Annotated in this window: 44 protein-coding genes and 2 pseudogenes (2 of these 46 cut by a window edge); 31 read left to right on the top strand and 15 right to left on the bottom strand. The window is 72.1% G+C overall.

Annotated features, from left to right (window positions below; translation table 11 throughout):
* From OO52_RS11665 to OO52_RS11680, 4 genes are all read left to right on the top strand, one after another.
* Positions 1 to 538: the 3' portion of an ABC transporter permease gene (locus OO52_RS11665; RefSeq protein ID WP_030656013.1), read on the top strand. It extends 263 nt beyond the left edge of the window; the window shows 538 of its 801 coding nt (coding positions 264-801); its start codon lies off the left edge, out of view; the stop codon is at positions 536 to 538.
* Positions 539 to 576: 38 nt separating this feature from the next.
* On the top strand, positions 577 to 2,007 hold the full coding sequence (locus tag OO52_RS11670) for an NAD(P)/FAD-dependent oxidoreductase (protein WP_030656015.1): 1,431 nt from the start codon (positions 577 to 579) through the stop codon (positions 2,005 to 2,007).
* A 116-nt stretch (positions 2,008 to 2,123) separates the two neighbouring features.
* Positions 2,124 to 2,579: a hypothetical protein gene (locus tag OO52_RS11675; protein ID WP_030656017.1), complete on the top strand. Its 456-nt coding sequence runs from the start codon at positions 2,124 to 2,126 to the stop codon at positions 2,577 to 2,579.
* An 85-nt stretch (positions 2,580 to 2,664) separates the two neighbouring features.
* Positions 2,665 to 4,476, top strand: coding sequence for a chitinase (locus OO52_RS11680; protein ID WP_030656018.1), 1,812 nt, complete (start codon positions 2,665 to 2,667; stop codon positions 4,474 to 4,476).
* Here OO52_RS11680 and OO52_RS54535 read toward each other — a convergent pair.
* Positions 4,418 to 5,053 (bottom strand): annotated as a pseudogene (locus OO52_RS54535) (phosphatase PAP2 family protein); the annotation flags it as partial. The gene OO52_RS11680 and the pseudogene OO52_RS54535 overlap by 59 nt on opposite strands.
* Positions 5,054 to 5,442: 389 nt before the next feature.
* Positions 5,443 to 6,777, bottom strand: a complete 1,335-nt coding sequence (gabT, locus tag OO52_RS11690) for a 4-aminobutyrate--2-oxoglutarate transaminase (RefSeq protein ID WP_030656020.1) — start codon at positions 6,775 to 6,777, stop codon at positions 5,443 to 5,445.
* Between the two features lie 278 nt (positions 6,778 to 7,055).
* Here gabT and OO52_RS11695 point away from each other — a divergent pair, with 278 nt between their 5' ends.
* The 4 genes from OO52_RS11695 to OO52_RS11710 all read left to right on the top strand — a co-directional run bounded on the left by OO52_RS11695 (position 7,056) and on the right by OO52_RS11710 (position 12,965).
* Positions 7,056 to 9,203, top strand: coding sequence for an ATP-binding protein (locus OO52_RS11695; RefSeq protein ID WP_030656024.1), 2,148 nt, complete (start codon positions 7,056 to 7,058; stop codon positions 9,201 to 9,203).
* A 107-nt stretch (positions 9,204 to 9,310) separates the two neighbouring features.
* A complete protein-coding gene (locus OO52_RS11700; protein WP_030656026.1) occupies positions 9,311 to 10,888 on the top strand; it encodes a PucR family transcriptional regulator in 1,578 nt (525 codons plus the stop codon).
* A gap of 189 nt (positions 10,889 to 11,077) precedes the next feature.
* Positions 11,078 to 12,523, top strand: a complete 1,446-nt coding sequence (locus OO52_RS11705) for an aldehyde dehydrogenase family protein (protein WP_030656028.1) — start codon at positions 11,078 to 11,080, stop codon at positions 12,521 to 12,523.
* A 166-nt stretch (positions 12,524 to 12,689) separates the two neighbouring features.
* Positions 12,690 to 12,965 carry a hypothetical protein gene (locus OO52_RS11710; protein WP_030656030.1) on the top strand — a complete coding sequence of 92 codons (276 nt, stop codon included), beginning with the start codon at positions 12,690 to 12,692 and terminating at the stop codon, positions 12,963 to 12,965.
* Positions 12,966 to 13,071: 106 nt separating this feature from the next.
* On the opposite strand, the gene OO52_RS11715 is transcribed toward OO52_RS11710, so the two are convergent.
* Together OO52_RS11715 and OO52_RS11720 are read right to left on the bottom strand one after the other, a co-directional pair.
* Positions 13,072 to 15,507, bottom strand: a complete 2,436-nt coding sequence (locus OO52_RS11715; protein WP_234339854.1) for a glycoside hydrolase family 3 C-terminal domain-containing protein — start codon at positions 15,505 to 15,507, stop codon at positions 13,072 to 13,074.
* Between the two features lie 127 nt (positions 15,508 to 15,634).
* Positions 15,635 to 16,648, bottom strand: coding sequence for a LacI family DNA-binding transcriptional regulator (locus tag OO52_RS11720; RefSeq protein WP_030656033.1), 1,014 nt, complete (start codon positions 16,646 to 16,648; stop codon positions 15,635 to 15,637).
* 315 nt (positions 16,649 to 16,963) lie between these two features.
* On the opposite strand from OO52_RS11720, the gene OO52_RS11725 reads away from it, so the two are divergent.
* The gene (locus tag OO52_RS11725; protein WP_030656036.1) at positions 16,964 to 18,901 is read left to right on the top strand and encodes an acyl-CoA dehydrogenase family protein; all 1,938 of its coding nucleotides are present in this window, start codon (positions 16,964 to 16,966) and stop codon (positions 18,899 to 18,901) included.
* On the opposite strand, the gene OO52_RS11730 is transcribed toward OO52_RS11725, so the two are convergent.
* Positions 18,898 to 19,356: a lamin tail domain-containing protein gene (locus tag OO52_RS11730; RefSeq protein WP_030656038.1), complete on the bottom strand. Its 459-nt coding sequence runs from the start codon at positions 19,354 to 19,356 to the stop codon at positions 18,898 to 18,900. The genes OO52_RS11725 and OO52_RS11730 overlap by 4 nt on opposite strands.
* 172 nt (positions 19,357 to 19,528) lie before the next feature.
* Here OO52_RS11730 and dxr point away from each other — a divergent pair, with 172 nt between their 5' ends.
* From dxr to OO52_RS11760, 6 genes are all read left to right on the top strand, one after another.
* Positions 19,529 to 20,800 carry a 1-deoxy-D-xylulose-5-phosphate reductoisomerase gene (dxr, locus tag OO52_RS11735; RefSeq protein ID WP_030656041.1) on the top strand — a complete coding sequence of 424 codons (1,272 nt, stop codon included), beginning with the start codon at positions 19,529 to 19,531 and terminating at the stop codon, positions 20,798 to 20,800.
* Positions 20,797 to 22,098 (top strand): M50 family metallopeptidase, encoded by a 1,302-nt coding sequence (locus OO52_RS11740; RefSeq protein WP_030656044.1) that lies wholly within the window; start codon positions 20,797 to 20,799, stop codon positions 22,096 to 22,098. Before dxr ends, OO52_RS11740 begins: the two co-directional genes overlap by 4 nt.
* A 172-nt stretch (positions 22,099 to 22,270) precedes the next feature.
* Positions 22,271 to 23,428, top strand: a complete 1,158-nt coding sequence (gene ispG / locus OO52_RS11745) for a flavodoxin-dependent (E)-4-hydroxy-3-methylbut-2-enyl-diphosphate synthase (protein WP_030656046.1) — start codon at positions 22,271 to 22,273, stop codon at positions 23,426 to 23,428.
* 202 nt (positions 23,429 to 23,630) lie between these two features.
* Positions 23,631 to 24,479 (top strand): GNAT family N-acetyltransferase, encoded by an 849-nt coding sequence (locus tag OO52_RS11750; protein WP_030656048.1) that lies wholly within the window; start codon positions 23,631 to 23,633, stop codon positions 24,477 to 24,479.
* Between the two features lie 20 nt (positions 24,480 to 24,499).
* Complete coding sequence (locus tag OO52_RS11755) at positions 24,500 to 25,030, top strand: GNAT family N-acetyltransferase (RefSeq protein ID WP_030656050.1); 531 nt, start codon at positions 24,500 to 24,502, stop codon at positions 25,028 to 25,030.
* Positions 25,031 to 25,103: 73 nt separating this feature from the next.
* Entirely contained in the window at positions 25,104 to 26,810 is a 1,707-nt protein-coding gene (locus OO52_RS11760) for a proline--tRNA ligase (protein ID WP_030656052.1), read from the top strand.
* A 123-nt stretch (positions 26,811 to 26,933) separates the two neighbouring features.
* On the opposite strand, the gene OO52_RS11765 is transcribed toward OO52_RS11760, so the two are convergent.
* The 3 genes from OO52_RS11765 to OO52_RS11775 form a co-directional block, all read right to left on the bottom strand.
* Complete coding sequence (locus OO52_RS11765; RefSeq protein WP_030656054.1) at positions 26,934 to 27,833, bottom strand: aminoglycoside phosphotransferase family protein; 900 nt, start codon at positions 27,831 to 27,833, stop codon at positions 26,934 to 26,936.
* Positions 27,834 to 27,981: 148 nt separating this feature from the next.
* Positions 27,982 to 28,482: a ferritin-like domain-containing protein gene (locus OO52_RS11770; RefSeq protein WP_030656055.1), complete on the bottom strand. Its 501-nt coding sequence runs from the start codon at positions 28,480 to 28,482 to the stop codon at positions 27,982 to 27,984.
* A complete protein-coding gene (locus OO52_RS11775; RefSeq protein ID WP_030656057.1) occupies positions 28,479 to 28,979 on the bottom strand; it encodes a hypothetical protein in 501 nt (166 codons plus the stop codon). Before OO52_RS11775 ends, OO52_RS11770 begins: the two co-directional genes overlap by 4 nt.
* A 230-nt stretch (positions 28,980 to 29,209) precedes the next feature.
* Here OO52_RS11775 and rimP point away from each other — a divergent pair, with 230 nt between their 5' ends.
* From rimP to OO52_RS11820, 9 genes are all read left to right on the top strand, one after another.
* Positions 29,210 to 29,737 (top strand): ribosome maturation factor RimP, encoded by a 528-nt coding sequence (gene rimP, locus OO52_RS11780; protein WP_030656059.1) that lies wholly within the window; start codon positions 29,210 to 29,212, stop codon positions 29,735 to 29,737.
* Positions 29,738 to 29,739: 2 nt separating this feature from the next.
* Entirely contained in the window at positions 29,740 to 30,726 is a 987-nt protein-coding gene (nusA, locus tag OO52_RS11785) for a transcription termination factor NusA (protein WP_030656061.1), read from the top strand.
* 121 nt (positions 30,727 to 30,847) lie between these two features.
* On the top strand, positions 30,848 to 31,144 hold the full coding sequence (locus OO52_RS47105) for a YlxR family protein (protein WP_078864783.1): 297 nt from the start codon (positions 30,848 to 30,850) through the stop codon (positions 31,142 to 31,144).
* A gap of 145 nt (positions 31,145 to 31,289) precedes the next feature.
* Complete coding sequence (gene infB / locus OO52_RS47110) at positions 31,290 to 34,373, top strand: translation initiation factor IF-2 (protein ID WP_078630038.1); 3,084 nt, start codon at positions 31,290 to 31,292, stop codon at positions 34,371 to 34,373.
* Positions 34,374 to 34,548: 175 nt separating this feature from the next.
* A complete protein-coding gene (locus OO52_RS11800) occupies positions 34,549 to 34,842 on the top strand; it encodes a DUF503 domain-containing protein (protein WP_030656066.1) in 294 nt (97 codons plus the stop codon).
* A gap of 40 nt (positions 34,843 to 34,882) precedes the next feature.
* Entirely contained in the window at positions 34,883 to 35,341 is a 459-nt protein-coding gene (rbfA, locus tag OO52_RS11805; RefSeq protein WP_030656068.1) for a 30S ribosome-binding factor RbfA, read from the top strand.
* Positions 35,338 to 36,243 (top strand): tRNA pseudouridine(55) synthase TruB, encoded by a 906-nt coding sequence (gene truB, locus OO52_RS11810; RefSeq protein WP_030656070.1) that lies wholly within the window; start codon positions 35,338 to 35,340, stop codon positions 36,241 to 36,243. Before rbfA ends, truB begins: the two co-directional genes overlap by 4 nt.
* A gap of 381 nt (positions 36,244 to 36,624) precedes the next feature.
* Positions 36,625 to 40,974 (top strand): trypsin-like peptidase domain-containing protein, encoded by a 4,350-nt coding sequence (locus tag OO52_RS49555; protein ID WP_030656072.1) that lies wholly within the window; start codon positions 36,625 to 36,627, stop codon positions 40,972 to 40,974.
* A gap of 130 nt (positions 40,975 to 41,104) precedes the next feature.
* On the top strand, positions 41,105 to 42,052 hold the full coding sequence (locus OO52_RS11820) for a bifunctional riboflavin kinase/FAD synthetase (RefSeq protein WP_030656074.1): 948 nt from the start codon (positions 41,105 to 41,107) through the stop codon (positions 42,050 to 42,052).
* A gap of 94 nt (positions 42,053 to 42,146) precedes the next feature.
* On the opposite strand, the gene OO52_RS11825 is transcribed toward OO52_RS11820, so the two are convergent.
* The 4 genes and pseudogenes from OO52_RS11825 to eccE all read right to left on the bottom strand — a co-directional run bounded on the left by OO52_RS11825 (position 42,147) and on the right by eccE (position 48,062).
* Positions 42,147 to 45,164, bottom strand: coding sequence for an AAA family ATPase (locus OO52_RS11825; protein ID WP_234339855.1), 3,018 nt, complete (start codon positions 45,162 to 45,164; stop codon positions 42,147 to 42,149).
* Positions 45,165 to 45,572: 408 nt separating this feature from the next.
* Positions 45,573 to 45,629, bottom strand: a pseudogene (locus tag OO52_RS54540) (hypothetical protein); the annotation flags it as partial.
* A gap of 322 nt (positions 45,630 to 45,951) precedes the next feature.
* Complete coding sequence (locus OO52_RS11830; RefSeq protein WP_030657560.1) at positions 45,952 to 46,701, bottom strand: hypothetical protein; 750 nt, start codon at positions 46,699 to 46,701, stop codon at positions 45,952 to 45,954.
* Entirely contained in the window at positions 46,701 to 48,062 is a 1,362-nt protein-coding gene (gene eccE / locus OO52_RS11835) for a type VII secretion protein EccE (protein WP_078877234.1), read from the bottom strand. Before eccE ends, OO52_RS11830 begins: the two co-directional genes overlap by 1 nt.
* A gap of 207 nt (positions 48,063 to 48,269) precedes the next feature.
* Here eccE and eccB point away from each other — a divergent pair, with 207 nt between their 5' ends.
* Together eccB and mycP are read left to right on the top strand one after the other, a co-directional pair.
* The gene (gene eccB, locus OO52_RS11840) at positions 48,270 to 49,793 is read left to right on the top strand and encodes a type VII secretion protein EccB (RefSeq protein ID WP_030657564.1); all 1,524 of its coding nucleotides are present in this window, start codon (positions 48,270 to 48,272) and stop codon (positions 49,791 to 49,793) included.
* A 24-nt stretch (positions 49,794 to 49,817) separates the two neighbouring features.
* Entirely contained in the window at positions 49,818 to 51,080 is a 1,263-nt protein-coding gene (gene mycP, locus OO52_RS11845) for a type VII secretion-associated serine protease mycosin (RefSeq protein WP_030657566.1), read from the top strand.
* 110 nt (positions 51,081 to 51,190) lie between these two features.
* Here mycP and OO52_RS11850 read toward each other — a convergent pair whose 3' ends face one another.
* Together OO52_RS11850 and OO52_RS11855 are read right to left on the bottom strand one after the other, a co-directional pair.
* The gene (locus tag OO52_RS11850; RefSeq protein WP_030657568.1) at positions 51,191 to 51,544 is read right to left on the bottom strand and encodes a DUF4333 domain-containing protein; all 354 of its coding nucleotides are present in this window, start codon (positions 51,542 to 51,544) and stop codon (positions 51,191 to 51,193) included.
* Positions 51,545 to 51,662: 118 nt separating this feature from the next.
* Positions 51,663 to 52,343 (bottom strand): hypothetical protein, encoded by a 681-nt coding sequence (locus OO52_RS11855; RefSeq protein ID WP_030657570.1) that lies wholly within the window; start codon positions 52,341 to 52,343, stop codon positions 51,663 to 51,665.
* A 54-nt stretch (positions 52,344 to 52,397) separates the two neighbouring features.
* On the opposite strand from OO52_RS11855, the gene OO52_RS11860 reads away from it, so the two are divergent.
* Genes OO52_RS11860 through OO52_RS11870 form a run of 3 tightly spaced genes read left to right on the top strand, consistent with a single transcriptional unit; the run spans position 52,398 to position 54,513 of the window.
* A complete protein-coding gene (locus OO52_RS11860) occupies positions 52,398 to 52,709 on the top strand; it encodes a hypothetical protein (RefSeq protein ID WP_030657573.1) in 312 nt (103 codons plus the stop codon).
* Between the two features lie 19 nt (positions 52,710 to 52,728).
* A complete protein-coding gene (locus tag OO52_RS46010) occupies positions 52,729 to 53,970 on the top strand; it encodes a putative T7SS-secreted protein (protein WP_051819042.1) in 1,242 nt (413 codons plus the stop codon).
* 36 nt (positions 53,971 to 54,006) lie between these two features.
* Entirely contained in the window at positions 54,007 to 54,513 is a 507-nt protein-coding gene (locus OO52_RS11870; protein WP_030657577.1) for a hypothetical protein, read from the top strand.
* 17 nt (positions 54,514 to 54,530) lie between these two features.
* Here the strand turns inward: OO52_RS11870 and OO52_RS11875 are convergent, their stop codons facing one another.
* Positions 54,531 to 55,235: a hypothetical protein gene (locus OO52_RS11875; protein WP_030657579.1), complete on the bottom strand. Its 705-nt coding sequence runs from the start codon at positions 55,233 to 55,235 to the stop codon at positions 54,531 to 54,533.
* 879 nt (positions 55,236 to 56,114) lie between these two features.
* On the opposite strand from OO52_RS11875, the gene OO52_RS11880 reads away from it, so the two are divergent.
* Both OO52_RS11880 and OO52_RS11885 read left to right on the top strand, forming a co-directional pair.
* The gene (locus tag OO52_RS11880; protein WP_324608315.1) at positions 56,115 to 56,537 is read left to right on the top strand and encodes a hypothetical protein; all 423 of its coding nucleotides are present in this window, start codon (positions 56,115 to 56,117) and stop codon (positions 56,535 to 56,537) included.
* A 2-nt stretch (positions 56,538 to 56,539) separates the two neighbouring features.
* Positions 56,540 to 57,671 carry the 5' portion of a hypothetical protein gene (locus OO52_RS11885; protein WP_037630943.1) on the top strand. 611 nt of this gene lie beyond the right edge of the window, so the window shows 1,132 of its 1,743 coding nt (coding positions 1-1,132); it begins with the start codon at positions 56,540 to 56,542; its stop codon lies off the right edge, out of view.

A 57,671-nucleotide genomic window follows, 5' to 3' on the forward strand; every position in this document is an offset into this window, starting at 1 on the left:
CTCCTTCGCGCTGGTCCGCTACCGCTTCCGCGCGCGCGGCGCCGTCAACTCGCTGATCTTCCTGCCGATGGCGATGCCCGAGGTCGTCATGGCCGCCTCGCTGCTCACCCTGTTCCTCAACATGGGCGCCCAGCTCGGCTTCTGGACGATCCTCATCGCCCACATCATGTTCTGCCTGAGCTTCGTCGTCACCGCGGTCAAGGCGCGCGTGATGTCGATGGACCCGCGCCTGGAGGAGGCCGCCCGGGACCTGTACGCCGGTCCCGTGCAGACCTTCCTGCGGGTCACCCTGCCCATCGCGGCCCCAGGAATCGCCGCGGGCGCGCTGCTGTCGTTCGCGCTCTCCTTCGACGATTTCATCATCACCAACTTCAACGCGGGCTCGACCGTCACCTTCCCCATGTTCGTGTGGGGCTCGGCCCAGCGTGGAACGCCCGTCCAGATCAACGTGATCGGTACGGCCATGTTCCTGGTCGCCGTCCTCTTCGTGCTGACGTCGATGGTCGTCAGCAATCGCCGGAACAAGCAAAAGGCATAAGCCCTTTCCCGGAACGTCCTCTGTAGGGAGTTGAAATCATGGCCCCGAGCGCCATGAGCCGTGGCAAAGACAACTGGATCGCCTCTCTCTCCGAAGCCCAGCCGGTCCCGTACTGGCTGGAAGACCCCGGCAAGCCGGCCGCCGAGCCCGCGCTCACCTCCGCCGAGACCTGCGACCTGCTGGTCGTCGGCGGCGGCTACAGCGGGCTGTGGACCGCGCTCAACGCAAAAGAGCGCGACCCTCGGCGCGATGTGGTGCTGCTGGAAGGCCGCGAGGTGGGCTGGGCCGCCTCCGGCCGCAACGGCGGCTTCTGCGCCGCCTCCCTCACGCACGGCCTGCCCAACGGCCTGGCTCGCTGGCCCGACGAGATCCACAAGCTCCAGGAGCTGGGCCGCCGCAACCTCGACGAGATGGAGGCGGCGGTCGCCCGGCACGGCATCGACTGCGACTTCGAACGCACCGGCGAGATCGACGTCGCCACCGAGACCTACCAGGCGTGGGAACTGCGCGACTGGCACCGGGAGCTCCAGCGGAAGGGGCTCGCGGACGGCATCGAGTTCCTGGACGCCGACGCCGTGCGCGAACAGGTCAACTCGCCCACCTTCGAGGCCGGCCTGTGGGACCGGCGCGGCGTGGCCATGCTGCACCCGGCCAAGCTGGCGTGGGGCCTGAAGAAGGCCTGCCTGAAGCTCGGGGTGCGGGTGTACGAGCACACGCCCGCGCTGACCCTGAAGAGCTACGGCGCCGGGATGGCCGTACGCACCCCGTACGGCGCCGTCCGCGCCCGCAAGGTCGCGCTCGGCACGAACATCTTCCCGAGCCTGCTGCGCCGCGTGCGGTCGTACACCGTCCCCGTCTACGACTACGCCCTGATGACCGAACCGCTGACCGCGGACCAGCTCGACTCGATCGGCTGGAAGAACAGACAGGGCCTCGGCGATTCGGCGAACCAGTTCCACTACTTCCGGCTGTCCGCCGACAACCGCGTCCTGTGGGGCGGCTACGACGCAATCTACCCCTACGGCGGCCGGGTCCGCGCCGAGTACGACGACCGGCCCGAGACGTACGCCAAGCTCGCGGGCCACTTCTTCACCTGCTTCCCGCAACTGGAGGGCATCCGCTTCACCCACGCCTGGGGCGGCGCGATCGACACCTGCTCCCGCTTCTCGGCGTTCTTCGGCACCGCCCACCAGGGCCGCGTGGCCTACGCGGCGGGCTACACCGGCCTCGGCGTCGGCGCGACCCGGTTCGGCGCGGACGTGATGCTCGACCTGCTGGACGGGGAGCGCACCGAGCGGACCGCACTGGAGATGGTCCGCAAGAAGCCGCTGCCGTTCCCGCCGGAGCCCTTCGCCTGGACGGGCATCGCCCTCACCAAGTGGTCCCTGGCCCGCGCGGACGCCCACGGGGGCCGCCGGAACCTGTGGCTGCGGACGATGGACCGACTGGGGCTGGGCTTCGACAGCTAGTCGCCGGGTGACCCGGGTCGCCGCAACAAGTCGCCGGAACCCGCGTAATGCTCCCCGGAGGACCTCCCTCTCCCTCGTGACGCGACCGCGTCCACGAGAGAAAGGGAGGCCTTCTCATGACTGGGGCGAAGACGGCGGTCGAGTGGCTGGCATCCGTCGCACCGGACCCCGAGGCCTGTCGCCGGGAGTGGGAGCGTAACCCCCTGGGGGTCGCCCTGCTGCCCGCCGGCAAGGCGTGGGACGTCCTGATCCTGCCGGGTGACCTCGGCTATCCGACCCTCGACGTGCTCACCCGGATCCTCGACCAACTCGGCCCCGTGCTCGTCGACTTCGGCGACAACCGGGTCGGGTTCCTGGTGCCCCCGGGCACCGCGGCCCGCTGGCTCGGCACGGGGATCAGGACCGCCGGGGCCGGCACCTGGATCGTCGTGCCGTACCCGGGGCGGGTGACCCGGGGCGTGCGCTGGCTGGTGCCGCCGGACGGCTCGGGCACGCTGACCGATCCGGCGCTGCTGGAACTGGCGATGCACGAGGCGGCGGGGGCGGCGAGGGAGAGGGGCGAGAGCCGGTAGCGCCCCGACACCTTGACAACCGGATTGGTCTGGACCAAGTTGTGTGCGCTCCGCCCCTCCAACTCCCCAGAACCCGGAGGCCCTTGTGGATCGCGCCAGACGCCCCAGATCCGTCCTCGCCGCGCTCACGGCCGCACTGCTGGCCGTGCCCGGCATCACCGCGCTCTCGTCGGCCGCCCGTGCGGCCGACGCGGACGTCGCGGTCAACGGCGGCTTCGAGTCCGGCTTGACCGGCTGGACCTGCACCGCCGGTACGACCGTCACCTCGCCCGTGCACAGCGGGAGTGCGGCACTCCAGGCCACCCCGGCCGGCAGCGACAACGCCCAGTGCTCCCAGACGGTGACCGTCCAGCCGAACGCGCAGTACACCCTGTCCGGTTACGTCCGCGGCTCCTACGTCTACCTCGGCGCGAGCGGCACCGGCACCACCGACGTCTCCACCTGGACCCAGTCCGCCCCCGACTGGCAGAAGCTGAGCACCACCTTCCGCACCGGGGCGGCCACCACCAAGGTCACGATCTACACCCACGGCTGGTACGGCACCGGCGCCTACAACGCCGACGACGTCACCCTCGTCGGCCCCGGCGGCAGCGGCACCCAACAGCCGCCCGCCGCACCGACCGGCCTGAGGACCACCACCGTGACCTCGTCCTCCGTCGGCCTGTCCTGGTCCGCGGTGACCGGCGCGACCGGCTACGCGGTCTACCGCGACGGCGCCAAGGTCCAGACGGTGACCGGCACCTCGGCCACCGTGTCCGGCCTCACGGCCTCGACGGCGTACAGCTTCCAGGTCACCGCGGTGAACGACGCCGGCGAGTCCGCGAAGTCCGCCGTGGTGACCGCGACGACCAGCCCCGGCGGCGGTGGCGGCGGCTCGTCCGACCTGCCCGCCCACGCCCTCGTCGGCTACCTGCACGCCAGCTTCGCCAACGGCGCCGGTTACACCCGCCTCGCCGACGTCCCCGACAGCTGGGACGTCATCGACCTCGCCTTCGGTGAGCCCACCTCGGTCACCTCCGGGGACATCCGCTTCAACCGCTGCCCGGTCACCGAGTGCCCGAACGTCGAGAGCGACGCCGACTTCAAGGCGGCCGTCAAGGCCAAGCAGGCCGCCGGCAAGAAGGTGCTGATCTCCATCGGCGGCCAGAACGGCCAGGTCCAGCTCACCACGACCGCGGCCCGCGACACCTTCGTCTCCTCCGTCTCGAAGATCATCGACACCTACGGCCTCGACGGCCTGGACATCGACTTCGAGGGCCACTCGCTGTCCCTGAACGCGAACGACACGGACTTCAGGAACCCGACCACCCCCGTGATCGTGAACCTCATCTCGGCGCTGAAGACCCTGAAGGCCAAGTACGGTGCGAAGTTCGTCCTCACGATGGCCCCGGAGACCTTCTTCGTGCAGAACGGCTACCAGTACTACGGCACCGGCAAGTGGGGCGGCCAGGACCCGCGCTGCGGCGCCTACCTCCCGGTCATCCACGCCCTCCGCGACGACCTGACCCTGCTGCACGTCCAGGACTACAACTCCGGCCCGATCATGGGCCTGGACAACCAGTACCACTCCATGGGCGGCGCCGACTTCCACATCGCCATGACCGACATGCTCCTCACCGGCTTCCCGGTCGCCGGCGACCCGAACAACGTCTTCCCGCCGCTGCGCCCCGACCAGGTCGCGATCGGCATGCCGGCCTCGACCAACGCGGGCAACGGCTACGTCTCCCCGTCCGAGGTCACCAAGACCCTGGACTGCCTGACGAAGAGGACGAACTGCGGCTCGTACGCCACCCACGGGACCTGGCCCGCGCTGCGGGGTCTGATGACGTGGTCGGTGAACTGGGACCGCTACGCGAACTGGGAGTTCCAGAAGAACTTCGACGCGTACTTCGGCTGACCACGAGGGACAGGGCGGCCAGCAGCACCGTGCTCAGGCACCAGCTCGCCACCACGTCCAGCGGCCAGTGCCAGCCGTGGCGGACCAGCCCGTACGACACCCCGAGGACGAGGGCCGCGCACCCCGCGACCAGGACGCGCCGGGCGGCGGGGGAGCGGAGCCAGGGGAGGAGGAGCAGGGTCGCCGAACCGTACGCGACCGCGGCCGTCGCCGTGTGACCGGACGGGAAGTAGCCGGTCCCCGGGGGCACCACCGGTGTCCCCGGCCGGGCCGTCCACTCCTTCAGCGGTACGACGACCGCCGGGACCAGCGCCATCAGCACCGCCGCGGCGAGCGGCGGCAGCCACCACCGCCCGGCCCCGGCGGCCCGGCCCCGCCAGGCCACGTACCCGAGGGCCACGGCGAGCACGGGCAGGGCGACCTGGACGTTGCCGAGGTCGGAGAGCAACTGGGAGAACCGGTCCGGATGGACGAGGGCCCGGCTGACGTCCGCGTCCAGCCGGAGCAGCGGCCCGTCGGCGACGACCTGCCAGGTGACGAGGGCGAAGACGACCGCCGGGAGGACCAGGAGCACCATGGGCCCCAGCTTGGCAGACCGCCGCGGGGAAGGAGGTCGGCCGCCCCGGAACAGGGGGGGTGGTTCCGAGGCGGCCGTCCGGATCGGAACGTCGCACGCCCCGGGGGGTTTGGGGCGGCGACCGTCCGATCGGTGAGGAGATCCCGGAGCCGTCAGGCGCCGGATGTGTGCGCGAGGGCACGACCAGGTCGAAGCTGGGGAGGCCCCGGCCCGGTATCCGCCCGCAGTCCCCTGTGGGCGGGTGTATCTCTCATCTGAGGAGAACCTACGGCAGGCGGCGGCCCTTGGGCAGGCGGAATCCCCTCCCGCCATCCACCCCGCACACCTTCTTCACACGGCCTGCCGCAGGCGCCTTCAGAGGTGCGGACCCACCGCTCAGATGCGCGGGCTCAGATGCGTGCGAACGCCTGCTCGATGATGTCGAGACCCTCGTTCAGCAGGTCCTCGCCGATGACCAGCGGCGGCAGGAAGCGGAGCACGTTGCCGTAGGTGCCGCAGGTCAGGACCAGCAGGCCCTCGGCGTGGCAGGCCTTGGCGAGCGCGGCGGTGGCCTCCGGGTTCGGCTCCTTGGTGGCGCGGTCCTTGACCAGCTCGATCGCGATCATGGCACCGCGTCCGCGCACGTCACCGATGATGTCGAACTTCTCGGCCATGGCGGTGAGGCGACCCTTCATGATCTCCTCGATGCGCTTGGCCTTGCCGTTGAGGTCCAGCTCCTTCATCGTCTCGATGGCGCCGAGCGCACCGGCGCACGCGACCGGGTTACCGCCGTACGTACCACCGAGCCCACCGGCGTGCGCGGCGTCCATGATCTCCGCGCGCCCGGTCACGGCGGCGAGCGGAAGACCGCCGGCGATGCCCTTGGCGGTGGTGATCAGGTCCGGGACGATGCCCTCGTCCTCGCACGCGAACCACTGCCCGGTCCGGCAGAAGCCGGACTGGATCTCGTCGGCGACGAAGACGATCCCGTTGTCGGCGGCGAACTGGCGGATCGCCGGCAGGAAGCCCTTGGCGGGCTCGATGAAGCCGCCCTCGCCGAGGACCGGCTCGATGATGATCGCGGCGACGTTGTCCGGGCCGACCTGCTTGGTGATCTGGTCGATGGCCTGCGCGGCGGCCTCCGGGCCGGCGTTCTCCGGACCGGTCGGCCAGCGGTACGCGTACGCGACCGGCACGCGGTACACCTCGGGCGCGAACGGGCCGAACCCGTGCTTGTACGGCATGTTCTTCGCCGTCAGGGCCATGGTGAGGTTGGTCCGCCCGTGGTAACCGTGGTCGAACACCACCACGGCCTGCCGCTTGGTGTAGGCACGCGCGATCTTGACGGCGTTCTCGACGGCCTCGGCGCCCGAGTTGAACAGCGCGGACTTCTTGGCGTGGTCACCCGGGGTCAGCTCGGCGAGCGCCTCCGCGACCTCCACGTAGCCCTCGTACGGGGTGACCATGAAACAGGTGTGGGTGAAGTCGGCGAGCTGGGCGCTCGCGCGCCGCACCACGGCCTCGGCGGAGGCGCCCACGCTCGTCACGGCGATACCGGAGCCGAAGTCGATCAGCCGGTTGCCGTCGACGTCCTCGATGATGCCGCCGCCCGCGCGCGCGGTGAACACCGGCAGCACGGAGCCCACGCCCTGGGCGACCGCGGCGGTACGGCGGGCCTGCAGCTCCTGCGACTTCGGGCCGGGGATGGCGGTGACGACGCGGCGCTCCTGCGGAAGTGCGGTCATGGGGGCTCCCTGATGATCTTGCGTACCGGGCGGTCCCGGGCGGTTCCGGGCGGTGCGTTTTCGGACGCATACCTTCTTTTCTCGCAGGTTAAGACCGGTTCCGAGGGGTGGGCATGCTCCATGTGGGCGTTGTCGGCGGCGCCCGTTGTCCGCCGTGGACATAGCCCGGCCGGGCGGGTACGGCTCCTTACGGCCGCGTAAGCGGTGAACTCCCCTTGCCGGGGCGTTAGATTGACTCGCTGATGACGGACGGAACGGCTGGTCAGGGGGCAAGGTCGATGGACAGCGACGCGACGCGCGACACACGCGGCACGCACGCGAACCCGCTACCGCGGCCTATGGCGGCGCCGGAGGGGTCGGGGGTACCGCCCATGCCACCCGGGGTGCCGCCGGCGCCCATGGTGCCGCCCGGCGCCCCACCGAAACCGGACGGCTCCGTCTTCCTCGCCTGGCTGCGGACCCCCCGCCCGGAGGCACCGCCGGGCGTGTGGCGCTTCGGGCACCGGCCCCGGCCCGAGCAGGAGCCCGAGCAGATCCCGTCCCGGCAGCTGCTCAGCGGCGCACTGATCGCCTTCCTCGTGGGCTGGCTCGTGTGGTCCCTGCTGTGGAACGGCTACCTCGGCGCCTGGTGGGTGCTGCCGCTGGAGTTGTTCACCCCCGACTCCTGGCGCCAGGGCAACGATGCCGTCGGCAACGCCATCCTCTGGTACTCGTACTACACCGTCATCGCCCTCGCCATCCTGTTCGTCGTCGGCCGCCTGGGCCGCTGGGGCGAGGTCTGGCGCCGCTACGGGCCGCGCGCCTGGCGTCCCGCCGCGCCTGCGGCCGAGCACCAGCCCACCCCCGAACAAGACCCCGCCGAATGGCCGCAGCTGCGGCAGGCCGGGGCGCATGAGGCTGCCGAGCGGCTTGCCGGTGAGGCGAAGGCCGGGCTCATGCGGGATGTGGATCACGCGCGGATCGGCAGGGCCTGGCAGGGTGTGCGGTCCGGCCGGCACAGCCTGGCCACCTTCACCGGCGCCGTACTGAAGGACGGCGCCGCCGCCTGCCTGCACCCCTCCGGGGAGCGCGACCTGCCGGCCCGGCACGCCCGCCACGACCTGCTCACCGGACAGGTCCGGCTCGGCACCACCGCCGACGACCCCCGCAACCCCTACCACTACCGTGGCGCCGGCCTCGCCCTCGGCCCCGACCTGCTCGGCACCTCCCTGCTCGCCGTCGGCCCGGCCGGCTCCGGCAAGACCGGCGCCGTGGTGCGGCCGCTCGCCGAGTCCCTGTGCCTGCACGCCCTGGCCGGCCGCGCGTCGGTCGTGGTGGTCGGCGCGGCGGGCGCCGGGCTCGGCCCGGCCGAGGCCTACGACGTCGTCGTCCGCGTCGGCCACCCCGAATCCGTGTACGACCTGGATCTCTACGGCGGCACCACCGACCCCGACGAGGCCGCCGCCATACTCGCCGAGGCCCTCGTCGGCGACCTCGCGGACCCGCACCCCGGCAGCGACAGCCGCCGCTCCACGACCGTCCTCGCCCAGCTGCTCGGCCCGTTCCGCGCCGTCCACGACCGCTTCCCCTCCGTTCCGGAGCTGCGGCAGCTGCTCGACGGCGCCCCCGGCCCGCTGGCCGCCCTGCGCAAGGGCCTGACCGACACCGGGCACGCGTCCCTGCTCAGGGAACTCGACGCCCGGGAGCGGCAGATGGCCCACCCGGGTGACGTCGGCACGGTCCTCGCCGACCGCATCGCCCTGCTCGACCGGCCCGCGTTCGCCGCCTTCTTCGACACCTCCGGACAGAGCCGGCCGTTCTCCCTGAAGGCTCTCGACCACCCGGTCCGCGTCCGCATCGACCTGCCCCAGCGTGGCCACGCCGACGCCTCCCGGATCCTGGCCCGGCTGGTGCTCGCCCAGTTCACGGCCTCCGTGACGGTGCGGGAGGACCGGTCCCTCTTCGCCTGCCTGCTGCTCGACGACGCCTCCGGGGTCGTCACCCCGGAGGCCGTACGCGGCATCCAGCGGCTGCGCAGCGCCAACGCCGGCACGGTGCTGACGCTGCGCACCCTGGACGACGTACCCCGGCCGCTGCGCGGCCCGCTGCTGGGCGCCACGGGCTGCCGGATGGCGCTGTCCGGGCTCACCCCCTGGGACGGGCAGGACTTCGCCGAGGTCTGGGGCAAGGAGTGGACCGAGACGAGGGACGTCACCGACCGGCAGATCATCGCCGAGACCCCGGCCGGCAAGGCCGTGCACATGCTGCGCCGGGTGATCACCGGGCAGGCGCCCACCGCCCGTGCCGTCACCGTGCGCCAGGTCGAGCGGGAGCGGTGGTCGGCTTCCGAGTTGGCTCATGGGGTGCCGCCGGGGCATGCCGTGCTGTCGTTGACCACCGTGGAGGGCGAGCACGCGCCGCCGTTGCTGGTGGATCTGCGGGGGTGAGGAGCCAGCACGGGATCGTACGGTGAGGCAGAATCGGGGTGGGCCGTTCATACACGGCGGCCAAAAGATCACCGTGATCGACGGATCTCCCTCACCGTGAAGGCCCCATGCCCCCGACTCTCGCCTCGCTCGTCCACCACTCCGCGCTCAAGCTGACCGTGCGCGCGGGTGAGGACCGCCTGGACGTGCCCGTCCGCTGGGCGCACGTCAGCGAGCTGGCCGACCCCGTCCCCTACATGGAGGGCGGCGAGCTGCTGCTGATCACCGCGCTCAAGCTGGACGCGGAGGATCCGGAGGCCATGCAGCGGTACGTGCGGCGGCTCGTCGGCGCGGGGGTGGTCGGGCTGGGGTTCGCCGTCGGGGTCAACTACGAGGAGATACCCGACGCCCTCGTCGACGCCTGCGCGGAGGCGGGGCTGCCGCTGCTGGAGGTGCCCCGCCGCACCCCCTTCCTCGCCATCAGCAAGGCCGTGTCCGCCGCCATCGCCGCCGACCAGTACCGGGCGGTCACGGCAGGCTTCGCCGCCCAGCGCGAGCTGACCAAGCAGGCGCTGAACACCGGCCCGGAGGGGGTGCTCAGCGCGCTCGCCGCCCAGGTCGACGGCTGGGCGGCGCTGTACGACGCCTCGGGTGCCGTCGTCGCCGCCGCGCCGGAGTGGGCCGGCCGCCGCGCCGCCCGGATCACCGCCGAGGTCGAACGGCTGCGGGAGCGGCCCGCGCCCGCGTCCTCCGTCGTCGGCGGGCCCGAGCACGATGACCGGGTGGAGCTGCACAGCCTCGGCACCGGCCGCCGCCCGCGCGCCGCGCTCGCCGTGGGGACGGCCGCCGCGCTCGGCACCGCCGAACGGTACGCCGTCCACTCCGCCATCGCCCTGCTCACCCTCACCACCGAACGCTCCCGCTCCCTGCACGCGGCCGAGCAGCGCGTCGGTGCGGCGGTGCTGCGCATGCTCCTCGCGGGCGAGCCCGACCACGCCCGGGCCGTCGCCGGGGACCTGTACGGCGAGCTGCTGGACGCCCCGTTCCGGATGATCGTCGCCGAGTCCGGGACCGGCCCGGCGGGCGAACCGCTCGGCGAACTCGCGGAGACCGTGGAGAGCGCGGCGGCGCGGGCCGGGGAGGCCGTGCTGGTCGTGCCCGAGGGGGAGCGGCTGGTGGTGCTGGCCGCCGACGGGGGCGCGGCGGTGACCGCCTGTGTCGATCACGCGGCGGCCCGGGAGGCCGACCGGGCGGCGCCCGAGCAGGGACGGGCGGAGGAGGACGCACTGGTCGTCGGGTTGTCGGCGCCCGCCGGGCCGATCGCGGCGGCAGCGGCGTACAAGCAGGCCGAGCAGGCGCTGTCGGTGGCGCGCCGGCGGGGCCGGGTGTTCGTGGAGCACGAGCAACTGGCCGCCGGGTCGGTCCTCCCGCTGCTGGCCGACGACGCGGTGAAGGCGTTCGCCGACGGGCTGCTGCGGGCGTTGCACGAGCACGACGCGACCGGCCGGGGGGACCTGGTCGCCTCGCTGCGGGCGTGGTTGTCGCGGCACGGGCAGTGGGACGCGGCGGCGGCCGACCTGGGGGTGCACCGGCACACCCTGCGGTACCGGATGCGGAGGGTCGAGGAGATCCTGGGTCGCAGCCTGGACGACCCGGACGTGCGGATGGAGCTGTGGCTGGCGCTGAAGGCGACGTCCACGGAGTAGGGCGTTCACGCGGCAGAGCATGGACAGGTGCGTTCACGCAGTGGTGCGGAGCGCCGAGTAGTCCAATCAGTAGTGCCTGGTCCGTCCACTGCTACGACTCGGACAAACGCCCCCGGGCCGCCCCCGCCCTACCGTGGACCACGCAAGCCAAGCGACACACCTCCAACGCGGAAGGGCCGGGACTCGTACATGACTTCCACCCATGCCTTCTGGCTCGCCGGCCGCCAGGCCACCGGCGAGGACACCTTCGACGTCACCTCCCCGTGGGACGGCCGGCTCGTCGGCAAGGTCAGCGTGCCGACCGACGCCCAGGTCGAGGAGGCCGTGGCCGCCGCGTACGCCGTCCGCGAGGACTTCGCCGCCACCCCGGCGCACGTCCGCGCCGCCGCTCTCGACCACGTCAGCAAGCGGCTGGCCGAGCGCACCGAGGAGATCGCCCGGCTGATCTCCGCCGAGAACGGCAAGCCGATCAAGTGGGCCCGGGGCGAGGTCGGCCGTGCCGTCTCCGTGTTCCGGTTCGCGGCCGAGGAGGCCCGGCGGTTCAACGGCGGAGAGGCCCAGCGGCTCGACACCGACGCCGGCGGCCAGGGCCGGCTCGCGCTCACCCGCCGCTTCCCGAAGGGTGTCGTGCTGGGCATCGCGCCGTTCAACTTCCCGCTGAACCTGTGCGCCCACAAGGTCGCCCCGGCCATCGCCGCCGGCGCCCCGATCATCCTCAAGCCGGCCCCGGCCACCCCGCTGTCCGGCCTGATCATCGGCGACCTGCTCGCCGAGACCGAGCTGCCGGCCGGGTCGTGGAGCATCCTCCCGGTGCCGAACGACAAGATGCCCGCCCTCGTCCAGGACGAGCGCCTGCCGGTCATCTCGTTCACCGGTTCCGACAAGGTCGGTTACGCGATCATGGACTCGGTGCCGCGCAAGCACTGCACGCTGGAGCTGGGCGGCAACGGAGCCGCGGTCGTCCTCGGCGACTACGCCTCCGACGCCGACCTGGACTGGGCCGCGACCCGCATCGCGACCTTCTCCAACTACCAGGGCGGCCAGTCCTGCATCTCGGTGCAGCGCGTGATCGCCGACGCCTCCGTGTACGACCGGCTGCTGCCGCGCGTCGTCGCCGCCGTCGAGGCGCAGGTCACCGGTGACCCGTCCGACCCGAAGACCGACGTCGGCCCGCTGGTCAGCGAGGACGCCGCCAAGCGCGTCGAGTCCTGGGTCAAGGAGGCGGTCGAGGCCGGCGCCACCCTGCTCACCGGCGGTGACCGCGACGGCGCCTCCTACGCGCCGACCGTGCTCACCGACGTACCGGCCGATGTGACCCTCTCCTGCGAGGAGGTCTTCGGGCCCGTCCTCACCGTGCGGAAGGTCGACGGCGAGGCCGAGGCGTTCGCCGCGGTCAACGACTCCAAGTACGGCCTCCAGGCGGGCGTGTTCACCCACGACCTCCAGGCCGCCTTCCGTGCCCACCGCGCCCTGGAGGTCGGCGGTGTGGTGATCGGCGACGTCCCGTCCTACCGCGCCGACCAGATGCCGTACGGCGGCGCCAAGCAGTCCGGTGTGGGCCGCGAAGGCGTGCGGTTCGCGATGGAGGACTACACCTACGAGCGCGTTCTGGTCCTCACCGGTCTCGCGCTCTGACCTGCCACGGACAGGTCGGGAACGGAACGGCCGCAGCCCACTGTGCGGGGGCTGCGGCCGTTCGCCGTTCCCTCTGGGCCGTTCCCTCTCGCTGAGGCAATCCAGAAGGGCTCCGCGGACGTACAGGAAGTAGGGCCGCACCCCTGAGGGAAGGAGGAGGGCCATCATGCGAGCATCGCGCGCGAGGCGCCTCTTCGCGGCGTCCGCGGCCGGCCTGGTGATGGCCGGCGGCGCCGCGATCGGCGCAGCAGGCACAGCCTCGGCGGCAGCCCCTGCCGTGCCCACCCAGGTCACCAGCGACTGGTGCTGGGGCCACCACGGCTGGCGCTGCTTCGACCATCGCTTCGACCATGGTTTCGGTCATCGCTTCGACCACCGCTTCGACCACCGCTTCGACCACCGCTTCGACAACGGAGGTGTCGTGATCATCGTGGTCCGCTAGCGGTGACAGGACAACGTCCCCCCACTGGCCGATGGGAGCCGCAGGGGCCCGGCGCCGCTGCCTACCGGTGCCGGGCCCCCACCGGGTGCCGGTCTCCTCCGGACCCTCAACCGGAGAAGCCGACGTGCGCGAGCCGCAGCGGGCCGCGCAGCCTGAGGCGGACGTCGTGGACGCCGTCGGCGACCAGCCTGGCGGTCAGGTCCGTGTACGCGTACGGGCCGTCCGTGGGCGTGTCCAGGGTGAGCGTCGCCAGCACCGGGCCCCCGTCCAGGGAGAGTTCCACAGTGCCCTCGCCCGCCACCCGCGCGGTCACCTCACGGACACCGGCACCGAAGTCGCAGGAACGGTGGACCAGTTCGGCCGAGCCCCCGTGGGCCGGGGTCACCGCGTCGCCCGCCGTCTTCGTCCGGTCCACGATCGCGACGCCGGACTGCTCGTCGAAGTCGGCGCCGGCCAGGCCTCGTTCGAGCACCGGGCGGGGGGCCGGGGGCCGGCCGTCGACGTGGACGGTCGTCCGCAGGCGCACGTCCTCGCTGGAGGCGCCCAGCAGGAGCTCGTACGGGCCCTCTTCCAGGCGCCATCCGCCCTCGGCCACGTCCCAGAACTCCAGCGCGGAGAGCGGTACTTCGAAGGAGACGGCAGCCGTCTCGTCGGGGCTGAGCGTGATCCGGCGGTGCGCCAGCAGTTCCCGGCGCGGGCGGGGCACCGAGGGGTCCACCGCCCGGCCGTAGAGCTGGACCACCTCGTCCGCCGTCCGGTCCCCGGTGTGGGTGACCGTGCAGCCGACCCGCACCGAGCCCGCCCCCACCCCGGCGGTCAGGCCGGCGTAGGCGAAGGACGCGTACGACAGGCCGTGGCCGAACGGGAAGAGCGGGGTGCCCTCGAAGTAGAGGTAGGTCTGGCGGCTGCCGATCACGTCGTAGTCCAGCAGGTCGGGCAGGTCGGCGTCGGAGGCGTACCAGGTCTGGGGCAGGCGGCCGGCCGGGGAGACGTCGCCGGCCAGCACCCGGGCCACTGCCGTGCCCGCCGCCTGGCCGCCGTGCGCCGTCCAGAGCGCGGCCGGCAGCCGGGCCGTGTCCACCGCGTACGGGTACGCCGACACCAAGGCCAGCACCGTGCGCGGATTGGCGGCGCGGGCCGCGCGCAGCAGCCGTAGCTGGTGCTCCGGCAGTTGCAGGGTCGTGCGGTCCTCGGTCTCCCGCCCGTTGATGTGCGGGTCGTTGCCCGCCACCACCACGACGACGTCCGCCCCGCCCGCCACCCGGGCCACCGCCTCCTCGCCGCGCTCGACCGTGACGACCTCGAACACGTCGCCCGTGTCGGCAACCTTCACGCCGTCGGCGGCGACCCGTACGTGACGACCGGTGCCCAGGTGCTCGAGGAGGTGACCGCCACGGTGCGGTTCCAGGCGGAACGTCTCCTGGACGACCCAGCCGCCGGGCTGGTCGGCGGAGGCGCGCAGGTAGCCGTCCTCGGCGACCGAGAGATAGCGGCCGTCGGGGGCGCGCAGCGTCAGCACGCCCCCGCCCCAGTCGGCCAGCGCGAACTCGCTACCGGTCGCCTCCGTGGTCAGCGGCGGCAGGTCGGTGCGGCCGGCGAGCAGCGCGGGGTCCAGCGCGCCCTCGGCACCGCGCGCCCGGTCGGGGGCCTCCGCCGGTGGCACGGACAGGAACGCGCCCGCCGTCGTGCGCAGCCTGACGCGGTCCACGCCCTCCGCGAACTCCACGCGCTCGGCGCCGAACCTTTCGTACAGGCCCTCCAGGGGAGTGGAGCGGTGGATCAGGCTGCCGCTGTACCAGTCGAGCTTGCACTCGTCGGCGAGCAGGCCGACGACCGCGATCCGGGTGTCGGGGGCCAGCGGCAGCAGGTCGTCGTCGTTCTTCAGCAGGACGATCGCCTGCTCCGCGGCTTCCCGCGCCAGCTCCCGGTGGGCGGGGGTGTCGAACGCGGCGGTGGCCGTGTGCGGAAACAGGGTGTAGCCCCGGCTGGACACCAGCACCGGCACGCTCACCTCGGCGTTGCGCTGCACCAGGTCCAGCACCAGGCCCTTCTGGTCCAGCCGGCCGTGCTGGTGCTGGCCGAGGCCGTACAGCTTCTCGCCGTCGTAGGCGGCGAACCGCTGCTCCAGCCGGTGGTGTCCGTTGCCGACCGCCGTGTACAGGCGGGGGCCCGGCCACCAGAAGTGGGCGCGCTCCTCGGCGAGCAGCTCCGTACGGTCGTCGGTGCGCAGTAAACGGATCATGCCCTCGGCGGTCACCTCGACGGTGAGCGCGCCGACGGTCAACCGCGCTTCCCCGGCGGAGATCCCGACCGTCTCGTCCTGGGCGGCAGGGGCGTCGAGGAGCGCGCCCGGCAGGCCCTCCAGCACCGGGCCGCCGAGCCGGGCCCGCACCCGGACCGCGTCCGGACCCCACGGCTCGATCCGCACCGTCTCCTGACGGCCGCTCCACTCCAGCGCCCCGTCCCGCTCCCGGAACGTGCCGACGGTGGGGGAGGACTGCGCGAGACTGACCTTGGGCTGCGCGACGGCAGGCTGGTTCACGGCATGCTCCTGAGGCTGGGAGTGCAGACAGGGACAGCAGGCAGAGGGTGCGGTCAGGGACGGCGGGCAGAGGGTGGACGCAGGGACAGCGGTGGTGTGCCCCGTACGGGGTGTGACCGGCAGGTGGTCAGGGCGCGGCCGGTGCCGGTCCCGAACTCGCCCGTACCGTCAGCTCGGGCGTGAGCAGCTCCACCTCGTCGCCGCCCCGCCCGTCCAGCTTGGCCACCAGGTGCTCCACCGCGTGCCGGCCCATCTCCTGGGCGGGGATGGCGACCGAGGTCAGCCGGACCGAGGCCTGGACGGCGACCTGGTCCGGGCAGATGGCGACCACGGACACGTCCTCGGGCACGGCCCGGCCCTGCTGGCGCAGCAGTGCGAGCAGCGGTTCCACCGCCGACTCGTTCTGCACCACGAACCCGGTCGTCCCCGGCCGCTCGTCGAAGATCCGGGCCAGGGTGAGGGCCAGGGCGTCGTACCCGCCCTCGCACGGCCGGTGCAGCACCCGCACGCCCGTCTCCCGGGCCCGGGCGCGCAGTCCCTCGAGGGTGCGCTCGGCGAAGCCGGTGTGCCGCTCGTAGACCGCCGGGGCCTCCCCTATGACAGCGATGTCACGGTGGCCGAGCCCCGCGAGGTGCTCCACGCACAGCGCGCCGGTCGCGCTCCAGTCCAGGTCCACGCAGGTCAGACCGGTGGTGTCGGCGGGCAGACCGATGAGCACGGAGGGCTGGTCGGTGCCCCGCAGCAGCGGCAGCCGCTCGTCCTCCAGCTCGACGTCCATCAGGATCATCGCGTCGGCGAGACCGCTGCCGGTGACCCGGCGCACCGCGTCCGGCCCCTCCTCGCCGGTGAGCAGCAGGACGTCGTAGCCGTGCGTGCGGGCCGTGGTGGCCACCGCGAGGGCGATCTCCATCATCACCGGCACGTACATGTCGGTCCGCAGGGGGACCATCAGCGCGATGATGTTGGACCGTTTGCCGGCCAGGGCGCGGGCACCCGCGTTCGGGTGGTAGCCCAGCTCCCGGATGCTCTGCTCGACCCGCTGCCGGGTGGTCGCGGAGATGGACCGCTTGCCGCTGAGGACGTAGCTCACCGTGCTCGCCGAGACTCCGGCGTGCTGAGCGACCTCGGCGAGGGTGACCATCCAGCTCTCCAAGCTTTGTGAAGCGCTTCGACACTGCGCATTACCGACAAGGTGGGTGAGGGTGAGACTGACACTAGCTTCAGCCGGGCCGGGGTGTCCATAGGCTGTCGAAGCGCTTCGACAGCATTTCCGGAGCGTGTGAGGCGTACCGCTGACCGCAGTACACACCCCCGCCCCGGCGCTCCGGCAGGGCTTTCGGCCGTTCGGCCGCGCGAGGGGTGGTGGGGTCGGCCCGTTTCGGGTACCAACGATCCAGTAGCACTGGTCGGTAACGAACGGTCCCAGTCATCCCCCTTCGCGGCGAGGTGAGCCTGAATGTCCGCCACCACCACCCCACGCACCACCGTCACCGAGCGCGAAGCGCGCCAGGTGGCGGAGGCCGCCCGGCAGCAGGACTGGCACAAGCCCAGCTTCGCCAAGGAGCTGTTCCTCGGGCGCTTCCGGCTCGACCTCATCCACCCCCACCCGCTGCCCGACGACGAGTCCGTACGGCGCGGCGAGGAGTTCCTCGGGAAGCTGCGCGCGTTCTGCGAGACGGCGATCGACTCCGCCCGCATCGAGCGCGAGGCCCGCATCCCCGACGAGGTCGTGGCGGGCCTGAAGGAACTCGGCGCCCTCGGCATGAAGATCGACCCGAAGTACGGCGGTCTCGGCCTCACCCAGTTGTACTACAACAAGGCGCTCGCCCTGGTCGGCTCCGTGAGCCCCGCCGTCGGCGCGCTGCTCTCCGCGCATCAGTCGATCGGCGTACCGCAGCCGCTGAAGCTGTTCGGCACCCAGGAGCAGAAGGACGCCTTCCTGCCCCGCTGCGCCCGCACCGACATCTCCGCATTCCTGCTCACCGAGCCGGACGTCGGCTCCGACCCGGCCCGCCTCGCCACCACCGCCGTGCCCGACGGCGACGACTACGTGCTCGACGGGGTGAAGCTGTGGACCACCAACGGGGTGGTCGCCGACCTGCTCGTCGTCATGGCGCGCGTGCCGAAGTCCGAGGGGCACAAGGGCGGCATCACCGCGTTCGTCGTGGAGGCGACCTCCGAGGGCGTCACGGTGGAGAACCGCAACGCCTTCATGGGCCTGCGCGGCATCGAGAACGGCGTCACCCGCTTCCACCAGGTACGCGTCCCGGCGGCCAACCGCATCGGCCCCGAGGGCGCCGGACTGAAGATCGCGCTCACCACCCTCAACACCGGCCGGCTGTCCCTGCCCGCGATGTGCGCCGGAGCCGGCAAGTGGTGCCTGAAGATCGCCCGCGAGTGGGCGGCCGAGCGCGAGCAGTGGGGCAAGCCGGTCGCGCTGCACGAGGCGGTCGGCTCCAAGATCAGCTTCATCGCCGCCACCACCTTCGCCCTCGAGGCCGTGCTCGACCTGTCCTCGCAGATGGCCGACGAGGACCGCAACGACATCCGCATCGAGGCCGCCCTCGCCAAGCTCTACGGCTCCGAGATGGCCTGGAAGATGGCCGACGAACTGGTCCAGATCCGGGGCGGGCGCGGCTACGAGACGGCCGAGTCGCTGCGGGCGCGCGGCGAGCGCGCGGTCCCGGCCGAGCAGATCCTGCGGGACCTGCGCATCAACCGCATCTTCGAGGGCTCCACGGAGATCATGCACCTGCTGATCGCACGCGAGGCCGTCGACGCCCACCTCTCGGTCGCCGGTGACCTCATCGACCCCGACAAGCCGCTGTCCGCCAAGGCGAAGGCGGGCGCGAACGCGGGCGTCTTCTACGCCAAGTGGCTGCCGAAGCTGGTCGCCGGGCCCGGCCAACTGCCGACCGCCTACGGCGAGTTCAAGCACGGCATCGACCTCTCCGGGCACCTCCGCCACGTCGAGCGCACGGCCCGCAAACTCGCCCGCTCCGCCTTCTACGCCATGTCCCGCTGGCAGGGCCGGATGGAGACCAAGCAGGGCTTCCTCGGCCGGATCGTGGACATCGGCGCCGAGCTGTTCGCGATGAGCGCGGCCTGCGTCCGCGCCGAGCGGCTGTGGCGCGAGGGCGAGCACGGCCGCGAGGCCTACCAGCTCGCCGACGCCTTCTGCCGGCAGGCCCGCATCCGGGTGGACGAACTCTTCGACCGGCTGTGGACCAACACCGACGACCTGGACCGCAAGGTGGTCAAGCACGTCCTCGGCGGGGCCTACACCTGGCTGGAGGAGGGCATCCTCGACCCCTCCGGAGAGGGGCCGTGGATCGCCGACGCGACCCCCGGGCCCTCGGCCCGCGAGAACGCCCGCCGTCCCTTCGGGGGCTAGCAGTACTTGTCGCTCGGGTCCCGCGTCGTCCAGGAGCAGGTGTCGACCTTGCTGCCGCTCGCCTTGGTCAGCGTGGCCGTGTCCTTGTCGTTGTTCCAGACGTAGGCGCGGCGGTCCTGGTACTTGTCCGACGCGGTGTCCGAGCCGCTGCCGGTGTGCACCTTCAGGTACTTCCCGGCGCCGATCTTGACGTTCCCGAAGACGTATTTGTGGTTGGAGGCGTCCTTCAGCACCCACCCCTTGAGCGAGACCGCCGAGCCGCTGGTGTTCTTCAGCTGCACCCACTCGGCGTTCAGGCTCTTGTTCGAGCGGGTGTCCGAGCCGGGGCTGTCGAACCACACGTGGTGGATCTTCACACCCCCGGCGGCCTCGGCCGGGGTGCTGAGCAGGGTGCCGGTGAGCAGGGCCGCGCCGGCCAGGGCGGGCAGGGCGGCGCGTATGCGCACAGTACGCATGGAGAGATCCCCCCAGGATGTCGTCCGCGAATTCGTGTCCGGACCGGTCGGCGACCGGTCCGGACTGAAGTGTTATCACATGATCTTCACGCCGTCTTCACGCTGTCGTTGAACGCACCCGCGCGAGGGACGCGCTGTCCGGGCCGTCACCGCGTGCCGCCACAATGGGGGGATGACCGACAGTCCCGCCCGTCCGGCCCCCCTCGCCGACCCGCACCTCGTCTACGACCCCGCCCCCGGGGGCGGCCCCAAGGACGTGGTGATCCTCGGCTCCACCGGATCCATCGGCACCCAGGCCATCGACCTCGTGCTGCGCAACCCCGACCGCTTCCGCGTCACCGCCCTGTCCGCGAACGGCGGCCGGGTGGCCCTCCTCGCCGAGCAGGCGCACCGGCTGCGGGTGCGGACCGTGGCGGTCGCCCGCGAGGACGTCGTCCCCGCGCTGCGCGAGGCCCTCGCCGCCGAGTACGGCGCGGGGGAGCCGCTGCCCGAGATACTCGCCGGGCCCGACGCGGCCACCCAGGTCGCCGCCTCCGACTGCCACACCGTGCTCAACGGCATCACCGGCTCCATCGGCCTCGCGCCGACCCTCGCCGCCCTGGAGGCGGGCCGCACCCTCGCGCTCGCCAACAAGGAGTCGCTGATCGTCGGCGGCCCGCTGGTCACCGCGCTCGCGAAGCCGGGCCAGATCATCCCGGTGGACTCCGAACACGCGGCCCTCTTCCAGGCGCTCGCCGCCGGCACCCGGGCCGACGTCCGCAAGCTCGTCGTCACCGCCTCCGGCGGGCCTTTCCGCGGCCGGACCAGGGACGAACTGGCGCACGTCACCGTCGCGGACGCCCTCGCCCACCCCACCTGGGCGATGGGCCCGGTCATCACCGTCAACTCCGCGACCCTGGTCAACAAGGGACTGGAGGTCATCGAGGCCCACCTCCTCTACGACATTCCCTTCGACCGCATTGAGGTGGTCGTGCACCCGCAGTCGTATGTCCACTCGATGGTCGAGTTCACCGACGGATCCACGATCGCCCAGGCGACGCCCCCCGACATGCGCGGGCCGATCGCCATCGGTCTGGGCTGGCCCGAACGTGTCCCGGACGCGGCCCCCGCGTTCGACTGGAGCAAGGCCTCCACCTGGGAGTTCTTCCCGCTGGACGACGAGGCCTTCCCCTCGGTGAACCTCGCCCGGCACGTGGGGCGGCTCGCGGGCACGGCCCCGGCGGTGTTCAATGCCGCCAACGAGGAGTGCGTCGCGGCCTTCCTGAGCGGCGCGCTGCCCTTCAACGGGATCATGGATACCGTCACCCGGGTGGTGGAGGAGCACGGCACCCCGGTCACGGGAACTTCACTCACGGTGTCGGACGTCCTCGAAGCGGAGACCTGGGCGAGAGCCCGGGCCCGTGAACTCACAGCCACGACGGCGACCGCGGAGGCGCGTGCATGACGACCTTGATGTTCATCCTCGGCATAGTGGTCTTCGCGGTCGGCCTGCTCGTCTCGATCGCGTGGCACGAGCTGGGGCACCTGTCCACGGCCAAGCTCTTCGGCATCCGCGTGCCGCAGTACATGGTCGGCTTCGGCCCGACCATCTGGTCACGCAAGAAGGGCGAGACCGAGTACGGCATCAAGGCGGTCCCGCTCGGCGGCTACATCCGCATGATCGGCATGTTCCCGCCGGACGACCAGGGCCGGGTCTCCGCCCGCTCCACCTCCCCGTGGCGCGGCATGATCGAGGACGCCCGCTCGGCGGCCTTCGAGGAGCTGGAGCCGGGCGACGAGACGCGCATGTTCTACACGCGCAAACCGTGGAAGCGCGTCATCGTCATGTTCGCGGGCCCCTTCATGAACCTGGTGCTCGCCGTCGCCCTCTTCCTCACCGTGCTGATGGGCTTCGGCATCCAGAAGGAAACCACCGTCGTGGAATCCGTCTCGCCCTGCGTCATCGCGCAGAGCCAGCACCGCGACACGTGCAAGAAGTCCGACCCGTCGTCCCCCGCCAAGGCGGCCGGCATGGAGGCGGGCGACAAGATCGTCTCCTTCGACGGCAAGCCGACCAAGGACTGGAACACGCTCTCGGACCTCATCCGGGACAGCGCCGGGAAGGACGTCGCCTTCGTCGTCGACCGCCACGGCCGTGAAGTGACCCTGCACGCGAAGATCGCCACGAACCAGGTCGCCAAGAAGGACGCAGGCGGGAACTACGTCGACGGCTACGTCAAGGCCGGCTTCCTCGGCTTCAGCCCCGCCACCGGCGTCGTCAAACAGGACTTCGGCGAGTCCGTGACCTGGATGACCGACCGGGTCGGCGACGCCGTCGACTCCCTCGTCGCCCTGCCCGGCAAGATCCCGGCCCTGTGGGACGCGGCCTTCGGCGACGGCCCGCGCGAGCCGGACTCCCCGATGGGGATCGTCGGCGCCGCCCGGGTCACCGGCGAGATCGCCACCCTGGACATCCCGGCCTCGCAGCAACTGGCGATGTTCGTGTTCGTGCTGGCCGGCTTCAACCTCTCCCTGTTCCTGTTCAACATGCTCCCGCTGCTCCCGCTCGACGGCGGGCACATCGCGGGCGCCCTGTGGGAGTCGCTGCGGCGGAACCTGGCCCGGGTGCTGCGCCGGCCCGACCCCGGACCGTTCGACGTGGCCAAGCTGATGCCGGTGGCGTACGTGGTGGCCGGGATCTTCGTCTGCTTCACCGTCCTGGTGCTGATCGCCGACGTGGTCAACCCGGTGAAAATCTCCTAGCCACGCGTTGTTCACCGCGGCCCGGACCCCCTCGGGTTCCGGGCCGCATTCCATCGGGTGGGTTTACGGGTGGGATGTGCTGACGCGGGGCCCGGTGCCGTAATCTCAAAGCCTGGGAGCCCGCCGTTGCACGGGACCGGACCTTGATCCACGACTTGGGGTTGCACAGCAGATGACTGCGATTTCTCTCGGCATGCCGTCCGTTCCGACCAAGCTCGCCGAGCGCCGGAAGAGCCGGCAGATCCAGGTCGGAAGCGTGGCGGTCGGCGGAGACGCGCCCGTCTCGGTCCAGTCGATGACCACGACCCGCACGTCCGACATCGGCGCCACCCTCCAGCAGATCGCCGAGCTGACCGCCTCCGGCTGCCAGATCGTCCGTGTGGCCTGCCCCACCCAGGACGACGCCGACGCCCTCGCCACCATCGCGAGGAAGTCCCAGATCCCGGTGATCGCGGACATCCACTTCCAGCCCAAGTACGTCTTCGCCGCCATCGAGGCCGGCTGCGCCGCCGTCCGCGTCAACCCCGGCAACATCAAGCAGTTCGACGACAAGGTCAGGGAGATCGCCAAGGCCGCCAAGGACCACGGCACCCCGATCCGCATCGGCGTCAACGCCGGCTCGCTGGACAAGCGCCTGCTCCAGAAGTACGGCAAGGCCACCCCCGAGGCCCTGGTCGAGTCGGCCCTGTGGGAGGCGTCCCTCTTCGAGGAGCACGACTTCCGCGACATCAAGATCTCCGTCAAGCACAACGACCCGGTCGTCATGATCGAGGCCTACCGGCAGCTCGCCGAGCAGTGCGACTACCCCCTCCACCTCGGCGTCACCGAGGCCGGCCCGGCCTTCCAGGGCACGATCAAGTCGGCCGTCGCCTTCGGCGCCCTGCTCTCCCAGGGCATCGGCGACACGATCCGGGTCTCCCTCTCCGCCCCGCCGGTCGAGGAGGTCAAGGTCGGCCTCCAGATCCTCCAGTCGCTCGGCCTGCGCCAGCGCGGCCTGGAGATCGTCTCCTGCCCGTCCTGCGGCCGCGCCCAGGTCGACGTCTACAAGCTCGCCGAAGAGGTCACCGCCGGCCTGACCGGCATGGAGGTCCCGCTCCGCGTCGCCGTCATGGGCTGCGTCGTCAACGGCCCCGGCGAGGCCCGCGAGGCCGACCTCGGCGTCGCCTCCGGCAACGGCAAGGGCCAGATCTTCGTCAAGGGCGAGGTCATCAAGACCGTCCCCGAGTCCAAGATCGTGGAGACCCTCATCGAGGAGGCCATGAAGCTGGCGGAGCAGATGGAGGCCGACGGCACGGCCTCCGGCGAACCGACGGTTTCGGTGGCCGGCTGAGCTTTTCGGCGCCGGTGGGTGGCAGCGCCCCGCCAGGGGCGCGGGGCCGTGCTGGATGCGCGGCCCCGCCGCGTGGGCGCGACAAGCCACCGACCGGCCCGCACCCGCCGGCGCCCCGGAGCCACCCGGGCTGGCAGGCGCTCGGCGAAGCAGCGCAGCTATAGTGCGGAGATCAGCAGACCCCCAGCGTGAGGCCCCGCACGTGTTGACCCAGACCACCTCACGAGTGCTCGAACCGAGCGACCTGGACGCCGCGCTCGCCGTCCTGGACCGCGAGCCGGTCGCGAACGCCTTCGTGACCTCGCGGGTCCAGGTCGCGGGCCTCGACCCCTGGCGACTCGGCGGCGAGATGTGGGGCTGGTACGAGGACGGGATGCTCACGTCCCTGTGCTACGCGGGCGCCAACCTCGTCCCGATCTGCGCCACCCCCCGCGCCGTCCGCGCCTTCGCCGACCGCGCCCGGCGGGCCGGCCGCCGCTGCTCCTCCATCGTCGGCCCCGCCGACGCCACCGCCGCCCTGTGGCGGCTGCTGGAGCCGCACTGGGGCCCGGCCCGCGAGGTCCGCGCCCACCAGCCGCTGATGGTCACCGACCGCATGCCGGCCGACATCACCCCGGACCCGCACGTCCGCCGCGTCCGCAAGGACGAGATGGAGACGATCATGCCGGCGTGCGTGGCGATGTTCACCGAGGAGGTCGGCGTCTCGCCCCTCGCCGGCGACGGCGGCCTGCTCTACCAGGCCCGGGTCGCCGAACTCGTCGGCTCCGGCCGCTCCTTCGCCCGCGTCGACGACCAGGGCCGGGTCGTGTTCAAGGCGGAGATCGGCGCGGCGACCCCCCAGGCCTGCCAGATCCAGGGCGTGTGGGTGGCCCCCGAGTACCGGGGCAGGGGCCTGGCGGCCCCCGGCATGGCGGCCGTACTGCGCTACGCCCTGGCCGATGTGGCCCCGGTCGTCAGCCTGTACGTGAACGACTTCAACACCGCGGCGCGCAGGACGTACCGCAGGGTGGGCTTCCACGAGGTGGGAGCCTTCATGAGCGTGCTCTTCTGACCGCCCTGTACGCTCCCGGCATGGACCTCGTGATCGGCCCCCTGGACCTCACTGCCCACGTGGACGAGGCCCTGGCCGTCCAAGCCCTGGCCTTCGGGCTCGGCCCGGACGAAGTCGCCGTACGCCGCCAGATCGTGCAGCGGCACATGCAGTACAACGGCGCGCGCGCCTACGGCGCCACCGTCCGGGGACGGCTCGTCGGGTTCGTCTACGGCATGCCCAACAGCCGCACCCACTGGTGGTCCACCGTCGTCGAGCCCTACCTGCGCGCGGCCGGCAACGACTTCTGGCTGGACGACTCCTTCGTCATCACCGAACTGCACGTCCACCCCGGCCACCAGAACCGCGGCATCGGCCGGCGTCTGATCACCACCATCACCGACACCGCCGACGAGCCCCGCTCGATCCTCTCCGCGATCGACACCGACAGCCCCGCCCGCGGCCTCTACCACTCCCTCGGCTACGTCGACCTCGCCCGCCGGGTCCACTTCCCGAGCGCGCCGAGGCCGTACGCCGTGATGGGCGCCCCCCTGCCGCTGCGCAGGCGATAACCGATTTCCACCGGCACAGGCCGCCCGGCTAACCTCCATGCCATCAACCTTTCCCGGCAGGAGTACGAGAACCATGGCCAACGCACCGGTCCAGCGCATGTCCCAGTTGATGGCGAAGACGCTGCGCGACGACCCGGCGGACGCCGAGGTCCTCAGCCACAAGCTCCTCGTCCGCGCCGGCTACGTCCGCCGCACGGCCGCCGGCATCTGGAGCTGGCTGCCCCTCGGCAAGAAGGTCCTCGCCAACGTCGAGCGCGTCGTCCGCGAGGAGATGGACGCCATCGGCGCCCAGGAGGTCACGCTGCCCGCCCTGCTGCCGCGTGAGCCCTACGAGGCCACCGGCCGCTGGGACGAGTACGGCCAGGAGCTGTTCCGGCTCAAGGACCGCAAGGGCGGCGACTACCTCCTCGGCCCCACCCACGAGGAGATCTTCACCCTCCTGGTCAAGGACCAGTGCACGTCCTACAAGGACCTGCCGGTGATCCTCTACCAGATCCAGACCAAGTTCCGTGACGAGGCCCGGCCCCGCGCCGGCATCCTGCGCGGCCGCGAGTTCCTGATGAAGGACTCGTACTCCTTCGACCTGGACGACGAGGGCCTCGGGCGGTCCTACGCCCTGCACCGCGAGGCCTACCGGCGCGTCTTCGCGCGCCTCGGCCTCGACTACCGCATCGTCGCGGCCACCGCCGGCGCCATGGGCGGCTCCAAGTCCGAGGAGTTCCTCGCCCCGGCCGAGGCCGGCGAGGACACCTTCGCCGACTGCCCGAACTGCGACTTCGCCGCCAACACGGAGGCGATCACGTACGAGCTGAAGCCGGTGGACGCCTCGGACGTACCCGCCGCCGAGGACATCCCGACCCCCGACACCCCGACCATCGAGACGCTGGCCGCCTCGCTCGGCGTCCCGGCCTCCGCCACGCTGAAGAACCTGCTGGTCAAGGTGGACGGCGAGATCGTCGCCGTCGGCGTGCCCGGGGACCGCGAGGTGGACCTGGGCAAGGTCGAGGCGCACTTCGCCCCGGCCGCCGTCGAGATGGTCACCGAGGCGGACTTCGCCCAGCGCACCGACCTGGTCCGTGGCTACGTCGGCCCGCAGGGCCTGGGCGAGAAGGTCAAGTACATCGCCGACCCGCGCGTGGCCCCCGGCACCGCCTGGATCACCGGCGCCAACAAGGAGCACACGCACGCCAAGAACGTCGTCGCCGGCCGGGACTTCGAGGTCGACGAGTACGTGGACGTCGTGGTGGTCCAGGAGGGCGACCCCTGCCCCAGGTGCGGCACCGGCCTGAAGCTGGACCGCGCCATCGAGATCGGCCACATCTTCCAGCTCGGCCGCAAGTACACCGACGCCCTCAAGCTGGACGTCCTCGGCCAGAACGGCAAGCCGGTCCGCGTCACCATGGGCTCCTACGGCATCGGCGTCTCCCGTGCCGTCGCCGCGCTCGCCGAGCAGACCGCCGACGAGCACGGCCTGGTGTGGCCCAAGGAGATCGCCCCGGCCGACGTGCACGTCGTCGCCGCCGGCAAGGCGCTCCAGACCGAACTGGCCCTCGACGTCTCCGAGAAGCTCGCCGCCGCGGGCGTCCGCGTCCTGGTGGACGACCGGGCCGGGGTCTCCCCGGGCGTGAAGTTCACCGACGCGGAGCTGATCGGCGTCCCGCAGATCCTGGTCGCCGGCCGCCGCTCGGGCGAGGGCGTCCTGGAGCTGAAGGACCGCAAGACCGGCGAGCGCGAGGAACTGACGGTCGAGGAAGCGATCGCCCGCCTGACCGCTCGGTGAGCGGCAAGCAGCGATAGTTCTTGTGTCCGGGGGCGGACAGCCGCCCCCGGACGCGGCCGGCCACGGCGACGGTCGCCGGGGTGCGCGCCCCGGCCCATGGGACGGCCGGCTTGGGCCCGCCCCCTAGAGCCAGCTCGCGAACTCCAGCAGGAGTTCCGCGTCCTTCTCGCGGCCGACCCGGCGGGCCCGCACCCCGGACTCCACCGCCCGGAACAGCGTCCAGCCCCGCAGCCTTTCCTGGTCGACCTCCAGCGACTCGGCGAGCCGCTTGATCCGGCGCCGGGTGGTGGACGGCCCGGACGACGCCGCGATCAGGTCCTCCACCCGGTCCCGCACCAGCCGCGCCAGATCGAAGGCGCTCTCGCCCACCACCGGATCCGGGCCCACCGCGAGCCACGGCATCCGCTCCCCGGAGAGCACCTTGCTCTGCCGGAACGTGCCGTGCAGCAGCAGTTGCTCGGGCGGCGCCGCCAGCAGCTCCGCACGGGCGGCGAGGGCCGCCTCCACCAGCGGGGCCGACTCCGGATCGGTCCCGGCGCTCGCCCGCATCGCCGCCGCCTGCCGCCCGGTCCGCTCGGCGACGGTCTCGAAGACATGCCCGGCCGGCGGCGCCACCCACAGTCTGCGCAGCGTCCCCGCCGCCTCCAGCAGCGCCTTCGCCTCCGGCAACGACCGCACCGACACGTCCGGGTGCAGCCGCTCCAGCAGCAGCGCCCCGTCCTCGGCCCCGGCCTCCAGCAGTTGTACGGCGCCCAGCCCGCCCCAGTGCGCCAGCGCCGCCCGTTCGCTCTCCGGACGGGCCCGGGGCGGCGCCAGCTTCAGCACGGCCGGGGTGCCGTCCGCCCGCCGTACCAGCACCACCAGGCTGCTGCGCCCGCCCGGCACCTGCACCCGCTCGACGGTCAACTCGCGCCGGGCGACGGCCCGCTCGGCCGCCGCGGGCAGCCGCGCCAGCCAGTCGTCCCCGGCCGGTGCCGTCTCACCGAGCGCCCGCACCAGGCGCTGCGGCGGTTCGAAAGCCATGCGCGAGTCGTTCCCTTCGTGTCCTGTGCTGCCGGGGCCCCGACCGAGTCTCCCGTCCTGATCCTGCTCCTGATCGTGTCCGGTGCCGTCCCGCCGTCCCGTCGTCAAGGGCTGCCCGTGGAACGGCCCCGGGCCGCCCTTCCGGCGGTCAACGCGTCGGCGACGTGGACGGCGACGGTGCCGTGCCGGCCGCGCCCGTCCGTTCCCCGGACCGCTCGGCCAGACCAGGGAAGGCTACGCTCTCCCCGCTCCAGCGCACCGCCCGCACCGCGGCCTCCCGCAGCGCACCGGCCGCGTCGGCCCGCCGGGCGCCGGTCGTGGCCCGCACCAGGTCCGAGCAGACACCGGCCACCCGCTCCTCCAGCCGCGCGGCCAGCCGCAGCGCGGCCGCCCCGTCCTCGACCGGGAACGGCAGCGCGTACGCGGCGCTCGCGGCGACCGGTGCGCCGCCCAGGTCGCGCACGGCGCGCACCAGCGCGTCCCGGCGTGCGCGGTGGGCGTCGTACGCCGCCAACGCCTCCGCCCGGCGCCGCTCGCCGATCCGTCCGCCCACGACGCCGTACCCGTACACCGCCGCGTGCTCCGCCGCCAGCGCGGCCTGCAAGGCGGTCAGCTCGGCCTTCCCGGCCTGCTCGGTCCCGTCGCTCATCTGGCCCCCTCCGTCAGCAGGTACGCGTGCGCGGCCCCGGCCGCGGCGACCGACGCCAGCAGCCGCGCCAGCTCACCCGGCGCCTCCAGCAGATCCTTGGCGCGCTGGTCCGCGAGGGCGCGCTCGGCGGTGGCAAGCCCGGCGACGGCGTCCTTCTCGGTGGCCGGAACGGCAGCGGTGGAGGCGCCGGCCGTGGCGGAAGCCGTGCCCGTCGTCCCGTCCGCGAAGGCCGCCGCGTGCGCCGCGACCTGGGCCCGCAGCGGGCGCAGCCGCTCCGCCAGCCCCGGATGCGCGGCGAGCACGGCGTCGTACCGCGCCAGCAGCCCCCGGCTGTCCCGCGCCGCTCGCGCGCGTGCCCGCTGCGTGGCCGACGGGCCGTCGGCGCCGGACTCCGGCCCGGCCGAGCAGCCCGCCAGCAGGGCGCCGCCGGCGGCCGAGGCGAGCAGGGTTCTTCTGCGCGGCCCCGAGGGCACGCGCGAGGGCGGGGGGTACGGCACGGCTGACGTCCTCGGGGGCTCGTACGAACATACGGGCGGGAACGCCGACCCGCCGTTGATCACGGTACCCGCGAGTCCCTCCGCCTCGCGTCACCGGCTCGACGGCCGGCCGCACCCGCCCGTGAACCACCCGGACCTCTCCTGCGAACCGGCCCCTGTCGGAGGCAGTACCCTTTGATCAGACACGCGACCCATCCCACAACAGCACACGCGGCCGAGGAGTCACCCGGATGAGCACCACCCAGAGCGAGAGGCTGCGAGAGCTGCTGGAACCGCTCGTCACGTCCCAGGGGCTGGATCTCGAAGAGATCGCCGTGGACTCCGTCGGACGCAAGCGGGTGCTGCGCGTGGTCGTCGACTCCGACACCGGGGCGGATCTGGACGCCATCGCCGATGTGAGCCGTGCGCTCTCGGCGAAGCTGGACGAGACGAACGCGATGGGTGACGCGGCGTACGACCTGGAGGTCGGAACCCCCGGCGCGGAGCGCCTCCTCACCGAGCACCGGCACTTCGTGCGCGCCACCGACCGGCTCGTGAAGTTCCAGCTCACGGAGGGCGGCGAGCTGGTCGCGCGGATCCTGAAGGTCGACGACGAGGGGGTCGACGTCGAGGTGCCCGGCGTGAAGGGCCGCAAGGCCACCGCCCGCAGACTCGGCTTCCCGGAGATCGCCAAGGCACGCGTGCAGGTCGAGTTCAACCGCAAGGACAGCGCCGGCACGGCCGGCGAGAAGGACATGAAGGAAGAGGAGGAGGCGTAGCCGTGGACATCGACATGAGCGCCCTGCGGGGCTTGGTTCGGGAGAAGGAGATCTCCTTCGACCTGCTGGTCGAGGCGATCGAGTCGGCCCTCCTCATCGCCTACCACCGCACCGAGGGAAGCCGCCGACACGCGCGCGTGGAGCTCAACCGGGAGACCGGGCATGTGACCGTGTGGGCGAAGGAGGACCCCGAGGACCTCGCCGAGGGGCAGGAGCCCCGTGAGTTCGACGACACCCCGTCCGGCTTCGGCCGCATCGCCGCCACCACCGCCAAGCAGGTGATCCTGCAGCGGCTGCGCGACGCCGAGGACGACGCGACGCTCGGCGAGTACGCCGGACGCGAGGGCGACATCGTCACCGGCGTGGTCCAGCAGGGCCGCGACCCGAAGAACGTGCTCGTGGACATCGGCAAGCTGGAGGCCATCCTGCCGGTGCAGGAGCAGGTGCCCGGCGAGACGTACCCGCACGGCATGCGCCTGCGGTCGTACGTCGTCCGGGTGGCCAAGGGCGTGCGCGGGCCGTCCGTCACCCTCTCCCGCACGCACCCGAACCTGGTGAAGAAGCTCTTCGCCCTGGAGGTGCCGGAGATCGCCGACGGCTCGGTGGAGATCGCGGCCATCGCCCGTGAGGCCGGTCACCGCACGAAGATCGCCGTACGGTCCACCCGTTCGGGCCTGAACGCCAAGGGCGCCTGCATCGGCCCCATGGGCGGCCGGGTGCGCAACGTGATGGGCGAGCTGAACGGCGAGAAGATCGACATCGTCGACTGGTCGGACGACCCGGGGGAGATGGTCGCGAACGCGCTGTCACCCGCTCGGGTGAGCAAGGTGGATATCGTGGACATGGCTTCCCGGTCCGCCCGGGTGACCGTGCCGGACTACCAGCTGTCGCTGGCGATCGGCAAGGAGGGCCAGAACGCCCGCCTCGCGGCCCGGCTGACTGGCTGGCGCATCGACATCCGGCCCGACACCGAGCAGGCCGGGGACTAGAACAGGCAGTGGATCGGGCGCCGGGGAATAGATCCAAGCCGCCCGGCGCTGAGATCACGACAACAGCCGTTCGATTCTTGCCCCGAAGGGGTGAGGTCGGTACGGGGAGGTAGACTTAACCGTGTCTGGCCGGACGCACACCCGAGCATGCCCGGAACGCACCTGTGTGGGGTGCCGGGAGCGGGCGGCCAAGAACGATCTCCTGCGGATCGTGGAGATCGAGGGCGCATGCGCCCCCGATCCTCGCGGTACGCTGCCCGGCCGGGGTGCGTACGTACACCCCGCCCTGGTCTGTCTCGACCAGGCGGTACGCCGCCGGGCGTTCCCGCGGGCACTGCGCGTCCCGGGACCGCTCGACACAAAGGCGTTGCGTCGATACGTCGAGCAGACAACAGTTGCCGAGCAGGCAACGCCGTAAGACAAGCCGCACGGAACCCCGTGCGGTCTGGTACCTCGCGAGTCGAAAGCAGGTCGAGATTGCGATGAGCACTCGATGAGTACGCGATGAGTACGCCCATGAACTAGCGACGGTCCGGCTTCAACCCGGACCTCAAAGGAGCGAAGTGGCTAAGGTCCGGGTCTACGAACTCGCCAAGGAGTTCGGTGTCGAGAGCAAGGTCGTCATGGCCAAGCTCCAGGAACTCGGTGAATTCGTCCGTTCGGCGTCTTCGACCATCGAAGCGCCGGTTGTACGCAAGCTGACTGACGCCTTCCAGGGCGGTGGCAACGGCAAGTCCGCCGGCAAGCCCGCCCCGCGCAAGGCTTCCCCCAGGCCCGCCGCGCCCTCTCCGGCGCAGGCGGCACGTCCGGCTGCCCCGGCCCCGAGGCCGGCTGCCCCCAAGCCTCCGACGGCGCCCGCTGCCCAGCAGCCGGCCGCCCCGTCGGCCCCCTCGGCGCCCGCACAGGCCCCGTCCCAGGGCCCGCGCCCGGTGCCGGGTCCCAAGCCCGCGCCGCGTCCGGCCCCGGCCGCCCCGGAGTTCACCGCTCCGCCGGCCCCGGCCGCGCAGACCCCGCAGGCTCCGGCCGCCCAGGGTCCGCGTCCCGGCGGCGCCCGTCCCGGCGCCCCGAAGCCCGGTGGCTCTCGTCCGGCCCCCGGCCAGGGCCAGTCGGCCCGTCCGGGTCAGGGCGGTTCCCGCCCCGGTGGCCAGGCCGCGCGTCCCGGTGCCCGTCCGGCCGGTCCGCGTCCGGGCAACAACCCCTTCACCTCCGGCGGCAACGCCGGCATGGCCCGTCCGCAGGCCCCGCGCCCGCAGGGCGGCCCGCGTCCCGGCCCCGGCGGTGCCCCCGGCGCCGGTCCTCGTCCGCAGGCGCCCGGCGCCCAGGGCGGCGGTCCGCGTCCGCAGGCTCCGGGCGGTCCCCGTCCGACCCCGGGTTCGATGCCGCGTCCGCAGGGCGGTCCCCGTCCCGGCGGCGGCCCCGGCGGCCCGCGTCCGAACCCCGGCATGATGCCGCAGCGTCCCGCTGCGGGTCCGCGTCCCGGCGGTGGCCCCGGTGGCCGCGGTCCCGGTGGCGGCGGTCGTCCGGGTGGCGGCGGCGGTCGTCCGGGTGGCGGCGGCTTCGCCGGTCGTCCGGGTGGCGGTGGCGGCGGCTTCGCCGGCCGTCCTGCCGGTCCCGGTGGCGGTGGCGGCGGTTTCGCCGGCCGTCCGGGTGGTCCCGGCGGTGGCGGCGGTGGCCGTCCCGGCTTCGGCGGTCGTCCGGGTGGTCCCGGTGGCCGTGGTGGCACGCAGGGCGCCTTCGGCCGTCCCGGCGGTCCCGCGCGTCGTGGCCGCAAGTCGAAGCGGCAGAGGCGCCAGGAGTACGAGGCCATGCAGGCCCCGAGCGTCGGCGGCGTGATGCTGCCGCGCGGCAACGGCGAGACCATCCGTCTCTCCCGCGGCGCGTCGCTCACCGACTTCGCGGAGAAGATCAACGCCAACCCGGCGTCCCTCGTCGCGGTCATGATGAACCTCGGCGAGATGGTCACCGCGACCCAGTCCGTCTCCGACGAGACCCTCCAGCTCCTCGCCGACGAGATGAACTACACGGTTCAGATCGTCAGCCCGGAGGAGGAGGACCGCGAGCTGCTGGAGTCCTTCGACATCGAGTTCGGTGAGGACGAGGGCTCCGAGGAGGACCTGGTCGTCCGTCCGCCGGTCGTGACCGTCATGGGTCACGTCGACCACGGTAAGACCCGACTGCTCGACGCCATCCGCAAGACCAACGTCATCGCGGGCGAGGCCGGCGGCATCACCCAGCACATCGGTGCCTACCAGGTCGCGACCGAGGTCAACGACGAAGAGCGCAAGATCACCTTCATCGACACCCCGGGTCACGAGGCGTTCACCGCCATGCGTGCCCGTGGTGCGAAGTCGACCGACATCGCGATCCTGGTCGTCGCGGCCAACGACGGCGTCATGCCGCAGACGGTCGAGGCGCTCAACCACGCCAAGGCGGCCGACGTGCCGATCGTGGTCGCGGTCAACAAGATCGACGTCGAGGGTGCCGACCCGACCAAGGTGCGCGGTCAGCTGACCGAGTACGGCCTGGTGGCCGAGGAGTACGGCGGCGACACCATGTTCGTCGACATCTCCGCCAAGCAGGGTCTGCACATCGACTCGCTGCTGGAGGCCGTGATCCTCACGGCGGACGCCTCGCTCGACCTGCGGGCCAACCCGAACCAGGACGCGCAGGGCATCTCGATCGAGTCCCGTCTCGACCGCGGCCGCGGTGCCGTGGCGACGGTCCTCGTCCAGCGAGGCACGCTGCGGGTCGGCGACACGATGGTCGTGGGCGACGCCTACGGCCGTGTGCGCGCCATGCTCGACGACAACGGCAACAACGTCGCCGAGGCCGGCCCGTCGACGCCGGTCCAGGTCCTGGGCCTGACCAACGTCCCGGGTGCGGGTGACAACTTCCTGGTGGTCGACGAGGACCGTACGGCCCGTCAGATCGCCGAGAAGCGCGCCGCCCGTGAGCGCAACGCGGCCTTCGCGAAGCGCACGCGCCGCGTGTCGCTGGAGGACCTGGACAAGGTGCTCAAGGCCGGCGAGGTCCAGCAGCTCAACCTGATCATCAAGGGTGACGCTTCTGGTTCCGTCGAGGCCCTGGAGTCCTCCCTGCTCCAGCTGGACGTCGGCGAAGAGGTCGACATCCGCGTCCTGCACCGCGGCGTCGGTGCGGTCACGGAGTCCGACATCGACCTGGCGATGGGCTCCGACGCCATCGTGATCGGCTTCAACGTCCGCGCGGCCGGCCGCGCGGCGCAGATGGCCGAGCGCGAGGGCGTGGACGTCCGGTACTACTCGGTCATCTACCAGGCGATCGAGGAGATCGAGGCGGCCCTCAAGGGCATGCTCAAGCCGGAGTACGAAGAGGTCGAGCTGGGTACGGCGGAGATCCGCGAGGTCTTCAAGTCGTCCAAGCTGGGCAACATCGCGGGTGTCCTCATCCGCTCCGGCGAGGTCAAGCGCAACACCAAGGCTCGCCTCATCCGCGACGGCAAGGTGGTCGCGGAGAACCTCAACATCGAGGGCCTGCGTCGCTTCAAGGACGACGTCACCGAGATCCGCGAAGGCTACGAGGGTGGTATCAACCTCGGAAACTTCAACGACATCAAGGTCGACGACGTCATCGCGACGTACGAGATGCGGGAGAAGCCGCGGGCGTAACGCCTGTGGTTCGTGCTGGCCGGCGGGACTGCGGTCCCGTCGGCCAGCGCGCCGTTTTCCGACCGGGTACCTGTCCCGGCCGGCCGGGCCGAAACCCTGTCGAGCCGCCGACGGGTACGCGGTACGGTGGCTCCAGGCCATCGATCCCGTACCGGCGGGTAACCCGGAACACAACATGTACGTGGGGACTCTGTCCTTCGACCTCCTCCTCGGCGACGTCCACTCGCTGAAGGAGAAGCGCTCCGTCGTCCGCCCGATCGTCGCCGAACTCCAGCGGAAGTACGCGGTGAGCGCGGCCGAGGTGGACCACATGAACCTCCACCGGCGGGCGATCATCGGCCTCGCCGCGGTCTCCGGCGACGCCGCGCACCTCACCGACGTACTGGACCGGTGCGAGCGGCTGGTCGCCGGCCGCCCCGAGGTGGAACTGCTGTCCGTGCGACGGCGCTTCCACGGCGACGACGACTGACCACGAAACGCAAGCAAGAGAAAGAACGGGAGACGGACCAGTGGCCGACAACGCGCGGGCTAAAAGGCTGGCGGACCTCATCCGGGAGGTGGTGGCCCAGAAGCTGCAGCGCGGGATCAAGGACCCGCGGCTCGGCTCACACGTCACCATCACGGACACCCGGGTCACGGGTGACCTCCGGGAGGCGACCGTCTTCTACACGGTCTACGGCGACGAGGAGGAGCGGACGGCGGCGGCAGCCGGCCTGGAGAGCGCCAAGGGAATCCTGCGCTCCGAGGTGGGCCGCGCGGCCGGGGTGAAGTTCACGCCCACCCTGACCTTCGTCGCGGACGCCCTGCCGGACACCGCCCGGACCATCGAGGACCTCCTCGACAAGGCCCGGCAGTCCGACGAGAAGGTGCGAGAGGCGGCCACGGGCGCCACGTACGCGGGCGGCGCCGACCCGTACCGGAAGCCGGCGGACGACGACACCGACACGGACGGCGACGCCACCGAATGACCCAGAAGCACACCACGCCCGACGGCCTCGTCATCGTCGACAAGCCGTCGGGCTTTACTTCGCACGACGTGGTCGCCAAGATGCGCGGGATCGCCAGGACCCGCCGCGTCGGTCACGCCGGCACCCTCGACCCGATGGCGACCGGCGTCCTGGTCCTCGGGGTCGAACGCGCCACCAAGCTCCTCGGGCACCTGGCGCTCACCGAGAAGGAGTACCTGGGCACGGTCCGTCTGGGCCAGACCACCCTCACCGACGACGCCGAGGGCGAGATCACCGCGTCCACCGACGCCTCCAAGGTGACCCGGGACGCCATCGACGCGGGCATCGCCAAGCTGACCGGCGACATCATGCAGGTGCCGTCCAAGGTCAGCGCCATCAAGATCGACGGCGTACGGTCGTACAAGCGGGCCCGTGAGGGCGAGGACTTCGAGATCCCCGCCCGGCCGGTGACCATCTCCTCCTTCGCGGTGTACGACGTCCGGGACGCGGTCGCCGAGGACGGCACGCCCGTGCTCGACCTGGTGGTGTCCGTGGTCTGCTCCTCCGGCACCTACATCCGCGCCCTCGCCCGTGACCTGGGCGCCGACCTCGGCGTCGGCGGCCACCTCACCGCGCTGCGCCGCACCCGCGTCGGCCCGTACAAGCTCGACGCGGCGAAGACGCTGGACCAGCTCCAGCAGGAGCTGACCGTGATGCCGATCGCCGAGGCCGCCACCGCGGCGTTCCCGCGCTGGGAGGTCGACGCCAAGCGGTCCCGGCTGCTGCTGAACGGTGTCCGGCTGGAGATCCCCGAGGAGTACGCGGGAGCCGGTCCCGTCGCCGTGTTCGACGTCGAGGGCCGTTTCCTCGCGTTGGTCGAGGAGCACCGGGGCAAGGCCAAGAGCCTTGCCGTCTTCGGCTGAGGCCGTGAGGTTCTGAGCCCGTGAGGTTATGAGGCCGTGAGGTTCTGAGCCCGTGAGGTTCTGAGGCCGTGAGGTTCTGAGCCTTGGCCTGTGTGCCCTGTGCCCGGTGCCCCGAGCCATGAGGCCGGCCCGCATGGATCGGCTGTCTGCCGTGGAGCGGCGGCCGGCCACGGGGTCGGCCTGCCGCCGCTCCACGATCCCCCCTCGGTTCCCCCACCCCTAGGGTTATCCAGCAACTCCCGCCTATTCACCCGTCCGGGCAGGCGCTCGGAGTGAACCGGGGGAGCGGAAGGGGGCGCGTTCATCACGCGATCTGTCCCGTCGATCATCCCGCGCCTACGGTCGGAACCAGGGCACGGGTACGGGCGGGGAGGTACGACCATGACGGAACGGGGCCCGCGGAGCGGAAGCGGGCGCCGGGGGCGCGGGTGCGAACAGCGGCCGTCCGAGGAGCGTGCCGAGGGGAGGCGCGCGAGCCGGGACGGCACATACGGGGAACGGCCGTCCGGAGCGCGCGCGTACGAGGAGTGCGCCGGCGGTGGGCCGGGCGACGGCCGGGGCGACCGGGCCCTTGTCGCCACCCCGGCAGACGACACGGGCGTGGGCGCCGCAGCGGACCGCTTCGACGCCGCCCTCGTACGCATCCGGGACCTGGCCGGGCGCCCGCGCGGACTCGGCTTCCTCGCCGATCACGAGGGCACCCTGCTCACCAGCCACGAGGCCGTCGACGGCCTGCCCCGGCTGGTGCTGCACGCCGGTGACCGCACCTGCGTGGTCGGCCCCGACGCGGTCACCGCGCTGCCCGGGCTCGGCCTCGCCCTGGTGCGCACCGAGGGCCTGGGCGTGGAGCCGCTGCCGCTGACCGTGCGGGAGCGGATCGACGCCGGCACCTATGTACACGTCGCCGCCGGCTGCTGGCGCGAGGCACGGGTGCTGGCCGCCACGCAGGTGACGTACACCGCCACGGACCGCTTCCACCTCCTGGACGACGCGCTGGAACTGGCCATCGGCACGGCCGGCCGGGACGCGCTCCGGCTGGGCGGCGGCGCGGCCGGCGGACCGGTGCTCGACGCACGCACCGGCGCGGTCGTCGGTGTCCTCGGCACCGCCCTGCACAGCGCCCAGCGCGACGCGGGCTTCGCGGTGCCGCTGCGGCCCGCCGACGGCCCCCTCGCCGACCTGCTCGCCCGCAACGCGGCCACCGTGCCCGCGTACGGCGCCGACCTCAACATCGCCGGCATCCTCCAGCTGACCATGACCTCGGTGGGGCAGGACGGCCCCGCCAGCGCCCTCGAACCGGTCGAACGACCTGACATCGTCCGGGAGTTGGCCGCCTTCGCCGCGGGCGACCGTCCCGTGCTCGGCCTCGTCGGCGCGCCGGGCAGCGGTCGTACGACGGAACTCGTGGCGCTCGCCGCCCGCCGCGCGCGGGGTGAGCGGCCGGCCCCCACGCTGTGGCTGCGCGGTGCCGACCTGAAGGCCACCGACGACTCGGTGGCCGACGTGGCCCGCCGCACCCTGGCGCGTGCCGCCCGGATCATCGCCGCGTCCCGCTCCGGCCGACCCGAAGACCTCGGCGACGTCACGCCCGAACACGTCGCCCGCTTCGCCGCCCGGACCGGCCGCCCCCTGCTGCTCCTCCTCGACGGCCCCGAGGAGATGCCCCCCGCCCTCGCCGACCGCCTGCCCGTCTGGACCCGGGGCACGGCCGCCTGGCTGACCGAGACGGGAACCCGCCTGGTGGTGGCCTGCCGGGAGGAACACTGGGAACGCACCGGCAGGGCCTTCCCAAAGGACCTCCTCCACGTGCCGGGCACCTCGGGGGAGCCGGTCGGGGTTCCGGCGGATGGCGGTGAACCGCTGGAGACGCGAGCTGCCCCCGGGTCTGCGACGGACGGTGGCGAGTTCGCGCGCACGCAGGCCGGCCCTGGGACCCCGGCGAGCGGCGATGAGCCTCTGGCGACGCGGGCGGGAGCTGGGGCCTCGTCGCACTGCCTCGGGCCGGACCGCGCGCCAGTCAGCCCTGTGTCTCCAGGGCACAGCAGGCCGACGGGCCCTGCGGGCCGAGGGGAGGGCGCCGAGCTGGACCGTGCGTCGGCCGACCCTGCGGCGCAGGCGGACGGCACCGGTCCGGTGTGCACGTCGGCTGGCCCTGCGGCCCCGGCGGGCGGCGGTGAGACGCTGCGCAGCACCCCGGTCGGCCCTCCGGGTTCGCCCCTGGCCTCAGCCGGACCAGCCGAGCCGCTGCACGCGGTCGCCGACCGCGCGCCCTCGCCAGGTGCCCCGGCCGATGGCGTTGACCTGCGGATCCCCCTGCCCAGCCGCGTATCCCCGGTGGACGGTGGCGAGCCGGACCACTCCCCGGCCGACCTTGCTTCCCTGGCGGGCGGCCCCGAGCCGCACCACTCCCCGGCCGACCCTGCCTCCCCGGCGGCCGGCCCCCTCTCGGGCCGCACCTGCGCCACTTCCGGGCCCGCAACCCAGGCCTTCCCTCCACCCGGCGAGTCGGTCCCCGGCGAAGCCTCCCGCATCCCCGCCACCGACCCCCTTCCGCCCTGTCTGCGGATCGGGGACTTCACGCTCGGTGAGGCGCGGTGGGCCAGGGCGCGGTACGGGATTCCGGAGGGTGCGCTCGGTGAGCGGGACGCGCGGCATCCGCTGGTGCTGCGGCTGTTGTCCGAGGTGCGGGCCGCCGTGCCCGACGCGCCGGTCGCCGGGCCGCTCGACCGGCACGACGTGTTCGCCGCCTACCTCGACCTCATGTGCCTGCGCATCGCGGTCCGCCTGGCCGCCGCCGGCGGTCCGCGCGGTACGGCCGTGCGGCGGCTCGCGGCGCGCGTGGCCGGGCAGGTGCACGAGGCCGCCCGGCGCAGCCTCGGGCCGGGGCAGGGCGAGCTGGACCGGGAGTCGTTCGAGGCGGTGTTCCCCTGGGGCCCCGCCCCGGCCCGGCTCGGCGGCGGCACCGGCTGGGCCTCCGCCGTGCTGACCGAGGCCCTCCTCGTGCCGGCCGGTACCGGCTACCGCTTCGCCCACGAGGAGCTGGCCGACTGGCTCCAGGGCACGCACCTGGACCTGGACGCGGCGCTGCGGGCCCTGGTGCACCGCGCCGGTGAGCCGAGCGCGCCCCGCCCCGTGCCGGCGCCGGTTCCGCACCATCGCGTCGGACCCGTCGTCCAGGCGCTGCTGCTCCTCGCCCGCCAGCAGGGGACCGGGCAACTCTGCCTCCGGCTACGGGAGTTGGTCGACGCTCTGGACCGTGACACCGGCTCCTGGTGGGCCGCCCGGCTGCTCGCCCGGACCCTGCTCCAGGTCCCGGACGCGACGCCGTACACCGAAGTGCTGCGCCTGCTCGCGGACCGTGTCGTCGCCTGGCGCGGCGCCCAGCGGCCCGTACCGGCCGACTTCCGCCCCGCCTTCTGGACCGGCCTTCCCGTCCCCGACACCGAGCGCCTGGACCTGCTGCGCCGCCTCGTCCTGGCGGACCCGGCGCCGCCCGTGGCAGGCGAACGGTACCTCGACGCCGTCGCCGCACTGCTGGCCGCCGCCCCCACCGTCGTACAGCCCCTGCTCACCCGCTGGTTCACGGACGAGCGGCCGTTGCCCGCGACCCCGCACGCCACCGTCGCCACCGCCGCGCAGGCGCTGCTGCACACCCACCGGCACGGCGCCCTGGACGATCTCACCGAGGTGCTGGTGGCCTGCGCGCACCGGCGTGCCGACGAACTGCTCGCCGTCCTCGCCGAGGACGAGCCGTCGGCCCTCTGCCGGGCGGTCGACCGCTGGGCGCACGACGAGCGCCCCGCCCGCCGGGTAGCGGCCGTGGCCTTCGCCCTGCGCGCGGCCCCCCACGCCCGCTCGGACGCCGACCGCGAGCTGCTGCGCTACGCCGCCCTCACCCTGCTCGCCCGCCCCGCCGACCGCACCCTGCACGGCGCCGCCCTGGCCCTGCTGGTCCGCGACCCGCGCAGCCGCGACCGGCACCTGCCCGCGGCCCTGCGCCACTTCGCCGACGGCGACCCGCAGTTCCCGCCCAGCGCCCTCGTCCCGGCCCTGACCACCCACCCGGAGCCGGTCCTGGAGGCCTTCCGTGCCCGCCTGTGCGCCCCGGGCGCCGGTGGCCCGGACACCGCGGCGGTCCTGCGCAGCCTCACCCAGGTCGCCACCCCGGCCCTGGCCCGCCGGGTCGCCACCCTCGTCCGGGAGGCGCTGCGGCTGCGCCCGGAGACCGCCGGGTCCGTCGCCGGTCAGGTCGCCGGCCAGGTCGACCGCCGCCTCGAACAGGGCCCCACCGCCCGCCCGGTCCTGCTGCCCCTCGTCACCGGCCTGCTCGACGGCGGCCCCGAACCGCTCCGGGCGGCCCTCGCCACCGTCCTCGCCGCCCCCGGTACCCCCGCCTCCCTTCCGCTCCGCCGCGAGCTGCTGGAGTTCCTGCTCGCCCGGGAAGAGGACCCGTCCGTCCTGCTCGCCGTCCTGCACGCGGCCACGGAACACGGCGGCCGGGAGGAGGGGGCCCGCGGTCTGGTCCACCGCACCGGTCTGCTCCTCGTCCGCACGCCCGAGGGTGCCACCCGCTTCGACCGCGCCCTGGTCGACATCGGCCGGCACGTGCCCGGCTTCGCCGCCCGCATGGCCCGCTGGCTGACCGAGGCCCCGGACGACTGGGTGGCCGTGGTCGGCCCCAGCGCCCGCCGCCTGATCGAGAACCTGGCGGGCGTACGCGTACCGGCCTGAGCTGCGGCGGGAACGTGCGCCCCGTCACAGCCCCCATGCCGATGCCGGCCCGGGGCACCCGGCATGGCACCCTTAGACCTGCACGACGAGGTCAAGGTAGACACGGACAAGGGTTCGAGGAGCGGTCACAGTGCAGCGCTGGCGTGGCTTGGAGGACATCCCCCAGGACTGGGGGCGCAGCGTCGTCACCATCGGTTCCTACGACGGCGTCCACCGCGGCCACCAGCTGATCATCAAGCACGCCGTCGACCGGGCCCGCGAGCTCGGCGTCCCGGCCGTCGTGGTCACCTTCGACCCGCACCCCAGCGAGGTCGTCCGCCCGGGAAGCCACCCGCCGCTGCTCGCCCCGCACCACCGCCGTGCGGAACTCATGGCCGAGCTGGGTGTCGACGCGTGCCTCATCCTTCCCTTCACCACCGAGTTCTCCAAGCTCTCGCCCGCCGACTTCGTGGTGAAGGTCTTGGTGGACAAGCTGCACGCCAAGGCGGTCGTGGAGGGCCCGAACTTCCGCTTCGGCCATAAGGCGGCCGGCAACGTCGAGTTCCTCGCCGAGCAGGGCAAGATCTACGACTTCGAGGTCGAGGTCGTCGACCTGTACGTCACCGGTGAGGCGGGCGGCGGCGAGCCGTTCTCCTCCACGCTGACCCGCAGCCTGGTCGCCGAGGGCGATGTCGCGGGCGCCCGCGAGATCCTCGGCCGCCCGCACCGCGTGGAGGGTGTCGTCGTCCGCGGCGCCCAGCGCGGCCGCGAACTGGGCTTCCCGACGGCCAACGTCGAGACCCTCCCGCACACCGCCATCCCCGCCGACGGCGTGTACGCCGGGTATCTGCACGCCCAGGGCGAGGTCATGCCGGCCGCGATCTCCGTCGGCACGAACCCGCAGTTCGACGGCACCGAGCGCACGGTGGAGGCGTACGCGATCGACCGTGTCGGCCTCGACCTGTACGGCCTGCACGTCGCCGTCGACTTCCTCGCTTACGTGCGCGGACAGGCGAAGTTCGAGTCGCTGGAGGCCCTGCTGGAGCAGATGGCCGCGGACGTGAAGCGGTGCCGGGAGATCGTGGCGGCGGAGCAGTAGTCGCTCGTTCCGGCGGGACGCGTTCCAGCGCGGCTCGTGACAGGGAGAAGGGCGGCCGGTGCGGTGAGCACCGGCCGCCCTTCTCTGTGGCCCGTTACTGCTGCGGCGGGGCCGGGGGAGCCTGCGGAGGCTGCTGCGGCTGCGGTTGCGGCTGTGACGGCGGCTGCGACGGCGGCTGGGGCTGGGGCTGTCCGGGCTGCGGGTAGCCCGGCTGCTGCTGTGCGCCCGGATACGGCTGCTGCTGGCCCTGCTGAGGCGGGTACGGCTGCTGCGTCGGCGCGTACGGCTGACCGGGGGCCTGGGGGTACGGCTGCCCGGGGGCCTGCGGATACGGCTGCCCGGCGCCGTACAGCTGTTCCGGCATGGGCTGTCCCGGCATGGGCTGGCCGGGCATGGGCTGGCCGGGCATGGGCTGGCCCGGCATCGGTCCTCCCGGCATGGGCGGGGCGGCCACCGGCGGCGGGTTGCCGTCGCTCGTCCACAGCCCGTGCGCCTGCTGGTGGCGGGTGAAGTCCTCGGCGACCATCGCGGCGAGGTTGAAGTACGCCTCGCGCGTCTTCGGCCGCATCATGTCGAGGTCGACCTCGGCGCCGGCCGCCAGATGCTCGTCGAAGGGCACCACGATGACGCCGCGGGTGCGGGTCTCGAAGTGCGCCACGATGTCCTCGACCTTGATCATCTTGCCGGTCTCACGGACCCCGGAGATCACGGTGAGGGACCGCGAGACCAGGTCGGCGTACCCGTGCGCGGACAGCCAGTCCAGCGTCGTACTGGCGCTGCTCGCGCCGTCCACGGACGGCGTGGAGATGATGATGAGCTGGTCGGCCAGGTCGAGCACCCCGCGCATGGCGCTGTACAGCAGACCGGTGCCCGAGTCGGTCAGGATGACCGGGTACTGCCGGCCGAGCACGTCGATCGCGCGCCGGTAGTCCTCGTCGTTGAACGTGGTCGACACGGCCGGGTCCACGTCGTTGGCGATGATCTCCAGCCCGGACGGGGCCTGGGAGGTGAACCGCCGGATGTCCATGTACGAGTTGAGGTACGGGATCGCCTGGACGAGGTCACGGATGGTGGCCCCGGTCTCCCGGCGGACCCGCCGCCCGAGCGTACCGGCGTCCGGGTTGGCGTCGATGGCGAGGATCTTGTCCTGCCGCTCGGTGGCGAGGGTGGAGCCGAGCGCGGTCGTCGTGGTCGTCTTGCCGACGCCGCCCTTGAGGCTGATGACCGCGATCCGGTAGCAGGACAGCACCGGCGTACGGATCAGCTCCAGCTTGCGCTGCCGCTCGGCCTCCTCCTTCTTGCCGCCGAGCTTGAACCGGCCGCCCGCCGCCGCGGGCCGCCCGCTCTTCGCCTTCTGTCTCTTGTTGTTGAGCAGCCGGTCCGAGGACAGCTCCACGGCGGCGGTGTAACCGAGCGGTGCGGCACCGGGGTTGGTCGGCTGCCGCTGGTCATGCTGAACGGGCTGCGGCCACGCGGCACCGGAACGCGGATCGACCGGCGCGTGCGGGGCCTGCGGAGCGTCGGGGGCGCCGTCCGGGCTCTGAGGCGGCTGCGGGAAGCCGTAACCGCCCGGCTGAGTTTGCGGGTTGGGGTTCCCCGGCTGAGGGAAACCGTAGCCGCCGCTCTGCGCGGGGGAGTTGGGCACGCCCGGCTGCGGGAAGCCGTAACCGCTGGGCGGGGTGGGGCCGTGGGGCTGCGGCTGCGGCTGCGGCTGTTGGGGCGCCGGGGGCTGCGGGAAGCCATAACCGCCGGGCTGGGCCGGGGGGTTGGGAGTGCCCGGTGCCGGGGCGCCGGGCTGGGGGAAGCCGTAGCCGCTCGGGGGCGTGGGGCCGGGGATGGGGCCGTTGGGAGCCGGCTGCGGGCCGGGCGCACCCGGGTGACCCGGTTGGCTGGCGGGGTTGGCCTGGTCGGGTTGGTTCGGCTGGTTCCACGCGGCGGGCGCGGGCTGCGGGGCCTGCGGCTGGAACGGCGGCTGCTGGCCGGGCATCCCGGCGGGAGGCTGACTGCCGGTCGCCTGCGGCTGCTGGCCGGGCATGGGCCCTGGCTGCTGCGGGGCGGCGGCCGGCTGCTGCCCGGGCTGTACGGGCCACTGGGCGGCGGAAGCCGGGGCGGCGGGCTGGTACGAGGGCGGCAGCGGGGGCAACCCGTTCTGCGGCGCGGGCGGCGTCCAGCCGGGCTGGGCACCCTGCGGGGCCGGGGGAGCGGGCGGCACGGCGGCGTAGGGGGCGCCGGGGGCGGGCTGGGCCGCGTGGGGCTGGGCCGCGTGAGGCTGGGCGCCGGGGTGAGCGGCGCCGGGCTGCGGGAAGCCGTATCCGCCGGGCTGTCCGGGGGCGGGCTGGGGTGCGTGGGGCTGAGGGGCACCGGCTTCCGGGGCAGCGGGGTGGGCGGCGTCGGCCTGCTGGGCCGCGCTGTCCGACGCACCGTCACCCGATGGTGCGCTGGCTTGCGTCGCACCCGGCTGAGGAGCACCGTTCCCGGCCGTCAGGCCTGCCGCCCCGGCCTTCGAGGGCTCTGGCGTGTCGGACTGCGAGGAGTCGGCGGAGCCCTCGGACACGACGGGAGGCCCGGCGTCGGCCGCACCCTCGTCGGCGTCCCCCTTCTCCGCGCTGGCCTTCTCGGCGTCGCCCTTCTCAGCGGCGGCCTGCTCGGCAACGCTCTCTTCCGCCGCGGCCATCTCATCGGCGGCGGCTTCGTCGGACGCGGAACCAACTCCAGCGGCGGCCTCCGCCACCGAGTCGTCCTGCGCGGAAGCCTCGCCACCGGATCCCTCGGCACCGTCCTCGCCGCCGGACTTCCCGGCACGGTCGGCGTCGCCCTCAGCACCGGCGGACTCCGCGGCACCGGAGGCACCGACAGAACCCTCGGAATCCTCAGAACCCTCCGCACCGGCGGAGCCCTCATCCCCGGACTCGGCCGACTCTCCGGCGGCGGCGGTGTGCTCGGCGATCTCCGCCATCTGGCGCTTCAGGGCGACGGCGGAGAACCGCATGGTCGCCCCGCTCTCCAGGTCCCCGTTGTCCGTCTCCGGCTCGACCACGCCGGAAGCGGCCGGGGCCTCCTGCTGGGCAGACTGCGGCTGCTGCGGCTCGAAGCCCTCGGGCAGCCGCGGCATCGGAACGGGGTCACCGGTCGTCGGCGCGGGCTGCGCAGGCCCGGCCGGGGGAGCGTACGAAGCACCCTGCGGCGGAGTGAACGACGCGCCCTGCGCCGGACCGTACGGAGTCCCCTCCGCAGGACCGTACGAAGGCCCCTGCGCCGGAATGAACGGCGTCCCCTGCGGCGGCGTACCCACCGGCGGGGCGGCCGGCGGTGGCGGTGTAGGGCCCGGGACCGGCGTGTTCGTGGGGAACGGCAGCCCGGGAGCCGCCGGAGTGCCCGAGTCGCCGGCAGCCGCGGCCCCGGCGAAACCGCCGGCACCGCCCGCACCGCTCGCGCCACCGGCACCCGTACCGCCCGCTCCGGACGCGTTCTGCGTGTACCAGGCGGGGGGAGCGTAGTCGATGGTGAACTCGCCGGTGGTCTCGACGGCCTCCGCGTCGGGCTGGTCATCGCCGGGTGTGTCCCAGCCCCCGCGCATCCCGTCCCGATCGCTGCTCACAGTTCCTCCTGGTGTGGTCGAGCACCCTCATGCCGTGCCGGGGCGACCATGTCGTGTCGTACCGAGTCGTCCGTAGTCGTTCGGGGCAGTCCGATGCACCGGCTCTCCCCCCGGGACACCGACGCCGGTTCACGGGTCCTGCCATCGCGCCCGCTCCCAGCCTAATCACCAGGAGCCACCCCTCGGCAGGCCCGCCCACCTCTCCGCGCCCGCACACCAGGTCACGGCACGCACGCAGACACCCGTCCACCCCGCGCGGCCGGGCACGACGCCTCGAACAAAAGGGACGGACAAGGGCAGTTCAGTCCATGCGGCGGGGTGTACCCAACAATCCGATCTCAGCGTCGGTGGGTTGCGTCAGCACGTACTGCCGGTCACGGTCGGTACACCAGAGGGTGACACCGTCGGGCAGCCCCGGCAGCGACTCCACCTCGGTCCGCGACAGCCCCATCGTGCGCCCCAGTTCGGCCGCCTCGTCCGGCGAGACCCGCTGGATACCGGCGAGCCGCGCCTGCCGCAGCAGCCGGGGCGCGACGGGACTGAGATACGGCAGCAGGGTCAGCACCGACTGCCAGGGACCGGACACCACCCGGCCGCGCGGGGGCCGCATACCGCAGTCCCGCACCACCAGCACCGGCGTACCGGCGGAGGCACCCTGCGGCGGCACCCGCCCCACGTCGTACACGGACAGCCCGTTCTGCCCGCCCCCCATGGCATGCACCATCTGCATCCAGGCCTGCGGCCGCCCGGTCTCCACCGCGACCCGGGCACCGGTGGCGGCGGAGCGCAGAGCGAGGACCTGCGCGGTCCACAGGCCGCCGATGAGCACGATGTCGTACGGCGTGGGACGGTTCACCCCGAGGATGGCGGGCTGCCCCTCGTTGTTGACGCCGACCACGACTCCGTCGTCACCGATGGGCAGGGTCAGCGCGTCCAGCTGCTCCACGGGCAGTGCGTGCCGCGGGTGGCGGGGACCGAGCAGACCGAAGCCGGTGCGCAGTCGCTCACCGAGGCCGGGAGCGGACGGGGTGGGTGAGGTCGTCGTGGTCATCAGCGGGCACCTCCGAGCGGCAGGGTCGCCAGAACGCCGGGGAGTTGTTCGCGGTCCAGCCGCGCGAGCCCGGTGCGTGCCTGCTGCGCCGCACGCTCCAGATCGCGCCGCGCGTCGGTCAGTTCCTGCTTGCTGCGGCCGGTGATCCGCACATGGCCGGTGATGGTCACGTCCTGCTGCGCGCCCTTCGCCAGCGTCAGGCTGAAGGTCGTCGCGAGCGCGGGCACCGCCGTCAGCTGTGCCACCAGCTGGGCCAGCGAGCCGCCGGAGCCGCCCAGCTGGGGCCAGCGCCGTACCCAGTAGGTGGTGTGGCGGCGGTTGTCGCAACGCCAGCTGCGGCTGGACTCCTCGGTCCGCCGCTGCGGCGCCTCGCCCCGCCCGGCCTGGGCCGTCACCATCGGGTTGGCGCACGCGGAGGTGGCGATGGCGGCCGTCAGCTCCTCCTCGGTGAGCACGTTCGCCCGGAACCCGGCGCCGGTCAGCCGGCTCGACAGGTGGTCGGCCGAGCGTGCCAGGCACTTCTGCGCCCCCGGCAGCCCGCCGCCGCGCGCGGCCACCGCCTCCGGGCACAGCTCGGGGTCGAGCTTCAACGCGATCCAGGTGATGCGGACCGCGGGGGAGCCGGTCTGGGCCTGCAACGGCGCGTAATTGCTGACGACGACCGACTGCTGGGGCAGGTGCAGCGCGGGCGCGGGCTGGGTGTGCACGACGATCTGTGCCGACTCCAGCCGGATGCCGTCGACTTCGAGGACGTCCCGGACGAGGGCGATCGGCAGTGGTCGCTTCCCGCGCTCCGCGCGGAGCGCGTCGACGTCCGACTCCACCTGGAGCACTGCGGTCAGGAAACCGCCGTCACCCACCATGCCGATGGGCCGCTGGTCGCGGTCGTCACCACGGTTGAAGCTGAACGTGCGCAGCGTCGGGTCGCACTCCACGGCGGGCGCGAGACCGGAGTCGGTTCCCGGCGGCACCGGAGTGTTCGCGGCCCGCCGTATGCGGGCCCGCATGGCCAGCAGGGTGCCGAGCCATTCCGGCAGGGAGCGCCCCCTGCGCCGGACGACGGCGAGCACCACGAGCACCAGGGAGACGGGGCCGACCGCGATCAGCGCGACCGTGCCGACGAGCCACCCGCACAGCGCGAGCGCGCCCGCGATCTCCAGCAGCACCAGCCGCTGCACCGCGAACGAACCGCCGCGGCCCGAGCGGGACTCCAGGCGCGGCGCGAAGGCGCCCTGGTAGGGCGTGGGTGCCTGCGGGGCACCGCCTCGCCCGGAGGAAGAGCCGCGGGCACCCGACCGGCGCGCGCCACCCGATCGTGGCCCCGATTGCGATCGCGACCGGGTCCGCGTTGCGGAAGCCATCACTTCAAAACCCCCGAACTCTCCCGAAATCCCTTGCGCTCCGGTCCCTTCAAGCCCTGAGCACCCTACCCGTGCCACCAGCACGTCCTCGCAACAGGCATAGTAGGGGCCGGGTCTGACAGTCGAGGCACCAGAGGAAAACCGAGGACGGGGGACGGATCTTCACAGGTCCCCCACGGCTCCGCAACGGGGAGAGAGCGGACACAGATGGCATCACGGCGGGACGAACTCAACGCCTACACCTTCGCGAAGCGCCGCACGCTCGCGTCCTTCCTGCAGCCTTCGCCCTCCGGCTCGGAGGAGGGCGCTCCCAAGCCGCTGGGCGCACTGGTTCCCGGCGTCGTCGTCGGTGTGGTGATCCTCGCGGTGTTCGGCGCGATCGGCATGTTCAGCCCCACGGCCCCCAAGGGGTGGGACACCCCCGAGGAACACGTCATCGTCGCCAGCAAGTCGACCACCCGGTACGTCGTCCTGAAGACGGGCAAGCAGAAGCAGCTCCACCCCGTCCTCAACATGGCCTCGGCCAAGCTGCTCCTGGACCCCGGCAAGGCCAGCATCATCACCGTCGACGAGAAGATCCTGGACAGCGGCAAGCCTCCGCACGGCGCCACCATCGGCATCCCGTACGCGCCCGACCGCCTGCCCTCCCCGGACGAGGCCGAAGCCGCCAAGCGCTGGGCGGTCTGCGAGCGTCCGGCCGACGGCGGCCGCGCCATCCAGAAGGCGGCGTTCGTCCTCGCGAAGAAGGAATGGTCCAAGACGGAGGGGTCCGACAGGCTCACCCGCGGCGACCTGATGTACGTCGTCGGTCCGGACGGCAAGACCCAGTACGTCGTCGACGGGCAGGGCAAGGCGTACAAGCTCGCGGACCCGGGCGACAAGGAACTCCTCAAGGCCCTCGACACCCGGGGTCGCGCCCCGCAGCGCGTCTCCCAGGAGTGGCTCGACACCCTCCACAAGGGGGACCCGATCGCCATCCCGCCGATCGAGGGCACACCCGGCGCGAAGGCCGACGCCGGGATCATGCCCGCGCAGTACGACAAGGTCGGCGAGGTCATCAAGGCCTACGACGGCCAGGTGTTGCGGTACTACGTCGTCCTGCGGGGGAAGGTCGCCCGTATCTCCGAGTTCACCGCCACGCTCCTGCTCAACAGCGGTCAGCTCGTCGGCGTCGGCCAGGCCGGTGAGGCGCAGCAGGTCAGCCCCGGCGCGGTCACCGACAGCACAGCCTTCGACGAGGACAACGACTGGCCGACGTACAAGCCGAGGACGGTGAACGACGGCTCCAGCGCCACCAGCGGACGCAACACGGTCTGCAACGTACTGCGGTCGGTCGGCGCCAAGGGAGCGACGACCCTGTCCACCTGGGTCGGCAAGGACTTCCCCGCCCAGTTGCCCACCGGTTCCTCCAGCGCCTACGTCACCGCCGGTTCCGGCCAGCTCTACCGTCAGTTCCAGGGCACCGAGACCACGGCCGGCGGCGTCTTCCTCGTCACCGACACGGGCCTGCGCTACGCCCTGCAGTCCAACAGCGACAGCGCCACCGACGACAAGGGCATCGGCACCTCCGCCAAGAAGCGCAAGGAGGAACTGGCCGAGGCGAAGATCGCCCAGACCCGCCTCGGTTACGAGAAGCTCACGCCCACGCCCATCCCGCTGGAGTGGTCGACCTTCCTGCCGACGGGCCCGCGCCTGTCGGAGGCGGCGGCGCGACAGCCGCAGGGTTCGTAGCGGCGCGCGGAGGAGAACGGACTCATGCTGAAGGCAAGGACGTCGGGAGCCGTGGCCCGCGGGGTGGTGGTGGCCGCCGCCGTGGCCCTCACCGCGACGACCACGGTGCTCGCCCTGCCCGCTTCCCCGGCCCGGGCGGACGACGGCCAGTGCACGTTCCCGTCGAAGCCGTACGCGGGCCGGCCATGGGCGCTGCAGCGCGTGAACCTGGACGAGCTGTGGGCGCGGTCCACGGGCAAGGGCGTCAGGGTGGCTGTGATCGACACTGGTGTGGACGTCAAGAACCCGCAGCTCACCAAGGCCGTCGACGCGTCCAAGGGCAAGAACCTGCTGCCCGAGAAGAACCGCAAGGGCGAGAAGATAGACCGCGGCAACAAGTCGGGCACCACCGACACGGTCGGCCACGGCACGCGCGTGGCGGGCATCATCGCGGCCCGCCCGGCGAAGGGCACCGGTTTCGTGGGCCTGGCCCCGGACGCCACGATCATCCCGATCAAGCAGAACGACGCCGAGGGCGACGGCACGGCGGACACGCTGGCCGACGCGATCACGTACGCGGTCCAGGCGGGCGCCGACGTCATCAACATCTCCCAAGACACGGCAGAGGCGCTCGACCCGAAGACCACGAAGCTGAAGGACGCCGTCGACCAAGCCCTCAACCGGAAGGTCGTCGTCGTGGCCTCCGCCGGCAACGACGGGCTGGGCGGCAACGTCAAGGTCACGTACCCGGCGTCGTACGAGGGCGTCCTGGCGGTTGCGGCCTCCGACCGCAACAACGAACGCGCCGCCTTCTCACAGTCGGGAGACTTCGTGGGGGTCGCGGCTCCCGGAGTCGACATGATCTCCACGGTCCCGGGCAACGGCCACTGCTCGGACAACGGTACGAGCTTCTCCGCTCCCTATGTCGCGGGCGTGGCCGCCCTGTTGAAGTCCAAGTACCCCGACTGGACGGCCCAGCAGGTCGTCGCTCAGATCGAACAGACCGCGGAACGCTCGATCCCCGGGCGTGACCGGCTGGTGGGCTGGGGCGTGGTGGACCCCGTGAAGGCACTTACGGACGTGGACCCGGCACACCCCGTCGAGTCCCCGAAACCCGAGAACGGCATGGCCAAGGGGGAGGCCCCGTCGGTCACCCCGCTGCACTTCGGCGAGACGGCCGAGGAACGTGACAGCCGTCTCGCGACGTACACGGTCGTGGGCGGCCTGGTGCTGGTGGCGGGCCTGACGGGCACGGCGGTGGCGGTCCGGGACGCGCGACGCAGGCGGGGCGGCTCGCGCACGTCCTGACGGCGGCCCTCCGGCGCCGTCCTCGGACGGGTACATGGTGCGGCGGCGGTGCCCCGGTGTGCACCGCCGCCGTATCTCGTACCGCTTCGTTCGCCGCGAAGGGTCCCGCGTCAGCCGGCCGCCGGGGAAGCCTTGTCGTCGGCCTTGATGTCGAAGTTGACCTGGCTCCCCTTCACCGAGGAGACGGTCACGGTCACGCCCAGCGTGCTGCCGTCGTCCGCGGTGAGCGTGCAACGGGTGGTGGTGCCGACCTTGCCCGCGAGGTCCTCCGGACAGGTGATGTCCGGCTTCGGCCGACCCGTTTGGGCCGCGAGCTTCTCGGACACCGTGTCGGCCAGCTTACCGGCGGAGATTTTCGGCTCGGACTTCTCCACGGTGACCGATCCCGAACAGCCGACAAGCAGCACACCGGCGGCCACAGCCGAAAGACTCCATGCTGCTGCGGACGTGCGGGCTATCGCCATGGGGGGCTCCATTCCGGGTATCAGGACGTAAGAATGCCCGAAGCATACTGGCACACAGGAAGCTTCATGAATTCTCCATCCCGCCCACTCGGCCCTTCACTTGACCCGCTGGATATCCTCACCGGGAATCAAACGCGCGGTCGAGTACGTCGCAAAGGTAATTGAGCTTCGGCAGGACGGCTTCCTCCCGGAGCCGGCCCCTGGACCAGGTGATGAGTTCGCCCCTGTGGAATCGGAGCGGGGCGTCGGCATCCGCTGCGTGGAGCGCGGAAGGCGGGACGGCGTCCGGAGCGGTGACCGAGAAGACCGCGTAGTACGACGTCTTCGTGAGGGAGCGCCCGGGGCCCGCCGACTGGACGGTCCGCACGTCGCGGTACTCGAAGCAGCGAACGGCACGACCGCGATGCCGGCCCTCGACACAGTCCCAGCTGCTCAGTCCCGACGACACGTCAGGAAAGGGTGCGACGCCCTCGTAACGGTCGGCACCACCCGCGACCCGCGCCCGGTACGTCCACCCCCGCCGCTGCGCTAGGGCGACGAGGGCGGAGACCTCCTCGTCGCCGCGGGAGTCCTCCTGGGCGCGGGACCAACTCGCCCAGACGATCCCGCCGAAAGCGCCACCGAAGACAACGAAGACACCGGCGGCGGCCAGGAGAAAGTGACGACGTGGTATTTCCCGGTCGTTGACGGTGATCACGTTGCACCGTTTCGCCGGATGCGGCATCTTGTCGAAGTTCATCGCTGTGTTCGCCTTCTGATGCTCGTAAGCGTCGATGCTACACTTCGCCGCGCCGATCATTAAGTGCGTCAATGAGCACCGGCTCGGCGGGAGTTGACGAAGGGGAGGACAGTCGTGGCTGATCCTGATCTGGGTGCGGATTCACAGAATCTCAAAAAGGGCGCCAAGGACGTCGTAGAGGCCCTGCGCCCGACCGAGGGTTTCGATCTGGAGGAGTCGGCGGGCCGGAGTTCTTCCTTCGGGCATTCGTCGGCGTCCTCGTCGTTCGTGGCGTTCTGCGCGACCTGGCAGGCGGGTGCGCAGATCCTCAGTGGCAGCACGGCCCAGCGCGCGGCGGGGCTGATCTCGGCATCGAGCACCTTGACGGACACGGACGGACGGGTCCGGGACGCGGCCGACTCCGTCAAGACGAACCAGGACAGGTAAGGCAAGAGCAGGGGAAGCTGTGGCAGCCGCACTCGGGTCGACGAAGGACCCCAAGGAGCTCATTCCCGGTGACGTACACGCGCTGACCGAGCTCGCAGACACCATGCAGCACTGGTCGGACAAGTTCGACAAGGTCGGGTCCAATCTGCGGGACGTGAAGGTCCCCGGCTGGCACGGACAGGCCAGCGACGCGTTCTGGAAGAGCCTGAACGGCGAGAAGGGCAACTGGTACATCGCCTCGGACCACATGGCGGGTGCGGCCAGTGCCATCAAGTCGTACACCAGTGTGCTCCACTGGGCGCAGGGGCAGGCGGCCGACGCGATAGAGAAGTGGGACAAGGGCGACCACGCGGGAGCCCAGGAGGTGCTCAGCACCGCGCGCACCCAGCTGGAGAACGAGGCCGGAACGCTGTCGTCCAAACTGGAGAAGCTGTCCGGCGGCGCCAAGGACAGCCCGAGCTGGCTGACTCAGGCGCGGCAGCTCGCCAAGGAGCTCGGGCTCGGCCAGACCACCATCAAAGAAGACGAGCTGTGGCAGTACGGGAACAACCCCGCCGACAAGAGGAAGCGGCAGTGGGGCTACCAGGATCCCAACGCCACTTCGGAAGACCCCGACGCGCCGAAGAAGGTCAGCTGGTCGGTGAAGATCGCCGAGGTCAGCGGCGGTGCCAGTGTCTGGTCCGCGGACGCCAAGGGCGAGACCACGGTGGGCGGCGTCAAGCTGTCCGGCAATGCCGGAGTCTCGCTGCTCGGCTATGACGCCTCCGCGGTGGCCGGTATCACCGACGGCAACCTGGAGCTGAAGGGGACAGCCAGCGTATATCTCGCCAAGGCCGAGGTCGGCGGCAAGGCCGAATACGGCATCCTCGGTCTTCAGGCCCAGGGCGGCGCCCTGGCGGGTGCCAACGCCGAAGCGAAGGCCACGTTCGGCAAGGACGGCCTGCACGGGGGCGCGGAGGCTTTCGCCGGCGCGAAGGCCGAGGGGTCGGCCGCCGCGGACGTGGGCGGTATCGGTGCCGGTGTGACCGGCGAGGCGTGGGCCGGCGCGGGGGCCTCGGCCAGTGTCGACGTCGGCAAGGGTGACGACGGCAAGTACCACGTCGGCGGTGAGGTCGGTGCCGGACTGGGGCTCGGCGGGAAGGTGGGCTTCCAGGTCACCGTCGATCCCGGCGAGGTCGTCGACACGGTCGGTGACGCCGCGGACGCCATCGGCGATGCCGCGGGGTCGGCGTACGACCACACGCTAGGCAAGTGGTTCTAGGCTTGCGATGAGGCTCAGCAAGGAAGTGGGTTCACGATGACGGGCACCCTGCCGGTCAAAATCTCGTTCTCGTTGCCGGACGGCTGGCGGTCGGCGCCGCCGGACGAGGTGGGAGCGCCCGATGCGGCCTTCGTCGCCCTGCACCCCGCGTCCATCGACGGGTTCACGGCGAACATCACCATCGCCGGCGGGATGCGCAACGACAGCGCCACTATGCGGCAGATCGCCGACGAGTCGGTACGGCGGCTCGAGCAGGCCGGCACCGTGGAGGTCACCAAGCAGGAAGAGGTAGGAACCCCCGACATCCCGGGGCTGACCGATTCACCGGGCATCGTCCAGAACCTGCGCCTGTCGACCACCCTGCACGGAGCACCGCTCGAACTGGTGCAGAGCCAGGTCTACCTCGGCCTGGAAGACGTGGACCGTCCGTCACAGCGGGCCGTGATCGAGCTGGTGCTCACGGCGAAGCCGGAACAGTTGGCGGCGGTGCTGGACGACTTCAAGCAGTTTGTCCGCTCGGTACGGGCGGACCAAGCTGCCTGACGCCCGGGACGGCGGTCTCAAACCGCCGACCAGACCTGCGGCGGAATCCGGTCCAGCACGTCGCACAGGTAGCCGAGCCGCTCGTCGAAGTCCTGTGGGCTCAGCCGGCCGCGGCGCCAGGTGAGCAGCTCGTCGTCGTGCAGCCGGATCGGGGAGTCCTGCACGGCCGGTGATTGCGTGCTCAGGAAGGGGACCACCTCGCCCGTCAGGGCGTTGCGGGCGAACGACTCGTCATCCGTGATCACCCGGAACGCCTCGTCGAACTCCGGCACGCCGAGCTGCACCACACGGCCACGCTGTGTCATCCCGTCGAGAGCCTGCGGCCGCCGCACCACCAGCTCAGGCCCGAAGCCCGGCGCCGCGACCGCGAACACCGTCCAGAAGACGGGCTGGTTCCGCCCCGGGCCGTCGTGGACGTTGAGGGTGCCGGTCACATACTCGAAGCAGCGGAAGCCGCGGCCGCGGAACTCCCCGGTGATGTAGTGCTCCGCCCGCAGGTTGTGCCCGCTGACGGGCAGCGGCGCCAGGCCGCAGAGCCCGTCGATCAGCCCGTACGTGGCCGGCTGGTAGCCGTAGCCGCGCTCCTGCGCGAGTCGGATCGCCGCGGCTCTCTCCTGCACGCCGCGCGCCCGGTTCCGCTGGGCGCGCACCATCATGGTGATGACGAAGGAGAAGATCCCCGCCACGACCAGGATCATGAGCACAGGCATCAATACGGTCATGGGACGCGATTATGTCTGATGGCCCGCACCGCAGGCCGGGCGCCGGGCCCTGATCGTTCCGATGATCGCGGGGTGTGGAAGTTCCAAGCAACGGCGTCAGCAGATCCGGGTCATCGAGACGGAGATCAGGAAACCTCTGGCCAGCGTGGGCGCCAGTTCGCACGCCAATGGCTCGCAGACCGGCACGGAGCTATGACGATGACGGGGCAAGCAGCCCAAGGACGGTCTGCATCCAGTCTCTTGGCCTGGCTCAGTTACGGACATCGTCTGCGATAGCGAGGGTCTCGTCCCCGTCCGCTCCTTCCTGTTCCGCATCAACCCCGTCACAAGCCTCCGCAAAGGGTTCTACCGGCGGTACTTCGGCGGCAGGATCAAGCGCGGAGTCATCGAACGACAAGACCACCCTCAAGGTCGTACTTGGCACCGTGGCCGCCGTCGTCGTGATCGGTGGTGGGGGCGTGGCCGTCGCGCGGGCGCGGCGCGCCAGGTGACGTCTTTCGAGTGGACCTGCCGGGGGCAGTATCGAGACGTGGAGGTTTGATGCAGATCGCATGAGGGCGCCCGCGCTCATGCATTCAGGTCGACGCATCGCTGGCCGACGGAGTGGTGGGGCGCGGCTGTGTCGCCGTGCGCGTTCGCTCGTTACAAACCGGCAATTCCGGCGAAGTGTGGCACCTGGCTCGGCGGCGATACCGAGTCAACACGCCTGCTTGGTTGGACCGGTTGGACGGGTTGACTAGAGTGGTAAACGCGTTGTGAGACGCGGCTCGCTTTGCGATCGTACGGCGAGCGGTTGGTCGGCCCTCGCTCCGGAGGAGCCGATGGACGTACGGGGAAACGGGGAGGAGCGTCGTGCTTCCGTCAGACATGGTGGGGGGCGTGTCGGCGACCAGGGCGGCGAACCTGGAGGCCAGTGGTGAGGCGCTGGGTAAATTCGTGGGGCAGGTGGACTCGGTGCTCCGTGCTCTGGAGGAGTCGGCGGGCAATCCCACGAAGGTCGGTGCACAGGGGATCAGAGCCACGTCGCTGACGTCGGGTGGGGAGAGCGAGTTCCCTGAGGCGCATGGTCTGTACAAGCAGTACACGAGGGTTCATCACGAACTGACGACTCTGTCCAAGAGCCTGCACCTGCAGATCGAGGCGATTGGCATCGCGGTCGCAGGTGCTCACAAAGGCTTCGACAAGCTGGAAGAAGAGCAGCGCCAGCGGTTCTGGGCGATCCAGATGGAGATCGGGAAGCTGCAAGACAAGGGCGACGGCAAGCAGCACACCAGCGGTTCGCAGACCGGCGCGGAGTTGTGACGATGACTGACAAGAAGCACAGCGAAGACTTGCACCGCGTCTCTCAGCAGAACTCCGTGACGGACATCGTCCGCGGTATCGAGGACGGACCGCGCGGCGGCTTCCTCAACGGCATGGTGCGCTCCGTGGTCGAAACCACGCCCTTCGGGCGGGCTGTCGCCGCCAGGACGGACTTCGACAAGCGCGACCTCGACCTGAACCAGATGATCGATCTTGTCGAGCAGACCGACCCGGCGGATCTCGAATCCTCCGGCAAGGCGCTATGGGACGCGCGCGATGCCATCAAGAAGGCTGCCGACGATCTCAAGGCCCACATCGACAAGGTCCCCTGGGTGGGAGTGTCGGGCGACCAGTTCCGCATATGGGGCGACAACCTCGTAACCAACACGCACCATTTGAGCGAGTTCGCCGGGGCGGCGGGTGACCAGATCACCGCTGCTGCCGTGGGTCTCGCCGCCGTACGTGGTGGCATGCCGGCCCGTGACACCAGGGCGAACCCGAAGCGGCCCGACAAGTTCACTGATGCCGAGAAGGCCGCGAACAAGGCGGAGTACGACCACGCCGTTCAGGTGGAGAAGCACCGGCAAGAGGCGATCAACCAGATGAACAGGTTGGCGTCGTACTACGCGGTATCGGAAGAGGTTCTGGCGGCTCTGCCCGCCAAGGACAAGACGCCGAACTTCACGTCGATGCCCGACGTGGGAGTGCCTCGGCCCTCACATCGGTTCAGCGAGGGGTCTCCCGTGCCCGGCACCGGCTCGCACGCGGGGACAGGCTCGGCACTCGCCGTTCGTCATCACTCAACTGTGGTAGGGGCGGACAACGTAGCCCACCACGTCACCGGCGAGGCGGCCCCATCTCACGTGCCGACGACGCACAACAGCCACACGGCCCCGCTCCCAGTGGAGCCGCCCGTCGGTACGAACATCGACAGCACCGGCACGCTGCCTACGCCCACGACCACACACACGACCGGCCCCACCCCGCCGGTCACCGGAACGCCCCCGATGGGCGGCGGTCAGCCCGACCCGCTGGGTGGCGCCGGCTACCGGGTTCCGCTGCCCAATCCGACATCGAGCCGCGGCCTGAGTGGTTCGGCTGGGTACCGCACCCCTCCCTCCGCTCAGGGGCGTG

The organism is Streptomyces flaveolus (genome assembly GCF_000716535.1).
Taxonomy (GTDB): Bacteria; Actinomycetota; Actinomycetes; order Streptomycetales; family Streptomycetaceae; genus Streptomyces; species Streptomyces flaveolus_A.

What these genes read in the sequence shown, in the direction of transcription:
- OO52_RS11670 (WP_030656015.1), top strand. Translation starts at nt 577, where the DNA reads ATGGCCCCGAGCGCCATGAGCCGTGGCAAAGACAACTGGATCGCCTCT.
- OO52_RS11675 (WP_030656017.1), top strand. Translation starts at nt 2,124, where the DNA reads ATGACTGGGGCGAAGACGGCGGTCGAGTGGCTGGCATCCGTCGCACCG.
- gabT (WP_030656020.1), bottom strand. Translation starts at nt 6,777, where the DNA reads ATGACCGCACTTCCGCAGGAGCGCCGCGTCGTCACCGCCATCCCCGGC.
- OO52_RS11695 (WP_030656024.1), top strand. Translation starts at nt 7,056, where the DNA reads ATGGACAGCGACGCGACGCGCGACACACGCGGCACGCACGCGAACCCG.
- OO52_RS11700 (WP_030656026.1), top strand. Translation starts at nt 9,311, where the DNA reads ATGCCCCCGACTCTCGCCTCGCTCGTCCACCACTCCGCGCTCAAGCTG.
- OO52_RS11705 (WP_030656028.1), top strand. Translation starts at nt 11,078, where the DNA reads ATGACTTCCACCCATGCCTTCTGGCTCGCCGGCCGCCAGGCCACCGGC.
- OO52_RS11710 (WP_030656030.1), top strand. Translation starts at nt 12,690, where the DNA reads ATGCGAGCATCGCGCGCGAGGCGCCTCTTCGCGGCGTCCGCGGCCGGC.
- OO52_RS11720 (WP_030656033.1), bottom strand. Translation starts at nt 16,648, where the DNA reads ATGGTCACCCTCGCCGAGGTCGCTCAGCACGCCGGAGTCTCGGCGAGC.
- OO52_RS11725 (WP_030656036.1), top strand. Translation starts at nt 16,964, where the DNA reads ATGTCCGCCACCACCACCCCACGCACCACCGTCACCGAGCGCGAAGCG.
- OO52_RS11730 (WP_030656038.1), bottom strand. Translation starts at nt 19,356, where the DNA reads ATGCGTACTGTGCGCATACGCGCCGCCCTGCCCGCCCTGGCCGGCGCG.
- dxr (WP_030656041.1), top strand. Translation starts at nt 19,529, where the DNA reads ATGACCGACAGTCCCGCCCGTCCGGCCCCCCTCGCCGACCCGCACCTC.
- OO52_RS11740 (WP_030656044.1), top strand. Translation starts at nt 20,797, where the DNA reads ATGACGACCTTGATGTTCATCCTCGGCATAGTGGTCTTCGCGGTCGGC.
- ispG (WP_030656046.1), top strand. Translation starts at nt 22,271, where the DNA reads ATGACTGCGATTTCTCTCGGCATGCCGTCCGTTCCGACCAAGCTCGCC.
- OO52_RS11755 (WP_030656050.1), top strand. Translation starts at nt 24,500, where the DNA reads ATGGACCTCGTGATCGGCCCCCTGGACCTCACTGCCCACGTGGACGAG.
- OO52_RS11760 (WP_030656052.1), top strand. Translation starts at nt 25,104, where the DNA reads ATGGCCAACGCACCGGTCCAGCGCATGTCCCAGTTGATGGCGAAGACG.
- OO52_RS11765 (WP_030656054.1), bottom strand. Translation starts at nt 27,833, where the DNA reads ATGGCTTTCGAACCGCCGCAGCGCCTGGTGCGGGCGCTCGGTGAGACG.
- OO52_RS11770 (WP_030656055.1), bottom strand. Translation starts at nt 28,482, where the DNA reads ATGAGCGACGGGACCGAGCAGGCCGGGAAGGCCGAGCTGACCGCCTTG.
- rimP (WP_030656059.1), top strand. Translation starts at nt 29,210, where the DNA reads ATGAGCACCACCCAGAGCGAGAGGCTGCGAGAGCTGCTGGAACCGCTC.
- OO52_RS11800 (WP_030656066.1), top strand. Translation starts at nt 34,549, where the DNA reads ATGTACGTGGGGACTCTGTCCTTCGACCTCCTCCTCGGCGACGTCCAC.
- truB (WP_030656070.1), top strand. Translation starts at nt 35,338, where the DNA reads ATGACCCAGAAGCACACCACGCCCGACGGCCTCGTCATCGTCGACAAG.
- OO52_RS49555 (WP_030656072.1), top strand. Translation starts at nt 36,625, where the DNA reads ATGACGGAACGGGGCCCGCGGAGCGGAAGCGGGCGCCGGGGGCGCGGG.
- OO52_RS11825 (WP_234339855.1), bottom strand. Translation starts at nt 45,164, where the DNA reads ATGCCGCGGCTGCCCGAGGGCTTCGAGCCGCAGCAGCCGCAGTCTGCC.
- OO52_RS11830 (WP_030657560.1), bottom strand. Translation starts at nt 46,701, where the DNA reads ATGACCACGACGACCTCACCCACCCCGTCCGCTCCCGGCCTCGGTGAG.
- eccE (WP_078877234.1), bottom strand. Translation starts at nt 48,062, where the DNA reads ATGGCTTCCGCAACGCGGACCCGGTCGCGATCGCAATCGGGGCCACGA.
- eccB (WP_030657564.1), top strand. Translation starts at nt 48,270, where the DNA reads ATGGCATCACGGCGGGACGAACTCAACGCCTACACCTTCGCGAAGCGC.
- mycP (WP_030657566.1), top strand. Translation starts at nt 49,818, where the DNA reads ATGCTGAAGGCAAGGACGTCGGGAGCCGTGGCCCGCGGGGTGGTGGTG.
- OO52_RS11850 (WP_030657568.1), bottom strand. Translation starts at nt 51,544, where the DNA reads ATGGCGATAGCCCGCACGTCCGCAGCAGCATGGAGTCTTTCGGCTGTG.
- OO52_RS11855 (WP_030657570.1), bottom strand. Translation starts at nt 52,343, where the DNA reads ATGATCGGCGCGGCGAAGTGTAGCATCGACGCTTACGAGCATCAGAAG.
- OO52_RS11870 (WP_030657577.1), top strand. Translation starts at nt 54,007, where the DNA reads ATGACGGGCACCCTGCCGGTCAAAATCTCGTTCTCGTTGCCGGACGGC.
- OO52_RS11875 (WP_030657579.1), bottom strand. Translation starts at nt 55,235, where the DNA reads ATGACCGTATTGATGCCTGTGCTCATGATCCTGGTCGTGGCGGGGATC.